The 57,671-nt window shown below is 43.0% G+C and carries 50 protein-coding genes and 1 pseudogene (2 of these 51 running past the window's edge); 42 read left to right on the top strand and 9 right to left on the bottom strand.

All coding sequences use genetic code 11. From position 1 onward, the window contains the following. Positions 1 to 527: the 3' portion of an energy-coupled thiamine transporter ThiT gene (locus tag LU279_RS00830; protein WP_274420093.1), read on the top strand. 139 nt of this gene lie to the left of the window's left edge; only the last 527 of its 666 coding nucleotides appear in the window; its start codon lies beyond the left edge, outside the window; its stop codon occupies positions 525 to 527. Positions 528 to 691: 164 nt separating this feature from the next. Here LU279_RS00830 and LU279_RS00835 read toward each other — a convergent pair whose 3' ends face one another. Together LU279_RS00835 and LU279_RS00840 are read right to left on the bottom strand one after the other, a co-directional pair. Then, the gene (locus LU279_RS00835) at positions 692 to 2,581 is read right to left on the bottom strand and encodes a hypothetical protein (protein WP_274420094.1); all 1,890 of its coding nucleotides are present in this window, start codon (positions 2,579 to 2,581) and stop codon (positions 692 to 694) included. Between the two features lie 14 nt (positions 2,582 to 2,595). After that, entirely contained in the window at positions 2,596 to 3,798 is a 1,203-nt protein-coding gene (locus LU279_RS00840) for a MalY/PatB family protein (protein ID WP_274420095.1), read from the bottom strand. Positions 3,799 to 3,978: 180 nt separating this feature from the next. On the opposite strand from LU279_RS00840, the gene LU279_RS00845 reads away from it, so the two are divergent. The 28 genes from LU279_RS00845 to LU279_RS00980 all read left to right on the top strand — a co-directional run bounded on the left by LU279_RS00845 (position 3,979) and on the right by LU279_RS00980 (position 36,636). Continuing rightward, on the top strand, positions 3,979 to 4,701 hold the full coding sequence (locus tag LU279_RS00845) for a FadR/GntR family transcriptional regulator (RefSeq protein WP_274420097.1): 723 nt from the start codon (positions 3,979 to 3,981) through the stop codon (positions 4,699 to 4,701). A 164-nt stretch (positions 4,702 to 4,865) separates the two neighbouring features. Continuing rightward, a complete protein-coding gene (locus tag LU279_RS00850; RefSeq protein WP_274420099.1) occupies positions 4,866 to 5,996 on the top strand; it encodes an Ldh family oxidoreductase in 1,131 nt (376 codons plus the stop codon). A 28-nt stretch (positions 5,997 to 6,024) separates the two neighbouring features. After that, positions 6,025 to 7,200: an NAD(P)-dependent malic enzyme gene (locus tag LU279_RS00855; RefSeq protein ID WP_274420101.1), complete on the top strand. Its 1,176-nt coding sequence runs from the start codon at positions 6,025 to 6,027 to the stop codon at positions 7,198 to 7,200. Positions 7,201 to 7,430: 230 nt separating this feature from the next. Continuing rightward, positions 7,431 to 8,447: a LacI family DNA-binding transcriptional regulator gene (locus LU279_RS00860; RefSeq protein ID WP_274420103.1), complete on the top strand. Its 1,017-nt coding sequence runs from the start codon at positions 7,431 to 7,433 to the stop codon at positions 8,445 to 8,447. Between the two features lie 137 nt (positions 8,448 to 8,584). Continuing rightward, positions 8,585 to 9,016: an RDD family protein gene (locus tag LU279_RS00865; protein ID WP_274420104.1), complete on the top strand. Its 432-nt coding sequence runs from the start codon at positions 8,585 to 8,587 to the stop codon at positions 9,014 to 9,016. Next, positions 9,006 to 9,278 carry a hypothetical protein gene (locus LU279_RS00870; RefSeq protein WP_274420106.1) on the top strand — a complete coding sequence of 91 codons (273 nt, stop codon included), beginning with the start codon at positions 9,006 to 9,008 and terminating at the stop codon, positions 9,276 to 9,278. The genes LU279_RS00865 and LU279_RS00870 overlap by 11 nt, the downstream gene beginning before the upstream one ends. Positions 9,279 to 9,373: 95 nt before the next feature. Beyond that, positions 9,374 to 11,716 (top strand): glycoside hydrolase family 65 protein, encoded by a 2,343-nt coding sequence (locus tag LU279_RS00875; protein WP_274420108.1) that lies wholly within the window; start codon positions 9,374 to 9,376, stop codon positions 11,714 to 11,716. A 98-nt stretch (positions 11,717 to 11,814) separates the two neighbouring features. Further along, on the top strand, positions 11,815 to 13,083 hold the full coding sequence (locus LU279_RS00880) for a sugar ABC transporter substrate-binding protein (RefSeq protein ID WP_274420109.1): 1,269 nt from the start codon (positions 11,815 to 11,817) through the stop codon (positions 13,081 to 13,083). Positions 13,084 to 13,188: 105 nt separating this feature from the next. After that, the gene (locus LU279_RS00885) at positions 13,189 to 14,109 is read left to right on the top strand and encodes a carbohydrate ABC transporter permease (protein WP_274420111.1); all 921 of its coding nucleotides are present in this window, start codon (positions 13,189 to 13,191) and stop codon (positions 14,107 to 14,109) included. Between the two features lie 13 nt (positions 14,110 to 14,122). Next, positions 14,123 to 14,956: a carbohydrate ABC transporter permease gene (locus tag LU279_RS00890; RefSeq protein ID WP_274420113.1), complete on the top strand. Its 834-nt coding sequence runs from the start codon at positions 14,123 to 14,125 to the stop codon at positions 14,954 to 14,956. Then, positions 14,943 to 15,614, top strand: coding sequence for a beta-phosphoglucomutase (gene pgmB / locus LU279_RS00895; protein ID WP_274420115.1), 672 nt, complete (start codon positions 14,943 to 14,945; stop codon positions 15,612 to 15,614). Before LU279_RS00890 ends, pgmB begins: the two co-directional genes overlap by 14 nt. A gap of 26 nt (positions 15,615 to 15,640) precedes the next feature. Beyond that, positions 15,641 to 17,311, top strand: a complete 1,671-nt coding sequence (locus LU279_RS00900; RefSeq protein WP_274420116.1) for a glycoside hydrolase family 13 protein — start codon at positions 15,641 to 15,643, stop codon at positions 17,309 to 17,311. Between the two features lie 549 nt (positions 17,312 to 17,860). Further along, positions 17,861 to 18,343, top strand: coding sequence for a DUF3955 domain-containing protein (locus tag LU279_RS00905; protein ID WP_274420118.1), 483 nt, complete (start codon positions 17,861 to 17,863; stop codon positions 18,341 to 18,343). A 192-nt stretch (positions 18,344 to 18,535) separates the two neighbouring features. After that, positions 18,536 to 19,036, top strand: a complete 501-nt coding sequence (locus tag LU279_RS00910; RefSeq protein ID WP_274420119.1) for a COG2426 family protein — start codon at positions 18,536 to 18,538, stop codon at positions 19,034 to 19,036. Positions 19,037 to 19,333: 297 nt separating this feature from the next. Then, entirely contained in the window at positions 19,334 to 21,220 is a 1,887-nt protein-coding gene (gene rho / locus LU279_RS00915; RefSeq protein WP_274420120.1) for a transcription termination factor Rho, read from the top strand. A 114-nt stretch (positions 21,221 to 21,334) separates the two neighbouring features. Beyond that, entirely contained in the window at positions 21,335 to 21,538 is a 204-nt protein-coding gene (gene rpmE, locus LU279_RS00920; protein ID WP_022068223.1) for a 50S ribosomal protein L31, read from the top strand. Positions 21,539 to 21,639: 101 nt separating this feature from the next. After that, positions 21,640 to 22,626, top strand: coding sequence for a DUF1385 domain-containing protein (locus tag LU279_RS00925; RefSeq protein ID WP_274420121.1), 987 nt, complete (start codon positions 21,640 to 21,642; stop codon positions 22,624 to 22,626). Then, positions 22,613 to 23,503 carry a peptide chain release factor N(5)-glutamine methyltransferase gene (prmC, locus tag LU279_RS00930; protein ID WP_274420123.1) on the top strand — a complete coding sequence of 297 codons (891 nt, stop codon included), beginning with the start codon at positions 22,613 to 22,615 and terminating at the stop codon, positions 23,501 to 23,503. The genes LU279_RS00925 and prmC overlap by 14 nt, the downstream gene beginning before the upstream one ends. Positions 23,504 to 23,527: 24 nt before the next feature. Then, the gene (prfA, locus tag LU279_RS00935) at positions 23,528 to 24,607 is read left to right on the top strand and encodes a peptide chain release factor 1 (protein WP_147598759.1); all 1,080 of its coding nucleotides are present in this window, start codon (positions 23,528 to 23,530) and stop codon (positions 24,605 to 24,607) included. A gap of 95 nt (positions 24,608 to 24,702) precedes the next feature. Continuing rightward, a complete protein-coding gene (locus LU279_RS00940; protein WP_274420126.1) occupies positions 24,703 to 25,620 on the top strand; it encodes a nucleotidyltransferase family protein in 918 nt (305 codons plus the stop codon). A 47-nt stretch (positions 25,621 to 25,667) separates the two neighbouring features. Next, positions 25,668 to 27,014: a phosphoglucosamine mutase gene (gene glmM, locus LU279_RS00945; RefSeq protein ID WP_274420128.1), complete on the top strand. Its 1,347-nt coding sequence runs from the start codon at positions 25,668 to 25,670 to the stop codon at positions 27,012 to 27,014. 11 nt (positions 27,015 to 27,025) lie between these two features. Beyond that, positions 27,026 to 28,156 carry a tetratricopeptide repeat protein gene (locus tag LU279_RS00950; protein WP_274420129.1) on the top strand — a complete coding sequence of 377 codons (1,131 nt, stop codon included), beginning with the start codon at positions 27,026 to 27,028 and terminating at the stop codon, positions 28,154 to 28,156. A 1-nt stretch (position 28,157) separates the two neighbouring features. Beyond that, positions 28,158 to 29,408 (top strand): GTPase HflX, encoded by a 1,251-nt coding sequence (gene hflX / locus LU279_RS00955; RefSeq protein WP_274420131.1) that lies wholly within the window; start codon positions 28,158 to 28,160, stop codon positions 29,406 to 29,408. 258 nt (positions 29,409 to 29,666) lie between these two features. After that, complete coding sequence (locus tag LU279_RS00960) at positions 29,667 to 32,036, top strand: ribonucleoside triphosphate reductase (protein WP_274420456.1); 2,370 nt, start codon at positions 29,667 to 29,669, stop codon at positions 32,034 to 32,036. Next, on the top strand, positions 32,036 to 32,707 hold the full coding sequence (locus tag LU279_RS00965) for a response regulator transcription factor (protein WP_274420133.1): 672 nt from the start codon (positions 32,036 to 32,038) through the stop codon (positions 32,705 to 32,707). Before LU279_RS00960 ends, LU279_RS00965 begins: the two co-directional genes overlap by 1 nt. Positions 32,708 to 32,718: 11 nt before the next feature. Beyond that, the gene (locus LU279_RS00970) at positions 32,719 to 33,702 is read left to right on the top strand and encodes a sensor histidine kinase (RefSeq protein WP_274420134.1); all 984 of its coding nucleotides are present in this window, start codon (positions 32,719 to 32,721) and stop codon (positions 33,700 to 33,702) included. Between the two features lie 176 nt (positions 33,703 to 33,878). After that, on the top strand, positions 33,879 to 34,646 hold the full coding sequence (locus LU279_RS00975) for an ABC transporter ATP-binding protein (protein ID WP_274420135.1): 768 nt from the start codon (positions 33,879 to 33,881) through the stop codon (positions 34,644 to 34,646). Further along, entirely contained in the window at positions 34,639 to 36,636 is a 1,998-nt protein-coding gene (locus LU279_RS00980) for an FtsX-like permease family protein (RefSeq protein WP_274420137.1), read from the top strand. Before LU279_RS00975 ends, LU279_RS00980 begins: the two co-directional genes overlap by 8 nt. 33 nt (positions 36,637 to 36,669) lie before the next feature. Here LU279_RS00980 and LU279_RS00985 read toward each other — a convergent pair whose 3' ends face one another. Further along, positions 36,670 to 36,864 carry a hypothetical protein gene (locus LU279_RS00985; RefSeq protein WP_274420138.1) on the bottom strand — a complete coding sequence of 65 codons (195 nt, stop codon included), beginning with the start codon at positions 36,862 to 36,864 and terminating at the stop codon, positions 36,670 to 36,672. 175 nt (positions 36,865 to 37,039) lie between these two features. On the opposite strand from LU279_RS00985, the gene LU279_RS00990 reads away from it, so the two are divergent. From LU279_RS00990 to aroE, 5 genes and pseudogenes are all read left to right on the top strand, one after another. Then, complete coding sequence (locus LU279_RS00990; protein WP_274420139.1) at positions 37,040 to 37,771, top strand: AzlC family ABC transporter permease; 732 nt, start codon at positions 37,040 to 37,042, stop codon at positions 37,769 to 37,771. Continuing rightward, positions 37,761 to 38,081: an AzlD domain-containing protein gene (locus tag LU279_RS00995; RefSeq protein ID WP_274420141.1), complete on the top strand. Its 321-nt coding sequence runs from the start codon at positions 37,761 to 37,763 to the stop codon at positions 38,079 to 38,081. The genes LU279_RS00990 and LU279_RS00995 overlap by 11 nt, the downstream gene beginning before the upstream one ends. A gap of 39 nt (positions 38,082 to 38,120) precedes the next feature. Next, positions 38,121 to 38,579: a hypothetical protein gene (locus tag LU279_RS01000; RefSeq protein WP_274420142.1), complete on the top strand. Its 459-nt coding sequence runs from the start codon at positions 38,121 to 38,123 to the stop codon at positions 38,577 to 38,579. A gap of 228 nt (positions 38,580 to 38,807) precedes the next feature. Beyond that, a pseudogene (locus tag LU279_RS01005) lies at positions 38,808 to 39,350 on the top strand (shikimate kinase); the annotation flags it as partial. Further along, positions 39,335 to 40,210 (top strand): shikimate dehydrogenase, encoded by an 876-nt coding sequence (gene aroE, locus LU279_RS01010; protein ID WP_274420143.1) that lies wholly within the window; start codon positions 39,335 to 39,337, stop codon positions 40,208 to 40,210. The pseudogene LU279_RS01005 and the gene aroE, both read left to right, overlap by 16 nt. A 173-nt stretch (positions 40,211 to 40,383) precedes the next feature. On the opposite strand, the gene dapF is transcribed toward aroE, so the two are convergent. Together dapF and hydF are read right to left on the bottom strand one after the other, a co-directional pair. Then, the gene (gene dapF / locus LU279_RS01015; protein ID WP_274420145.1) at positions 40,384 to 41,232 is read right to left on the bottom strand and encodes a diaminopimelate epimerase; all 849 of its coding nucleotides are present in this window, start codon (positions 41,230 to 41,232) and stop codon (positions 40,384 to 40,386) included. Positions 41,233 to 41,341: 109 nt separating this feature from the next. Continuing rightward, positions 41,342 to 42,634, bottom strand: a complete 1,293-nt coding sequence (hydF, locus tag LU279_RS01020) for a [FeFe] hydrogenase H-cluster maturation GTPase HydF (RefSeq protein WP_274420146.1) — start codon at positions 42,632 to 42,634, stop codon at positions 41,342 to 41,344. Between the two features lie 203 nt (positions 42,635 to 42,837). Here hydF and LU279_RS01025 point away from each other — a divergent pair, with 203 nt between their 5' ends. The 3 genes from LU279_RS01025 to LU279_RS01035 all read left to right on the top strand — a co-directional run bounded on the left by LU279_RS01025 (position 42,838) and on the right by LU279_RS01035 (position 45,222). Further along, positions 42,838 to 43,650 carry a transporter substrate-binding domain-containing protein gene (locus tag LU279_RS01025; protein WP_274420147.1) on the top strand — a complete coding sequence of 271 codons (813 nt, stop codon included), beginning with the start codon at positions 42,838 to 42,840 and terminating at the stop codon, positions 43,648 to 43,650. Positions 43,651 to 43,799: 149 nt separating this feature from the next. After that, the gene (locus LU279_RS01030; RefSeq protein ID WP_274420149.1) at positions 43,800 to 44,489 is read left to right on the top strand and encodes an amino acid ABC transporter permease; all 690 of its coding nucleotides are present in this window, start codon (positions 43,800 to 43,802) and stop codon (positions 44,487 to 44,489) included. Between the two features lie 49 nt (positions 44,490 to 44,538). Then, entirely contained in the window at positions 44,539 to 45,222 is a 684-nt protein-coding gene (locus tag LU279_RS01035) for an amino acid ABC transporter ATP-binding protein (RefSeq protein WP_274420459.1), read from the top strand. Positions 45,223 to 45,268: 46 nt separating this feature from the next. On the opposite strand, the gene LU279_RS01040 is transcribed toward LU279_RS01035, so the two are convergent. Next, positions 45,269 to 45,718, bottom strand: a complete 450-nt coding sequence (locus LU279_RS01040) for a CBS domain-containing protein (protein ID WP_274420150.1) — start codon at positions 45,716 to 45,718, stop codon at positions 45,269 to 45,271. Between the two features lie 167 nt (positions 45,719 to 45,885). Next, the gene (gene asnA / locus LU279_RS01045) at positions 45,886 to 46,893 is read right to left on the bottom strand and encodes an aspartate--ammonia ligase (protein ID WP_274420152.1); all 1,008 of its coding nucleotides are present in this window, start codon (positions 46,891 to 46,893) and stop codon (positions 45,886 to 45,888) included. Positions 46,894 to 47,120: 227 nt separating this feature from the next. Here asnA and LU279_RS01050 point away from each other — a divergent pair, with 227 nt between their 5' ends. Together LU279_RS01050 and nrdD are read left to right on the top strand one after the other, a co-directional pair. Continuing rightward, a complete protein-coding gene (locus tag LU279_RS01050) occupies positions 47,121 to 47,948 on the top strand; it encodes a hypothetical protein (protein WP_274420153.1) in 828 nt (275 codons plus the stop codon). Between the two features lie 230 nt (positions 47,949 to 48,178). Then, complete coding sequence (gene nrdD, locus LU279_RS01055) at positions 48,179 to 50,314, top strand: anaerobic ribonucleoside-triphosphate reductase (protein WP_274420154.1); 2,136 nt, start codon at positions 48,179 to 48,181, stop codon at positions 50,312 to 50,314. A 114-nt stretch (positions 50,315 to 50,428) separates the two neighbouring features. Here the strand turns inward: nrdD and eutJ are convergent, their stop codons facing one another. After that, positions 50,429 to 51,274, bottom strand: a complete 846-nt coding sequence (eutJ, locus tag LU279_RS01060) for an ethanolamine utilization protein EutJ (RefSeq protein ID WP_274420156.1) — start codon at positions 51,272 to 51,274, stop codon at positions 50,429 to 50,431. Between the two features lie 70 nt (positions 51,275 to 51,344). Continuing rightward, the gene (gene arcC, locus LU279_RS01065; protein WP_274420157.1) at positions 51,345 to 52,277 is read right to left on the bottom strand and encodes a carbamate kinase; all 933 of its coding nucleotides are present in this window, start codon (positions 52,275 to 52,277) and stop codon (positions 51,345 to 51,347) included. A gap of 628 nt (positions 52,278 to 52,905) precedes the next feature. Here arcC and LU279_RS01070 point away from each other — a divergent pair. The 3 genes from LU279_RS01070 to priA form a co-directional block, all read left to right on the top strand. After that, complete coding sequence (locus tag LU279_RS01070) at positions 52,906 to 54,420, top strand: hypothetical protein (protein WP_274420159.1); 1,515 nt, start codon at positions 52,906 to 52,908, stop codon at positions 54,418 to 54,420. Between the two features lie 198 nt (positions 54,421 to 54,618). Beyond that, positions 54,619 to 56,082, top strand: a complete 1,464-nt coding sequence (locus LU279_RS01075) for a UDP-N-acetylmuramoyl-L-alanyl-D-glutamate--2,6-diaminopimelate ligase (protein WP_274420161.1) — start codon at positions 54,619 to 54,621, stop codon at positions 56,080 to 56,082. 28 nt (positions 56,083 to 56,110) lie between these two features. Continuing rightward, positions 56,111 to 57,671, top strand: the 5' portion of a protein-coding gene (gene priA, locus LU279_RS01080) for a replication restart helicase PriA (RefSeq protein WP_274420162.1). The gene runs 653 nt beyond the window's last position; only the first 1,561 of its 2,214 coding nucleotides appear in the window; the start codon lies at positions 56,111 to 56,113; the stop codon falls past the right edge of the window.

Here is a 57,671-nt window from a genome sequence, read left to right on the forward strand (position 1 = left end):
AGCAGCTTGTATTCTGCGCAATGGCGGTTGCGCTTGCGTTTATCACATCTTACCTGAAAATCTTTCACATGCCCTGGGGCGGAAGCGTAACACTGTGCAGTATGCTTTTTATCGTGCTTACTGCCAACTGGTACGGCCCAAAAACCGGTGTGATGGTAGGCCTGGCTTATGGAATTTTACAGTTTATCCAGGAGCCTTATGTTCTTTCATTTTTCCAGGTATGCTGTGATTATATTCTTGCTTTTGCTGCATTGGGAGTCGCAGGATTTTTTGCAAAAAGCAGCCACGGTCTTGTGAAAGGCTACATTGCCGCAGTGATAGCGCGAGGCGCTTTTCATGCGCTGGGCGGTTATCTTTACTGGATGAGCTATATGCCGGAAAATTTCCCGCAGTCTCTGAAAGCAGTTTACCCGATCGTTTATAACTACAGCTTTCTGCTGGCAGAAGGAGTGATCACCATTATCATCATTTCCATTCCGGCAGTTGCCAGAGCGCTTGCTCAGGTGAAAAAAGCAGCGGTGGAATAAATTTATATATTTCTAAGAATGACGAACAGGTTTTTTCTCAGCCTAGGTTAAGGCTGAGGGAAAACCTGTTTTTTGACAGAATGATATACAAAGAAGAAGCTGCAGATGATTTAGCAGAAGATTATTGCTGTCATTTAGAAGATTTTACAGGCTGTAATAGCCTGTTATTTTTCGTCATTAAAAGAAGGCGCTCCTTTATTCAGCGGTGCATGAAGGGTAACCATGCGTATCCCAAAAAAACTTGTTCTCTGGCAGAGAGAAATCGGATATCCTGCCTGATACATTACATAAAGGTCTTCAGACACGCTAATTTTTACTTCCGTATTATCATATAGTTTGACAGTCAGATAATAGTCTGGGTCGTCTTTGTCCGGATTTTTTACAGAACTGTCAGTGATTACGGCAGTGGTATGCACGGCTTTTGAACAGGTGGCAACATTCAGACTGTAAGAAAGTGAATAGGCCAGAAGGCACAGAAAAATCCCCCATATAAACAGACCTTCTCCGCGCAGGCGCTTTGGTGTCCGCATTACGGTAATGATAATTAGAATGGCAGAAATAGCGACCCAGCAGATAATAAAACGGTTGGAATCAGCTACAGTCAGTCTTATTTTATCAAAAATGCGGATAACCTGAATGACAAAAATGAACAGGAGTCCCAGAGGAATAACGGGCATGGAAATGTGCATGGATTTCCATTCAGCAGTGGCATGCCCTGGCTTACCGTCCAGGGAGAGGACGCTGGAAAAAATCAGGTAGTAGATCACCGGAAGGAGCAGAGGCAGAGTCATAGTCAATGCGGCGCAGGTTAAATTGAACTTTTTCATAAAAAGGAGCGGAAGTATGGATCCTGCAAGGGCAAGTAGAGAAACAATGATCAATCCTGCTTTTATTGTTTTTAGGTGATCGTGCATCGGTGTTCGATCTTGTTCTTTCCATTCCAGTGGCTCTCTGGATGTTTCGGCTGGCTGGGGCAGCTTTAGACTTTGAGCCGCTTTGGTAACAGAAACTGTTTTACAGTGTTCTACCAGCCAGTCTGTAAGCTGTAAACCACCGGGCAGAGACTGTCGGAAAGAAAACAGGCAGTTTCCTGCGGCATCCTGAACCTGAATGCGATTCAGAGCGCTGTATTTTATTGAAGTAAATGTTCTCGTATGAAATTCTCTGGGGCTGCCGTATGGCATGGTGCAGACCAGGATACCACTGCGGAAAAGAAGAATCTTTTTGTTCTGGTAAGCCAGGAGACACCATATTCCCCACAGAAAAAGTCCAAGTCCTATCAGCAACATAAAAAAGCAGGAGATATGAACAGGCTCTGTGGTAGTAAAGGCTATGGAAACAAAAAGAAGCAGCCCGCCCAAAAGCAGAAGAAAACTTCCTGCGATCAGTCTGGATACGGAGGTACGCACATATATGAATGGCTCTTCTTCTGTATGTGTTTCCAGGGGACGGTGGATTAAAAGAAAAATTCCCGAAACCATAATTATGGCAGTAATGCAAAATCCCAGAACGATTGTGAATACGGGATCTTCCCCAATAGAAACAAAGCAGGTTATCAGCATAAGTACAGAGCAAATGATCAGAAGAATACCAAAGACTGCAGCAGGAGTCCTTCTTCTCTTATTGATCCTGATGTTTTTTTCGCAGGACTCCTGTGTAAAAGGTGCATAGGAAGAACTTTTTTCTTCCAGAATGTATCCGCATTCAGGACACTGGGATGTGTACTGAGGAAGGGAAACGTATTGAATATGCTGCACGGGAAGCTCCTTCCCGCAGTGAGGGCATACCCACAGGCGGAGTGCGCGATTGCAGGCACTTCCAAGGCCAATAATGGGAGAAAGCGCAATAAAAAGACCGATAATGCCTGCCAGAACACGATTTTCTATATTTGTGATTACAAAAATAAATAGAATCATAATGCTGATCCATACAGGAAAGAAAAAAAGCATATTTTTTGTATGGGCCTTGCGGGTGTTCCGATAAGTGGGATTACGCTTTCTCTTTTCGGTTTCGGAAAGTCGAATCTGAGACCACTGGTTATCAGAGTTTTTCATATCAGCTTCCTCTCTTAAAATACATATTGGTCAAGGCGTTCAAATGCTTCCTGTACCCGGGAAAGGGGCAGAGCGAGATTCATGCGGATATGGCAGGAACCGTGGAAGGGACGACCATCCTGCCAGGCAACGCCTACTTCCCAGCCGGCATTCAGAAGCTCGTCCAGTGTTTTGTGCCGGGAATGGCACCACTGACTGCAGTCCAGAAACAGCATATAAGTTCCCTCTGGCTTTGTTACTTTTATTTCCGGAAAATGTTCCCGGATAAAGCTGCAGGCAAAGCTGATGTTTTCTGACAGAACCTGACACAGTTCATCTACCCATTCGTAGCCTTCCGGTTCGTAGGCGCCCAGAAGAGCATGCATGGAGAGAAGGTTCATTTCATTATAATGTGGCTTGCTTCCTTTTGACTGAACACGGTTCCGAAAATATTTGTTATAAATAATATGGTAGCTTCCCACCAGTCCTGCAAGGTTAAAGGTTTTGCTTGGAGCATACAGCGCCACAGTGCGGTTTTTGGCATCTTCACTGACTGATTGAGTGGGAATATGTTTATGTCCGTCCAGAAGGATATCGGACCAGATTTCATCAGAAATCACAATGCAGTCATGGGCACGGTAAATTTCCATTGCTTTTTCCAGTTCCTGCTGTTCCCATACGCGACCGCAGGGATTGTGGGGACTGCATAAGATCGCAGCGTGGATATTATTTTCTCTGAGCTTTCTGTCCATGTCTTCATAGTCCATGCGCCAGACACCGTTTTCATCCTGGATTAAAGGACTGAGAACAATATCAAAACCATTGTTTTTGAGACTGTTGGTAAAACCGATATAGGTGGGACTGTGAAGAAGAATTTTATCGCCCGGTGATGCAAAGGCGGTAAGTGTGGAGATCACACCGCCAAGAACACTGTTTTCGTAGCCGATGCAGTCTTTTGTAAGACCGGTAACATGATTGCGTATTTTATGCCAGCGGATGATCTTGTCAAAATATTCGTCTGAGGGTGAAAAATATCCGTAAAACGGATGCTGTGTTCGCCTTATGATAGCCTCCGGCACAGTGGGCACAGTGGGAAAATTCATGTCTGCAACCCACATGGGAATCACGTCAAATCCTTCTTTTGGCGGGGCAGGAGAGAACCCGGAACCTGTAAGCTCATCTACGGCAATGGAATCCTTTCCGTGCCGGTCTGTTATGGAAGTAAAGTCATATTTCATAGTAAAAAACCTCCTGATCTCAGTATAAAAAAAGTATACGGATGTGCTGGGTAAAAGTCAATGAATGTGTTTAAATACTTGCCTTTTTATTGTACAGAATGATATACTTAGAGGCGTACGAAAGTTTCTGATAAAGAGCTGTAAAAGTACATATTAAATGAAAAAGAATAAAGGAGAAGTATGTTTAAGAAAATTGGGGAAGAACGGGCGTTTGATGGAATATTGAAGCAGATCATAGAAAATATTCAGACTGGCAGGCTGAAGGCAGGAGATGGGCTTCCGGCAGAAAGGACTATGGCAGAAACGATGGGCGTTTCCAGGGCAGCTGTGAGAGAGGTCCTGAGAGCTCTGGAGCTTCTGGGAATTCTGAACGCAGTACCGGGAGGCGGAAATTATATCACAGAGGATCTGGATACGTGGCTGATTGGTCCTCTGTCTATCCTTTTTCAGCTTAATAACAGTTATGTGCGTCAGAATCAACAGCTTCGCGCAGCTCTTGAACGGGAAAATGCAATTTTGGCCGCACAGAAATGTACACCTTTGGATGCGGCAGAATTATGGATGCTGATTGCCAGACTGGATGCGGCAGAAGATGAAAAGACACGGGGAACACTTGATAAGGAACTTCATCAGAAGATTGCCAAAATTGCGGATAATCCTATGATATACAGTGTTCTGGCTGCTGCAGATAAGCTGACGGAAAGTATTATCTCAGGAACGAGAGATTACATCATGCGCAAAAATCAGTCGGCATCTGTTGTTGACGAGCAGCATCACAGACTGGTGGAAGCAATCATTAACGGAGATACTTCTGAAGCCGAGCGCTGTATGTCAGAGCATATGGTGACTGTCGAGGAGTTTATGTCAGAAATGCTGGAAGAAAAGGAAAAACAGCAGGGGTGATACGGCAGCAGTTTTGTCTTTGTGAAGCGTGAGGGTTTTGTCTGTATCAGTATAAAATTTAAAAGATTTTCTCTTGTACTCTGGTATGACCAATGATATAATAAAAATACAAATTGGTATAGCCAATAATGAGTTTGGCACTACCGGAATACGGAGGGAATTTTATGGGATATGTAAAATGGTCATATGACACATTAAATCAGTTTTGTATTGATGTATTTAAGGCATTTGGATTCAGCAAAGAAGAAAGCGAAGAGATCAAAGATGTGCTTTTGACAGCAGATCTTTATGGCATTGAAAGTCATGGAATGCAGAGAATGGTCCGTTATCATAAAGGCATTGAAAAAGGTACCATCCATCCGGAAGCAAAACCTGAGATCGTATTTGAAACTCCGATTTCTGCTGTAGTTGACGGCCACAATGGAATGGGACAGCTGGTCAGCGTTTTTGCAATGAAAAAAGCAATCGAAAAGGCGAAGAAAACCGGGATTGGTATTGTCAGTGTCCGGGAATCCAATCATTTTGGCATTGCCGGTTATTATGCAAAAATGGCCTGTGATCAGGGGTTGATCGGTATGGCATGTACAAACTCTGAAGCCATTATGGTGCCTACGTTTGGCAAAAAGGCAATGCTCGGTTCCAATCCTATTGCAGTGGCAATGCCTGCAGATCCGTATCCGTTTTTCTTTGACTGTTCTACCACAGTAGTGACCAGAGGAAAGCTGGAAATGTACAATAAAATGGAAAAACCGCTTCCACAGGGCTGGGCTTTGGATAAAGACGGTCATGCAAGCACAGATGCACCAGATGTTCTTGCGAATATCGTTGCAAAAAAAGGTGGTGGAATCATGCCGCTTGGAGGAAATGAAGAGGTAACAGGCAGCCATAAAGGATATGGTTATGGAATGCTCTGTGAGCTGTTCAGTTCTATTCTTTCTTTAGGAGTAACTTCAGACCGTTGCTGCACGTTCCCGGATAAGACGGGAATCTGTCATGGATTTATGGCAATCGATCCGGCTGCATTCGGAGATCCGGAAGCAATTCGGAAACATTTGTCAGACTATCTGGAAGCATTGAGAGAAAGTCCAAAGGCAGAGGGAAAAGACCGCATTTACACTCATGGTGAAAAAGAGGTTTTTGCAGAAAGAGAAAGAAGAGAAAACGGGATTCCGGTTAATGACAATACCATGGTGGAGCTTGCAAATCTCTGCGGATATCTGAAGCTTGATTTTAACAGATATTTTAAAGATTATCAGCTTCCAAAAGACAGCAGGTTCTTTACAGGAAATTATTAAAAAACAATCCCTTAAGGAGGATATAAAAATGGATTACGCAAAAGAATCACTGAGATTACACGGAGAATGGAAAGGTAAGATCGAGGTTGTGACAACTGTTCCGGTAGAGACAAAAGACGATCTGTCTCTGGCTTATACACCGGGTGTCGCACAGCCATGTCTGGAAATCCAGAAGGATGTGGACAAATCCTATGATCTTACAAGAAGATGGAATATGTGTCTTGTTGTTACAGATGGTTCTGCAGTTCTTGGTCTGGGAGATATAGGACCGGAGGCAGGAATGCCGGTTATGGAAGGAAAATGTGTTCTTTTCAAGGCATTTGGCGATGTAGATGCTTTTCCACTGTGTATTAAAAGCCATGATGTAGACGAGATTGTGAATACCATTTATCTGATCTCAGGTTCATTTGGAGGCGTAAATCTGGAGGATATCTCTGCTCCGAGATGCTTTGAGATTGAAAAGAAACTGAAAGAAAAATGTGATATTCCGATTTTCCATGATGATCAGCATGGAACAGCTATCATCACATTGGCAGGTCTTACCAATGCTCTGAAAGTGGTTGGAAAGAAAAAAGAAGACGTTCGTGTGGTTATGAACGGTGCAGGAGCTGCGGCAATTTCCATTGCAAGACTGCTTCTGAAAGCCGGATTTAAAAATATTACCCTGTGTGACAGAAAAGGTGCTATTTATGAAGGCCGCGCAGAGGGAATGAATGCAGTCAAGGAAGAAATGAGCAAGGTAACAAATCTGGATAAAAAATCAGGTTCTCTTGCTGAAATTCTCGTGGGAGCAGATGTGTTCATCGGTGTTTCCGCCCCGGGCGCTGTGACAACAGAAATGGTAAAAACAATGGCAGAGGATGCGATTATTTTTGCCTGCGCAAATCCTACACCTGAGATCTTCCCGGATGATGCCAAGGCAGGAGGCGCCAAAGTGGTATCTACAGGAAGAAGTGATTTTCCGAATCAGATCAATAACGTTCTTGCTTTCCCGGGCGTGTTCCGCGGCGCTTTTGACGTAAGAGCAAAGGATATCAATGATGAGATGAAGATTGCAGCCTCTGAGGCGCTGGCAGATCTTATTTCTGAAGAGGAGCTTTCACCGGATTATATTATCCCGAAGGCTTTTGACAAGAGAGTGGGACCTGCAGTTGCAAAGGCAGTTGCGGAGGCAGCAAGAAAAACAGGCGTGGCAAGAATCTGATAGTCAGCATAACAGTGATGCCGTCTTCCATTTTGGGATTCCCGGAGTGGAGGGCGGTTTTTTATGCAGAAAAAGGGACAGGAAACCGGGAGTGCAAGGTTCACGATAAACTATGAAACAAGTCTGACATTCTATTGAAAATTATAAAATCTAATGCTATAATTTAGTCAATTATACATAAAAAGGATATTTTCCGGGAGGAGAAAAGGTATATATACCAGATTGAAGAGATGAAAAAAGTAAATATCAGAGATGTGGCGAAAGAGGCAGGAGTATCGATTACCACTGTTTCACGTGCGTTAAACGGCTATTCGGACGTGAGCGCCAAAACAAGAGCAAAAATACTGGAGATTGTAGAACGGCTGGAATATGCCCCGGACGCAAATGCGCGGGCGCTGGGCAGCAAAGAAACAATTACCATAGGGCTTTTGCTCTCAGATCTTGCCAGCACTGATGAGAACGGCTTTGTTCATGGCAATATGTGTGGAGTGTATGAGGCATGTTCGGAGTATGATTGTGAATTTGTTTTGATGATCACGGAAAGTGAACATCAGAAAATGAAAAGCTTTCGTCAGTTATGTAAAAGAAATAATTTAAGTGGGATTGTTGTGACAGGACTTCGGACGAATGATCCTTTTTATGAAGAAATGTTGAAGAGCGATATTCCATGTGCAGTAGTAGATATGGAAACAACAGGAAAAATGAAATGTACAGTGACTATAGATAATATTGCAGCTTCTCAGGAGGCAGTTAATTATCTGATTTCACAGGGACACCGTCATATTGCCATGCTGAACGGAAGTAAGGTTGCAGATGTCAGTATTCGGCGCTATGCAGGATATAAAGGCGCTATGATCGATCATGATCTTTTAATGCCGAATGATTATGTACGATATGGCGATTTTTCAGAAGTAAAGGCATACAATGAGGTACTGGATTTATTGAATAAATATCCGGAGATCACAGCAATTTTTTGTGCCAGTGATGTGATGGCGCTTGGGGCAATAAGAGCTGTACATAAAATGGGAAAGGAAGTGCCGACAGATATTTCCATTATTGGATTTGATGATATTCCGGTGGCAAAGTATGTCTACAGAGGCCTCTCTACAGTCCGTCAGAATCCGAATGAAATTGGGTATGCGGCAGGCAAAGCGGTTTATCAGATGATCCAGGGGCATCAGGTAGATCATAAGATAGTTCTTCCTCATGAATTGATCATAAGAGAAACAACAAGCTTAATAAAATAATGATTAAATAGTAAATGGGCAAAAGTGCTGAAATTCCATATAGAAATTCAGCACTTTTTTACAGTTTACAAAAGAAAAAATAGATGTTATATTAATAAAAACGAAAACGTTTTGGTAAAATCTAAAAGGAGGATTAATTGAAAAAAATCAGCAATACTTTACTGCGCATATTATGCGGAGCTGTGGATTTTATCATAATCCTTGTTCCGATTCAGTTTATAATGATGGGAGTATTCCATATATCTACAGGTCAGGCAGACCTTTTGTTTAAACTTTTGTTTGCCGTGTATGGAACGCTTTTAACAGAATATTGGGGAAAGACAGCAGGGAAGTTCTTCGGAAAACTTCGTGTGGTAGACATCAGTGGAGAAAAACCGACAATTTTTTATATGGGACTTCGTGAACTGACCAAGAGTCTGTATCTGGTCCCCTATGCAGGCGCTGTTTTAGGAGTGATCAGCATAGTGATGATGGTTATCAGAAAAGATGGCAGAGCCCTGCATGATCTGGTAGGAAATACAAAAGTAGTATTTGTATGGCAGACAGAGGAGGGGAAAAATGAAAATTAACGAGAACTCTCTTTTGGCAGTTATGAATCCGGCTGTACTTTTACTGTTGCTGGCAGTGGTTGGCGTGATCGCTTATATATGCGCCAGAATAAAGAGAAATACCAATGATTTTTCAGGAAGTGTTAAACTTTATATTCCGGCAGTTCTGCTAACAGATATACTGTTTTTTCTAATGGATGTACCGGTAATCTTGTTGGTGGGATTTGATATTGTTGGGTTTATTATACTGGCATTGATATCAAATTATTTTTTCTATCATTAAAAATGGATATGGCAAAACAGGAGTCTGTAAGGGCAGACTCTTTCTTTTAGACAATAACGAAAACGTTTTGGAAAATTATGGAGGACTGACTAATTATGACATGTATGGACTATTCAAAAGCAAAAGACTGGATTCTTGGGGAAAAAGAATTTAACAGCAGGTATCTGGGAAAATGTGAATCCATTATGTGCCAGGGCAATGGCTATATGGGACTGAGAAGTGCAACAGAAGAACACTATTTTGGAGAAAAAAGAGATTTTTTTGTTGCGGGAACTTTTAATAAATTTGATGAAAATGAGGTAACTGAACTTCCAAACGCAGCAGATATGACTGCAATGGATATGGAATTCAATGGCTGCAGGTTTTCTCTGGAACTGGGCGTTGTGAAAGATTATTACAGACAGCTTAATATTCGTACCGGAGAACTGTCAAGAAAGGTAATATGGGTATCTCCGAAGGGGGATGAAATAGAATTTCTGTTTGAGCGTGTTGTATCCATGAAGGAGCTGCATACACTTGCTCAGAGAATAACTGTCAGACCTGTAAACAATAAAGTAAGTCTGAAACTTGAAACTGGTATTGATGGAAGTGTGACAAACAGTGGAGCGCAGCATTTTTCTGAAGGCGATAAACGTTTTTATGAAAATACCTATATGCAGTGCTGCCAGACCACAACACAGACCGAATTGGATTTTGTGTTTACTACAGGTGTTGATTTTAAAATTGAAGACAAATCTGCAGAGGTAAAACATCATATTGTCATGGATCGAAGAAAGATATTCTGTGAATATGAGTTGGAATTAGAGGCTGGCAGAGAACTTGTTATTGAAAAAATCAGCAATGTCTTTACTTCACGTGATAAAGAATGTGAAGGAATGGATATAAAATCTATTCAGCAGAAAGCACTTGAAGACATAAAGAGAGTATCACAGCTGGGATACAGAAAAATAGCATCAGACAGTGCAAAAGAGTGGGAAGAGGTTGTATGGAAAAAAACTCCAATTCTTATTGAATCAGAAAACCCCTTAGATCAGCTGGCTGTCAGATTTGCTCAGTATCATCTGTATGTGATGACACCACGACATGATAATCGAATGAATATAGGTGCCAAGGGTCTTAGTGGAGAGGGATATAAAGGTCATACATTCTGGGATACAGATATATTTGCGCTTCCGTATTTTACCTTTACAGATCCAAAAGTAGCCCGTTCTCTGGAAGAATATCGCTATTTATCACTTCCCGGTGCACATAAAAAAGCAGCAGATAACAATTATCATGGAGCGCAGTTCCCCTGGGAATCTGCATGGCTGGATGATGGCGAAGTGACACCTGTGTGGGGGGCAGCAGACATTATTACAGGGCTTCCCACAAAAATATGGTCGGGATTTATTGAGCAGCACATTACAGCAGATGTTGCTTATGGTGTATGGCAGTATTATATGGTTACTGGCGATCAGGAATATATGGATCACTGTGGCTATGAGCTTCTTATGGACACAGCAAAGTTCTGGGCATCACGTCTGGAATGGAGCGAGGAAGATGGATTATTCCATATTAATGATGTAGTTGGACCGGATGAATATAAAGAACATGCAGACGATAATGCATTTACTAACTACATGGCTCACTGGAACCTTGGAATTGCCATGGAGTACTATCATGAATTAAAGGAAAAGAAACCAGAGAAATTTGCTGAATTAAATGAGAAGATGGAACTTGATGAGTCTTATCGTGTCTGGGAAGAACGCCGTCCTCTGATTTATCTTCCTCAGCCAAGAGAAGAAGATCTTGTGGTGGCTCAGGACAGAAAATATTTAACTTATCCGACAATTGATCTTACAAAATATAAAGAAAGCGGAGAAGTAGGAAGCCTGTTCAGAGATTATAATTTAGAGCAGGTATGCCATATGCAGGTTTCCAAACAGGCTGATATTATGATCCTGTTTCTTTTGATGGAAGATCTGTTCAGTCTGGATGTAAAAAAGGCAAACTGGGATTATTATGAACCGAAGACCACACATGATTCATCACTGTCACTTTCAACACATGTTATTTTGGCTAATGATATGAAGGATAAAGCTCTTGCATACAAGCTTTTCCAGCAGGCAATTCGTATTGATGCAGGTGAAAATATGAAAAGTTCTGACGCAGGTATCCATGCGGCATCCCTTGCGGGAATCTGGCAATCTGTATTTTATGGCTTCGGCGGAGTGCGTATGTTACATGGAAAGCTCCGTATTTGTCCATTGCTTCCGGACGAGTGGAAGAAGCTGGATTTCTGTTTTTACTGGCAGGGACAGAAACTTCATGTTGTTATTGATAAAGAAAAACTGGAAATTATCAATGAAACAAAGACAAAGGCTGTAGAATTAAGTGTGTATGGTAATAATTACCAAATTCTGGATGGAATAAATGTGAAATATGGAGAACTCATATAAATAATGTTGACAACGAAAACGTTTTGGTATATATTTAAAATAATCCAAAACGTTTTCGGGAAAAGGATACATTAATTATCAAAATGGAGGGAAATAACATGAAAAAACAATTGAAAAAAGTAACAACTTTTACACTTGCATCTGTTATGGCTTTATCTATGGGAAGCGTAACAACAGTATTTGCAGAAGATGGCGAATATAAGGGACATACCCTGAATGTTGGTATCTGGGGCGGCAATGATCAGGAAGCAGCGGCTCTTGATAAAATGAAAACTGAGTTTGAGAAAAAAACAGGTGCAGAAATCGTATTCAAAACATATACCGATTATAACACACAGATTCAGGCCGACTTTATTGCCAAAACAGCTCCGGATGTATTTTATATTGATGCCAGCATGTTCCCTTTTTATGCAGACCTTGGTGTAATGGAACCGCTGGATGCGGAAGAGATGGAAGCTGATAAATATTATGAGAATCTGATTTCTGCTTTTACAGCAGAAGATGGTACTTTATATTGCATTCCTAAGGATGTATCTACTCTTGCTACCTATTACAATATTGGAATTCTGGAATCTGTAGGAATGACAGCAGATGATATTCCCGGTTCACTGGAAGAATATAAAGAATTTCTTCCAGAGCTTCAGGCAAAGCTTGACGAAGAGTACGGAGAAGGAATGGTTGCAGCAATGACATATAATCCGGAGCTGTCACGTCAGATTTATGTTATGGAAGAAAATGGCGCAAGTATTATTGACGAAAACGGAATGTCTACAATGAGTACAGACGGAGTTGTAGAAAATGTACAGTTTCTCGTGGATCTGGTACAGACAGGCGCGGTAAAAACACCACAGGATCTCGGACTTGGCTGGAATGGAGAAGCATTTGGCGTTGGAAAAGCGGCTATTATGGAAGAAGGAAACTGGGTATACGGTACACTTAAAAAGGACTACAGTGACATTAATTTTGGCGTAAAAGAAATGCCAACATATAACGGAAATCAGCATTCTATGTCTTTTACAGTAGGATATGGTATTTCTGCTGTATCTGAGGAAAAAGAACTTGCAAAAGAATGGATCAAGTATGCAACAGGTGAAGAAGGAATGAAAATCTGGTCCTCCGGAGCAGGATGTCTGCCATCCAGACCGGCTGTAGCAGATGCAATGGATGTAGAGAGTGATCCGGTATGGGCAGTGCATGCAAAAATGATCGATATAGCAACTCCATGGCAGAGAGGAACAACAGTAAGCATTATAGACAGCACATATAAAAACTTTATTCCGGCTGCCTTTAAAGGTGAAGCAGGGGTAAAAGAAACTCTGGAACAGATTGATGCTCAGGCAAACAGCGAGATTGAAAATGCAATGTAAATTCAGAAAAATCAGAACAGTTAAATAAGTAAGAAACAGGATGGGCGGTCGGTTTGACTGCCCGTTTCTTTAGAAAACACTGTTTGATATACAAGGAGAAAAATTATGGAGCATGCTAAAAAAGTAAGAAAAAAGTATACAGCTTATGAAAAGCAGGAGCATAAGCAGGGATATCTTTTTCTGACACCGGCCATTGTAGTTTTAACCATATTTATCGGTTTGGCTGTTTTGTTTGTATTTTATTTGTCATTTCATAAGGTGAATCTTTTTACAGGAGAATATGAATTTGTCGGATTAAAAAATTATATTCGTGTATTTAATGATGATATGGCAAAAATAGGTTTGAAAAATACATTGATGTTTTCTGCCGTGGTCGTACCTATCCAGACCGTTCTGGCATTAACTGTTGCTGCTGTGCTGAACAGTAAGCTGAGAGGTACATATTTCTTCAGAACAGTATTCTTTCTTCCTACCCTGACATCCAGTTCAGCATTAACTATGATTTTTATGTTTATGTTCAGTGTGACGGGACCGATCAATAATATGCTGATAAAGATGAATTTACTGGATCAGGGAATTAATTTTCTTCAGAATCCTTCCTTTGCACTGAAAGTTATTATGGTGATGAATATATGGTCAACGATTCCAATGTATACCACCATGTATCTTGCCAGCCTTCAGGACTTACCAAATTCTATGTATGAAGCTGCAAACATTGATGGAGCCGGACCGGTCAAAAGATTCTGGTATATTACAATTCCATACTTAAAACCGCTTACTACATATGTTCTGCTGACAAGTATTATCGGAACTCTTCAGATGTTTGATCAGGCTTATATTTTTTCCGGAGGATCAGGCGGACCTTCAAACTCTACTCTGACAGTTTCACTGATGGTATATAAATATGCATTTGGTACTCAGAATGCAATGGGATATGCCGCAACGTTAGCGTTGATTCTTGCGGTTATTATCATGATAATCTCTCTTTTGGCAGAAAAGGCCAATGGTGAAGAACGAGTATATTAAGGAGGGATGAGCTATGAAGAAAAAGAAGATCAGTATGGGAAAAATTTTCTTATACATAATTCTGATCGCTGCAGCCGTCTGCACGATTTATCCATTTTTGTGGATGGTTTCTGCTTCTTTTAAACCTTTGAAAGAGATTGTAAGCGGAGGTATGAAACTGCTGTCAGACACCATGTCGTTTGACAATTATAAATATATTTTGGGACGATCTTCTCTGTTTCCCAAGTGGTTTATGAATTCATTTATTATTGCAGTTGTAGGAACTACCATAAATGTTTTTGTTAATACAATGGCGGGGTATTCTCTATCACGCCTGTCTTTTCCGGGCAGAGATAAAATATATCATTTTCTGCTTGCTATGCTGATGGTACCGAATCAGGTACTTTTAATTCCTAATTATCTGATTCTGCAAAAGCTTGGTATGCTTGACAGTTATTCTGCGTTGATTCTTCCGGCAGCAGCAAATATCGGGAATATTTTTCTGATGCGTCAGTTTTTTATGAATTTTCCAAAGGAAGTTGAAGAGGCTGCCAGTATTGACGGATTGGGACGATATGCAAGATTTTTCAGAATCTGTATGCCTCTGGCGCGACCAACAATTGCCACACAGGCTATCTTTGTATTTATGGGATTCTGGAATGAATTTACAAAGCCCATGCTCTATATAAAAACAGCAAGCAAATATACTCTGACTCTTGGTCTTCAGAGTTTTCAGTCACAGAATGCCGGAACCATGTGGAACCAGGTTATGGCAGCTGCATGTATTTCGGTTCTGCCGATCATTATTATTTACTTGATTTTCAATAAATATTTCTTAGTAGGAGTGCGAATGGATGGAGAGAAATAAATTAAAAGCAATTATTTTTGACCTTGATGGAGTAATTACAGATTCTGCACATTATCATTATCTTGCATGGAAAGAGCTGGCAGATGAGCTGCAAATTCCTTTTGATGAAGAGTATAATGAAAAATTAAAGGGTGTGTCCAGAATGGAAAGTCTGGAATTGATTTTGATGAATGGTAATGCCTGTGATAAATATACATTAGAAGAAAAAGAAGCTATGGCTGAAAAAAAGAATGATAATTACAAAGAGCTGATCAAGCAGATTACACCGGAAGATCTTCTGCCGGGAATTCTCCCGTTTTTAAAAGAATTAAAAAGTAATGGAATTCGTATTGCATTGGCATCTGTTAGTAAAAATGCTCCTTTTATTATTGATCAGCTTCAGATTAATGAATATTTTGATTATATCGCAGATGCAGCCAGCGTTCCAAATGCGAAGCCTTTTCCGGATATTTTTCTGGCAGGACGAGATGAATTTGGCGTGGAAAGCTGCGAATGTATCGGCGTAGAAGATGCAAAAACGGGAATAGAAGCAATTCATCGGGCAGGAATGAAAGCTATCGGGGTAGGAACCCCGGATCAGATGACAGAGGCAGATTTGCTTACAACTACAGATAAATTAAATCTGTGTGAGATCCGTCAGTATTTTAATATGGTTTAATATGGAATAGAAGAGGATACATGTATATGGAACGAGTATGGTGGAAAGAAGCTGTTGTTTATCAGATATATCCCAGAAGTTTTCAGGACAGCAACGGGGATGGTATTGGAGATATTAAAGGTATTACATCCCGTATGGGATATCTGAAGGAGCTGGGTATAGACGTAATCTGGTTGTCTCCGGTTTATGAATCTCCAAATGATGACAATGGATATGACATCAGTGATTATCGGGCAATTATGAAAGAGTTCGGTACAATGGCAGATTTCGATGAGATGCTGAATGCAGCTCATGAGAATGGGATTCGCCTGGTTATGGATCTGGTTGTTAATCATACGTCTGATGAACATCCGTGGTTTGTGGAAAGTCGCAGAAGTAAAGACAATCCTTATCGGGATTATTACATATGGCGAGATCCTGAAAACGGAAAAGAGCCAAATAACTGGGGCTCCTGTTTTTCCGGAAGTGCATGGCAGTACGATAAAAATACAGAAATGTATTATCTTCATCTCTTTTCAAAGAAACAGCCTGATCTGAATTGGGATAATCCAAGGGTAAGAGAAGAAGTTTTTGATATGATGAACTGGTGGTTGGATAAGGGAGTAGATGGATTCAGAATGGATGTCATCAGCCTTATTTCCAAAAATCCGGAGTTTCCAGATGGAGTTCCGGGAATTAACGGTTACGCCAGCTTTAATGAACCGGCAAATGGACCTCATGTGCATGAATATCTCAGAGAAATGAGAAAAAAGGTTCTGGATCATGCGGATACGCTGACTGTAGGAGAGTGCTCAGGCGTTACCCTTGAAGAAGCAAAAAAATATGCAGCCAGCGACAACAGTGAGTTAAATATGGTATTTCAGTTTGAGCATATGGATGTGGACGCTGACGGAGATAATAAATGGACAGACAAAAAAATGGATCTTCGTGATATGAAAGCAGTTCTGACAAAATGGCAGAAAGGGCTGGAGGGCGTTGCGTGGAACAGCCTGTTCTGGCAGAATCACGATCAGCCCCGCTGTGTAAGCCGATATGCAGATGATGGAACATACAGAGAACGGTCGGCAAAAATGCTTGCTACATGCCTTCATATGATGCAGGGAACTCCTTATATATATCAGGGTGAGGAACTTGGTATGACAAACGTTCCTTTTGCTTCTATTGATGATTTCAGAGATCTGGACAGCATTAATGCGTATCATGAACTTGTAGAGGAACAGAGTATTTTTTCCGAAGAGGAAATGCTTCATTATTTAAGATATAAGAGTCGGGATAACGCCCGTACTCCGTTTCAGTGGGATGACACAGAAAATGCCGGGTTTACCAGTGGCACACCGTGGATCATGGTTAATCCTAACTACAAAGAAATCAATGCCATGGAGCAGCTGGAGAGAGAGGATTCTGTATTTAATTATTACAAAAAACTGATACGTCTCAGAAAAGAGAATCCTGTTATTGTATATGGAAGTTATAATTTGATCTTTCCGGAGTCTGAGGAGATTTTTGCATATACCAGAACTCTTGACAGAGAAAAGCTTCTTGTCTTATGTAATTATTCTGATACAGAACAGCATGTAGAGCGACCGGAGCTGTTTGCTGAGTCAAGATGTATGATTTCCAACTGTGATGTACAGACACAGGAAAATACGGTTATTTTGCCTCCGTATGCGGCAGTCGTATATTATATAGAAGAATAAAGCAGCAGGATATATTAAAAATAACAGAAGGAAACAGTGCTTGTTATGAAAACAGTCTGTGCGGTAAATAACATACCAACAGACTGTTTTTTATATTCAAATCGAAAGGAACATTAGATTTATAAAAAGATGTTAAAGTGATTGGGTACGGGATTCCAGGTTCCTGTTATCCGAAGTTATGTAGATGAGGTTACAGTAAGCGGGGAGATATGGCAGATACGGATGAAGAGTTGTCTGCTGATGATATTGTAGCAGATATACAGAACTGGTATAATATGTGTATGATGAAAGCGGTAAACTTTAATTGAATTAATTGCAGGCTTTAGAGGTGGAATGGATATGTACGCTGATTTTGGGTTCATGATATTTTGTGTTTTGACATATCGGCAGATAAATAGATAAAACTAGAAATCTGATTGCCAGAGAAAGGAATATCAGGCTTAATATAGCGATGCAAGAGGTTCTTGCGTCTGTATTTTTGGTATGCAAGAGCCACTTTCTTGAAAAAAACGGATTGAATGGTAGACTAAAAGCACGGAGGTGAAATACATGGATTTTGGAGAACAGATTAAAGGTATTCGTCAAAAAGAAAAATTGACACAGGAGCAATTTGCCATGAAACTGCATGTCAGCAGACAAGCTGTTTCAAACTGGGAGAATAACAAAAACCTCCCAGATATAGGAATGCTTATTTTGATATCTGATGTGTTTCAAATATCTTTAGATGATCTGATTAAAGGAGAAAATGAAATGAGCAACATGACAGAAAAAGTGATCAAAGATGGAAGTGAAACCAGAAGAGCCAGGTATAATATGGTATGTTCGATTATAGGAGGTTTCTTGATTTTAATCGGAATTATACTGCTTCTTGTAAAGGGGCTGTCGGTAGAATATATTGATGCACAAGGGGTGCTGCATGAGAACTTCTTTCTTATTCCCATTGGATTTTTATGTGTGTTTAGTGGTCTGGTTTCTTTTATTACAGCTGGTATAACTACAATGATCAGTAAAATTAAAAACAGAAATTCATAATGACAGCTCTGTTTTTTTAATGTCTGGAACCAGGGAACGTGTGAGTCTGTTTAGCCGGCTAAAGAAAAAGCGTTATGTTTATGATAAACAGGCAGACTTCCCTTGATGAAAGCTTTGACAAATGGGAAAAGAATCGGTACAATAGCAGATATGTTATCTGAATGAGTAAAATATGAATCAGCAGGAGGAAATATGGAAGTATTAGTACAGTGGTTTACAGACAATCTGTCCCAGTTTATTTCGGCAGAGATGGTTATTTTTATTATTTCAATGGTTCCTATTTTGGAATTAAGAGGCGGACTTCTGGCAGCTTCACTTTTGAAGATTCCGGCAGCAACAGCCATTCCGATATGTATTATAGGAAATATTATACCGATTCCTTTTATTCTTCTGTTTATCAGAAAGATTTTTAAACTTATGAAAAAGACAAAGGTTTTCCATGGCCTGATTGAAAAGCTTGAAAACAGAGCTATGGGGAAAAGTGACCAGATCAAAAAGTATGAATTCTGGGGCTTAATGTTGTTTGTAGGGATTCCCCTTCCGGGAACAGGAGCATGGACAGGAGCTCTGATCGCTTCTCTTCTGGAAGTTGATATCAAAAAATCTTCTCTGGCCATTTTAGGCGGAATTATTATGGCAACTGTGATCATGTATATTGTTTCCTATGGTCTTGTAGGAAATATTATCCACTGATTTTTATAAAGACAGCCTGGCATATGTTTTTGCAGGGCTTCTGTGAACGGAAGAAACAGTATCCGTGTTCATCCGGTGGACAGAAGATATAAAGTGTGTTAGAATAAAATTCGAAAATCTACAGAATCAGGGACTTAGATCCCGGGAAAAAGACGGTTTATCCGGAAAACAGGACAATCTGTTTTCCGGACTTCTGATGTTCGTGTCGGTTCCGACAGAGTATCCCGTAAATTATTTATAATATGGAGTTCCGGAATTAACCGGATATTATTTTTAGAAAAGGCTGAGGGAATTTTTATGAGAGAAAAATACGAATCCTTGTCACTTGCGACATTGAAGGAGCTGGCAAAGGCAAGAGGCCTGAAGGGAATTTCCACTTTAAGAAAGCCAGCGCTGATCGAACGTATGCTTCAGGAAGATGAAAAGGAGCAGAAAGATACAGGAGCAGCTATTGAATCTGTGCAGAAAGAAGAAATCCGGGAAGAAAAAAAAGAGGACAGACAGGAGAGCAGTCAGTCTCCGGTGCGTCAGTACAGACAGAACGGACACGTTCAGGAAAATCGGGCATCTTATGACAACAGAAGAAGGAATAACTGGCAGGAAAGCGGTGCGAGAACCTATAATAATCAGAATGACAGCCGCAGATATGAGAACGGTCAGAGTGAGTTTACAAGAACTCATGGCAGTCAGAACGAAAGCCGCAGATACGGGAATAACCAGGGTGAGTTTACAAGAACCCATGGCAGCCAGAATGAAGTCCGCAGATACGGTAACAGTCAGGGCGAAAATTTCAGAACCTATAACAGCCAGAATGAGAATCGAAGATATGCAAACGGTCAGGATGAAAATGTCAGAACCTATAATAATCAGAACGAAGACCGCAGAGCAGGTTACAGTCAGGACGAAAATGCCAGAAACTGTAATAATCAGAATGAAGAACGAAGAACAGGATATAGCCAGGAGGAAAATTCGAGAGTCGGCAGCAGTCCTGTTGAAAATCGAACAGTGTATGTGCAGCAGGATGATGTAAAGGTTCCGGTGGAAACAGCACAGCTGGACAGCGGACAGAAAGCCAACGGAATTCTTGAGGTTCTTCAGGATGGCTATGGATTTATCCGTTGTGAGAATTTCCTTCCGGGAGAGAATGATATCTATGTTTCTCCGGCTCAGATCCGCAGATTCAACCTGAAAACCGGAGATATCGTTCAGGGAAATATCCGCATCAAAACTCAGGGGGAAAAATTCAGCGCTCTTTTGTATGTGACTTCTATTAATGGATTCCACCCCAGTGAAGGCCAGAAACGATATAATTTTGAAGACATGACCCCCATATTCCCCAATCAACGGCTTCAGATGGAACGTCCGGGGGGAAGTATGGCAATGAGGATCGTGGATCTGATCAGTCCCATCGGAAAGGGCCAGAGGGGAATGATCGTTTCTCCGCCAAAAGCAGGTAAGACGACTCTTCTCAAGGATGTTGCCAAGTCTATTTTAAGAAACAGTCCGGATATGCATCTGATCATTCTTCTGATCGATGAGCGTCCGGAGGAAGTGACAGATATCAAGGAAGCAATACAGGGTCCAAATGTGGAGGTGATCTATTCCACCTTTGATGAACTTCCGGAGCATCACAAAAGAGTGTCCGAGATGGTTGTGGAGAGAGCCCGCCGTCTGGTGGAACACAGAAAGGATGTGACGATCCTTCTGGATTCTATTACAAGGCTTGCCAGAGCATATAATCTTTGTGTTCAGCCAAGCGGAAGAACTCTTTCGGGAGGTCTTGATCCCGCGGCTCTTCATATGCCGAAAAGATTTTTTGGCGCAGCCCGCAATATGAGAGAGGGCGGAAGCCTGACCATTCTTGCCACAGCTCTTGTAGATACAGGAAGCAAGATGGATGATGTGATCTATGAGGAGTTTAAGGGTACAGGAAACATGGAGCTGGTACTTGACCGCAGACTTCAGGAAAAACGTGTATTCCCTGCCATTGATATTCAGAAATCAGGAACCCGCCGGGAGGATCTTCTTCTCAGTCGTGAGGAACAGGAAACCGTATCTTCCATGCGTAAGGCTCTGAACAGTCTGAAGGCGGACGAGGCTGTGGAGCAGATCCTGAATATGTTTTCCAGAACCAGAACGAATGCGGAATTTGTTCAGACAGCAAAAAAACAGAAATTTTTATAAACATCTTGCATTTATGAAAGGAGTATGTTATACTCAGGAGGCTGTAAAATAATAAATTCGTCTACTCAAATACGAATAGAAAATAATAGAAAGAAATACAGAGAGGTGAAAATCATGCGCGAAGGAATCCATCCGAATTATCATCAGGCAACTGTAACCTGCAACTGTGGTAACACATTTGTAACAGGTTCTACAAAAGAAGATATCCACGTGGAAATCTGCTCTAAATGCCATCCGTTCTACACAGGACAGCAGAAGGCTGCACAGGCTCGCGGACGTATTGATAAGTTCAACAGAAAATACGGCTTAAACAAATAATTGAACAATATGAAAACGTGAGAACAGGTTGAGGTTGGGAAATCTCAACCTGTCTTTGCTTTCAGACAAAAGAGTTTATGGCAGATGGAGAATATGAAAATATGAAATCATCAAATATCGGCGGTCAGGCAGTCATGGAAGGAATCATGATGCGGCACAAGGATAAGTATTCCGTTGCTGTTCGCCGTCCTGACGGAGAGATTGAGTTAAAGGTAGAAGACTATAAATGTACGTTTGGCAATGCCGGGATCTGGCGTAAACCTCTGATCCGGGGTGTGGTCAGTTTTGTGGACAGCCTGGTAATAGGAACCAAATGTCTGATGTACTCTGCGGAAATTGTCGGCGACGAAGAGGACGAGAAAGAGGCAGAAAAAAATGCCGCTCTTTCCGAGGACGAACGCGCTGCCAAAAAAAAGAAAGAGGACAGACAGTTTAAATGGCTGCTTTACGCAACAGTAGCTTTTTCTATTGTAATATCTGTAGCCGTGTTTATGCTGCTTCCCTATGCGCTTGCCAGTCTTTTAAAGAATGTAGGAGCATCTGAGGCAGTGATAACTGTGGCGGAAGCTTTTGTGAAACTGGCATTGTTTATGGGATACATGTTTCTTATATCCAGAATGAAAGATATCCAGAGAACTTTTATGTATCATGGAGCAGAGCATAAATGTATCAACTGTATTGAACATGGACTGCCTCTTACCGTAGAAAATGTTATGAAAAGTTCACGGCAGCATAAGCGCTGCGGAACCAGTTTTTTATTCCTGGTTATGCTGGTCAGCATTTTTCTGCATTTTATTTTTGTTCTGGTTCCGTTTTACTGGGTGCGACTGTTGGGAAGGCTTCTGATGGTTCCGGTTGTGGCCGGGATTTCTTTTGAGATGATCCAGTGGGCAGGCAGAACGGACAGCAAGCTTGCATGTCTTTTAAGTAAACCGGGACTTGCCATGCAGAAGCTTACAACAATAGAACCTACAGAAGATATGGTTGAAGTGGCGATTGCTGCGGTAGAAGCAGTTTTTGACTGGAAAGCATATCTGAAAGAAGAATTCGGCTGGGAGCCGGGAGAAGAAACAAATGAAAACTCTTGAAATGCTGCTGAGGGAAGGAACGGAGATCCTGAAGACAGCGGAAATAGGTGAAGCCAGGCTGGATGCCTGGCTCCTTCTGGAATATATTACAGGAAAAAACCGGGCATATTATTATGCACATATGGATCAGGAGGCAGAAGCGGATCAGGAAAAAACATATCTGGAGCTTTGCCGCAAAAGGGCTGAACATATTCCTCTTCAGCATCTGACCGGAACAGCCTGTTTTATGGGATATGACTTTTATGTGGATGAGAGAGTGCTTGTGCCACGGCAGGATACAGAGATCCTTGTGGAAGAGGCGCTGAACCTTCTGAAAAAAACAGAGAAGCCGCGTATTCTTGATATGTGTACAGGCTCCGGGTGTATTCTTCTGAGTATCTTGAAGGAAATTCCGGAGGCAGAAGGCGTGGGTGCAGATCTTTCGGAGGCTGCGCTTCAGGTCGCAGAAAAAAATATGAAAAAGCTGGAACTGGATCACAGAGCAGTTCTGGTACACAGCGATCTGTTTTCCGGGGAATATTTTTCTGAAACCAGTGGAAAAACACAGAAGAGATATGATATGCTTGTTTCAAATCCCCCGTATATTCCAACCGGGGAGATAAAGACTTTGATGGATGAAGTACGGACTCATGATCCTTATATGGCTTTGGACGGAAAAGAGGATGGACTGTATTTTTACAGAAAGATCACAGAGGAGTGCAGGAAGTACCTGAACCCCGGCGGCTGGCTTGCCTATGAAATCGGCTGGGATCAGGGGAGCGCTGTGACCGGGATTATGGAAAATGCAGGATTTGAACAGGTAACAGTAAAAAAGGATCTTGCAGGACTTGACAGAGTGGTCCTGGGACAGAATCCCGGGACAAAAATTTTCGCCTAAGAATAAAGTAACAGGAGGAACAGAATGTTTGATAAATTGGAGGATCTTCTGATCCGGTTTGATGAGGTTCTCAATGAGCTTGGAGAGCCGGGAGTTACAGATAATCAGGAACGGTTCCAGAAGCTTATGAAGGAACAGAGTGATCTGCAGCCGATCGTAGATGCTTATAAAGAATATAAAGAAAATAAAGAAACGATTCAGGACAGCCTTTCCATGCTGGAAGGGGAAAAAGACGAAGAAATGCGGGAGATGCTCAAGGAAGAGCTTTCCGATGCCAAGAAACGTGTAGAGGAACTGGAGCATGAGATCAAAATCCTTCTTCTTCCCAAAGACCCTAACGACAGTAAAAACGTTATTGTGGAGATCCGTGCAGGCGCAGGCGGTGATGAGGCTGCTCTTTTTGCGGCTGAGATCTACCGTATGTATGTAAAATATGCAGAAAGCCTCAGATGGAAAACAGAGATGATGAGTCTTAATGAAAACGGTATCGGCGGATTTAAAGAAGTAACGTTTATGATCCAGGGAAATGGCGCTTATTCCAGACTGAAATACGAAAGTGGCGTTCACCGGGTACAGAGAGTACCGGAAACAGAGTCAGGCGGAAGGATCCATACTTCTACCTGTACGGTAGCCATTATGCCGGAGGCGGAGGAGATTGATTTCCATCTGGATATGAACGACTGTAAATTTGACGTATTCCGTGCATCCGGAAACGGCGGCCAGTGTGTCAATACCACAGACTCTGCGGTACGTCTGACTCATATTCCCACAGGAATCGTAATCTCCTGTCAGGACGAAAAGTCACAGCTTAAAAATAAAGACAAAGCTCTGAAGGTGCTGCGTTCCCGTTTGTATGAAATGGAGATTGCAAAGCAGCATGATGCAGAGGCTGAGGCCAGAAGAAGCCAGATCGGAACAGGAGATCGTTCTGAGAAGATCCGTACCTACAACTTCCCTCAGGGACGCGTGACAGACCACAGGATCAAGCTTACCCTGCATCGTCTGGACAGTATTCTGGGCGGAGATCTCAGCGAGATTATTGATAGTCTGATCGCGGCTGATCAGGCAGCCAAACTGGCAAATCTCAACAACGAGGAAGCATAAAAGCAAAAGCGATAAAAAAGTATTACAGTATTGAAGCCTGCAAAAGGTACAATATTGTAATATCAGGATTATATAGATAAATGGAGGAGAATGAAATGAAAAAAACAGCACTGGTAATTATGGCTGCCGGTATCGGAAGCCGCTTTGGAAAAGGAATCAAACAGCTTGCTCCGGTAGGACCAAACGGGGAGATCATTATGGAATATTCCATTTATGATGCTTTGGAAGCAGGATTTAATAAGGTTGTCTTTATTATCAGAAAGGATTTGGAAGAAGAATTCCGCGCTGTGATCGGGAATAAAATTGAACAGATCACAGAAGTTGAGTATGCATTTCAGTCTTTGGAAGATCTTCCGGAGGGATTTGAAAAACCGGCTGACAGAACAAAACCATGGGGAACAGGTCAGGCAGTGCTTGCAGCAAAAAATGTCCTTTCTGAGCCGTTTATGGTAATTAATGCAGATGACTATTATGGAAAAGAAGCCTATGTAAAGGTACATGATTATCTGGTTCAGGAGCAGCCGGATGACGGACTTCTCCATATCTGTATGGCAGGTTTCCGTCTTGGAAATACCCTCAGTGACAATGGAAGCGTAACAAGAGGTGTCTGCCATATTGAGAACGGAGCTCTTGTTGGCGTTACAGAGACTCATGACATTTATAAGACAGAGAACGGCGCAGAGTCCAGAAATGCAGACGGTACAGCGGAAGAACTGGATGTCAACAGCCTTGTTTCCATGAATATGTGGGGCCTGACACCTGCGTTTATGGACGCACTGGAAAAAGGCTTTGTGGAATTTCTTCAGGATCTTGATGTGGCTGATATCAAAAAAGAATATCTTCTGCCTGAGATGATCGACCGTTTGATCAAGACCGGAAAAGCAAAGGTTGATGTACTGGATACAAAGGATACCTGGTTTGGCGTAACCTATCAGGAAGACAAAGAAGTGGTGATCGCTGCTTTTGACAGACTTGCAAAAGAAGGCGTTTATCCGGAGACACTTTATAAATAAGCAGTTTCCCGTTGTGCTGACACAGTGGACTTCAAGGAGGAATTATTATGGGAAAATATTTTGGAACAGACGGTTTTCGTGGTGAGGCAAACGTGCAGCTTACTGTAGACCATGCTTTTAAAGTAGGCCGCTATGTGGGCTGGTATTATGGACGCGATCATAAGGCAAAGATCGTAATCGGAAAAGATACAAGAAGAAGCAGTTATATGTTTGAATACGCTCTGGTAGCAGGCTTGACAGCGTCCGGAGCAGACGCATATCTTCTCCATGTGACTACAACCCCCAGTGTTTCCTATGTGGTCCGTACAGAGGATTTTGACTGTGGTATCATGATTTCTGCAAGCCATAATCCTTTCTACGATAATGGGATCAAGCTCCTTAACGGAAACGGACAGAAGATCGAGGCTGAAGTAGAGGCAAGAATCGAAGCTTATCTGGACGGAAAGCTGGAAGAGCTGCCTCTGGCAACCGGTGAAGATATTGGAAGAACAGTAGATTTTGCTTCCGGAAGAAACCGTTATATCGGCTATCTGATCTCTATTCCATGCCGTGATTTTAAAAATATCCGTGTTGGTCTGGACTGCTCAAACGGAAGTTCATCTGCGATTGCAAAAAGTGTGTTTGACGCTCTTCGCGCAAAGACCTATGTGATCAACAATGATCCGGACGGAACAAACATCAATACCAACTGTGGTTCTACCCATATTGAGGTACTTCAGAGATTTGTTGTGGAAAAAGGTCTGGATGTGGGATTTGCCTATGACGGTGATGCAGACCGCTGTATTGCAGTAGACCACAGAGGAAACATTATCGACGGCGATAAGATCATGTATGTATGCGGCAAATATCTGAAAGATCAGGGAAGGCTGAACGGAAATACAGTAGTCACAACAGTTATGTCCAATATGGGACTCTATAAAGCTCTGGAGCGCGAAGGGATCAGCTATGAGCAGACCGCTGTAGGCGATAAATATGTTGCGGAAAATATGCTGGAAAACAATTACAGTATTGGAGGAGAGCAGTCCGGACATATTATATTCAGCAAATATTCAGCCACCGGAGACGGAATCCTTACTTCTCTGATGCTGATGGAGGCCTGCGTGGAGAAAAAGACCACACTCTGTGATCTTGCAAAAGAAATGAAGGTCTATCCGCAGATCCTGAGAAATGTACGCGTTGCGGACAAAGTGGCAGCAAGAGAAAATCCAAAGGTAAAAGAGGCTGTAGAAACAGCTGCCAGAGCTCTTGGAACAGACGGTCGTATTCTTGTGAGAGAAAGCGGAACAGAGCCTCTGATCCGTGTTATGGTAGAAGCGGGAACAGAAGATATCTGTGCAGAACATGTGGACAATGTAGTAAAGGTGATTGAAGCCGAAGGGCTTATTGTAGAATAAAAAGGGTATACATGAAAACAGGAAAAATCGGACGGATACTGGCAGTCTGTATAGGAGCTTCTCTCCTTGCCGGCTGCGGAAGTGAAAAACAGAATATTTATAGGCAGGCAGAAGAAAATCTGGAGCAGGGAAGTTATCAGGAAGCGCTGACCGGCTATGAAACTTCTGTTTCCAGCGGCTATAAGGCAGCAGAATCTTTAAGAGGCGCAGGAATCGCAAAACTGCGCCTGGGAGATTACCAGGGGGCTGTGGAGTGCTTTACCCAGGCGCTGTCACAGGATCGGGTAAAAAAATTCATAAGGCAGGATCTGCTTGCATACCGTGCAACTGCATTGCTGAAAGCAGGACTTACGGATGATGCCATGGCAGACTGTCAGACGCTGGCGTCTGATTATTCCATGAATGCAGATCTGTATTTTTTGACAGGCTGCGTGGCGCTTGCAATGGATGCCTATGACGAGGCGGATTCAAATTTTCAACAGGCATACGGAGAGAAACCTGATTATGATATGGCTCTTCAGATTTATGAGGCTTACCGGAGCAGAGGCATGGAAGCAGACGGGACACGATATCTGGAAGCAATTCTGAAGACGGAACCCGGAAACGCAGAGGACTACTGCGAGCGGGGGCGTATTTATTACTATATGCAGGATTATGAAAATGCCAGGAATGAACTGACAAAGGCTTCTGAAAAGGGAAGTGTGGAGGCTCTTTCACTGTTGGGAATGGTATGCCTTGCCCGGAATGATACGGCTGCTGCCAGATCCATGTATCAGGATTATCTGAATGCAGAAGAAAGCCGTAAGGCAGAGGGATATAACGGGCTGGCGCTGTGCGATATTGCAGACGGAGATTATCCCGGTGCTCTGGCAAATATCGCCAGTGGGCTTGAAGCTGCAGATACAGATGAGATGCAGGAGCTTTTATTTAATGAGATCGTTGCATACGAGAAACAGCTTGACTTCCATACAGCCTTTTCAAAGGTTCAGGAATATCTCAAAATGTATCCCGATGACCAGGAGGCAAAAAAGGAACTGGAATTCCTTCAGTCCAGGATTGCGCAGGAAAGTGTAGAGGAACCTGTTCAGGAAGAAAGCCAGGATACAGTTCCGGCAGAAGAACAGACATCCTGGGAGGGTTGATATGCAGTTGTATGATTTTAAGGAAATTCAGGAACGGGTGATCCTGGTAGGGGTGCAGACGGACATTGGAGATGATGTGGAGGCGTCCCTGGACGAGCTTCAGGAGCTGGCGGAAACTGCAGGAGCAGAAACTGCGGCAAAGGTGATCCAGAACAGAGAAGCGGTGCATCCGGGAACTTATATTGGAAGAGGCAAGATCCAGGAGGTGAAAAATCTCCTGACTGCGCTTGATGCAAACGGGATTATCTGTGATGATGAACTTTCTCCGTCACAGCTGAATAATCTGGAACGGGAACTGGAATGTAAGGTTATGGACAGGACGCTGCTGATTCTGGATATTTTTGCAGGGAGAGCAGTAACCAGCGAAGGTAAGATCCAGGTAGAGCTTGCTCAGCTCCGCTATCGGTCTGCACGTCTGGTAGGTCTTAGAGATTCATTGTCCAGACTGGGCGGCGGTATCGGAACAAGGGGACCTGGTGAGAAAAAGCTGGAAACAGACAGACGTCTGATCCGCACCAGGATTTCAGCGCTGAAATCAGAGCTGACACAGGTGGAAAAGCATCGTGAGCTGCTTCGCGGCAGCCGGTCAAAGGGCAGACTGAAGACTGCGGCCATTGTAGGCTACACCAATGCAGGAAAGTCTACGCTTCTGAATACTCTTACAGGGGCAGAAGTGCAGGCAGAGGACAAACTTTTTGCAACTCTGGATCCCACAACAAGAGTAATGGAACTTGACGACGGACAGCAGATCCTTCTGACAGATACCGTAGGGTTTATCAGAAAACTGCCCCATCATCTGGTAGAAGCCTTTAAAAGCACTTTGGAAGAAGCGAAATATGCAGATTATATCATCCATGTGGTAGATGCTTCCAATCCCAGAGCAGAAACACAGATGCAGGTAGTTTATGAAACGCTGAAAGAACTTGGGGTTTCCGGGAAAAAGATCATTACACTTCTGAATAAACAGGATCTTGTGCCGGATTCAGAACTGCGTGACCTGCGGGCGGACTATACGGTAAAATGCTCTGCCAGAACAGGCAGGGGACTGAATGAGTTAAGAGAGCTGTTATCCCGGCTTCTGGCAGAAAGTCAGATTTATATTGAGGAACTGTATTCTTATAAAGAGGCTAGAAAAATCCAGATGATCCGGGAATATGGTCAGCTTCTGTCCGAGGAATACAGAGAAGACGGTATATTTGTTCAGGCAAAAATTCCTGCAGAGTTTTTTGTGAATGTTATGCCCCGGGGATGACTGGAGCAGGGCGGATGCAATTCTCCTTGATTCAGACAAGGGGATCGTTTATATTTGTATAAAAAATAAATTTCCGGGTTTTGCAGAATCCTGGAAAGCCTGTAAATAAAGGAAAAAAGAACCATCATATAGCGTGCAAAACACATAAAAGCACAATATATGGTGGTTTTTGCGATTGACGGAAACGGCAACCTTTGCTACAATGTAATCTGTCAGCATAAAGTAAGTACCAGTGAAGCAAGGGAGGAAGAAGGACTTATGTTTCAGGTAGTAAAACGTGATGGGGAAATTGCTGAATTTCAGATGGCAAAAATTTCATCTGCTATCAGCAGAGCATTTGATGCAAAAGAAAAGAATTACAGTAATGATATGATCGATCTTCTGTCGCTGCGTGTGACAGCTGATTTTCAGAATAAAATCCAGGATGACAGGGTAACTGTGGAGGATATTCAGGACAGCGTGGAGAATGTTCTGATCCAGGCAGGCTACAGTGATGTGGCGAAGGCCTACATCCTTTACCGCAAGCAGAGAGAAAAGATCCGAAATATGAAGTCAACGATTCTGGACTATAAAGAAATTGTCAACAGTTATGTGAAGGTGGAAGACTGGCGTGTAAAAGAGAATTCTACAGTTACATATTCTGTAGGAGGTCTGATCCTCAGCAATTCCGGGGCAGTTACTGCCAATTACTGGCTGTCTGAAATCTATGACAATGAGATTGCAGACGCTCACAGAAATGCGGATATCCATATCCACGATCTTTCCATGCTTACAGGTTACTGTGCCGGATGGTCATTGAAACAGCTGATCCAGGAGGGACTTGGAGGTATTGAAGGTAAGATCACTTCCGCCCCGGCAAAGCATTTAAGCGTACTTTGTAATCAGATGGTGAATTTTCTGGGGATCATGCAGAACGAATGGGCAGGCGCTCAGGCGTTTTCCTCCTTCGACACCTATCTTGCGCCTTTTGTCAAAGCAGATCAGCTGTCTTACAGTGAGGTAAAAAAATGTATTGAATCCTTTATCTATGGTGTTAATACGCCGAGCCGTTGGGGAACCCAGGCTCCGTTTTCCAATATCACTCTTGACTGGACGGTTCCGGATGATCTGGCAGAGCTGCCTGCTATTGTTGGCGGAAAAGAAATGGATTTTAAATATAAGGACTGCAAAGAAGAAATGGACATGGTAAACCGCGCCTTTATTGAAACCATGATCGAGGGCGATGCCAATGGAAGAGGATTCCAGTATCCTATTCCCACCTATTCCATTACAAAGGATTTTGACTGGTCAGATACTCTGAATAATCGGCTCCTTTTTGAAATGACAGCAAAATACGGTACTCCGTATTTTTCCAATTATATTAACAGTGATATGAAGCCAAGCGATATCCGCAGTATGTGCTGCCGTCTTCGTCTGGATCTTCGTGAGCTGCGCAAAAAAAGCGGCGGCTTTTTCGGCTCAGGAGAAAGTACAGGCTCCGTAGGCGTAGTTACTATTAATATGCCAAGGATTGCCTATCAGTCCGCAAATCCGGAAGAGTTTTATCGCAGACTGGATCACATGATGGACATTGCCGCAAGATCTCTTCATATCAAACGTCAGGTGATTTCCAAGCTTTTGAATGAGGGCCTTTATCCTTATACCAAACGGTATCTGGGAAGCTTTGACAATCACTTTTCCACAATCGGCCTTGTGGGAATGAACGAGGCCGGACTTAATGCCAGATGGCTTGGCTGTGATATGACAGACCCACGTACACAGAAGTTCACAAAAGAAGTTCTGGAACATATGAGAAACCGTCTTTCTGATTATCAGGAGCAATATCAGGGCGAGCTGTTTAACCTGGAAGCAACACCGGCAGAGTCTACTGCATACCGTCTTGCAAAGCATGACAGAAATCGCTGGCCCGATATTAAAACTGCGGGAAAAGAAGGAGATACTCCATATTATACAAACAGTTCCCACCTTCCGGTTGAATTCAGTTCAGATATTTTTGACGCCCTTGATATTCAGGACGAACTTCAGACCCTTTATACATCGGGAACCGTATTTCATGGATTTCTGGGAGAAAAACTTCCTGACTGGAAAGCAGCCGCTTCCCTTGTGCGGAAAATTGCAGAAAATTACAAGCTGCCTTATTATACAATTTCACCTACTTACTCTGTATGCAGTGAGCACGGATATCTTAGCGGCGAGCATTTTACCTGCCCGAAATGCGGCAAAAAGGCGGAGGTATACAGTCGTATTACCGGCTATTACCGTCCGGTTCAGAACTGGAATGACGGAAAAGCCCAGGAATACAAAAACAGAACCCTCTATGACGTTGTGCATTCTTCCCTGAAAAAGGTCCATACAAGCGTAGTAACAATGACAGAGGAGGATGTAAGGGTGCAACCTGTGGAAACTCATAAATATCTGTTTACCACAAGCACCTGCCCTAACTGTCGCATGGCGAAAAAAATGCTGGAGGGCGAGGAACTGGAGATCATTGACGCAGAAAAAAATCCTGACATGGCCCGTCAGTTTGGGGTTATGCAGGCGCCTACGCTGGTGATCACAGACGGCGAGCATCTGAAAAAATATGTAAATGCGTCCAACATACAGAAGTATGTGGATGAGGAGTGCTGATGTACAGAATATTTCTTGCAGAGGATGATGAGGTGCTCTGCTCTCTGATAAAAAAACATCTGGAATCCTGGGGGTACCAGGTAACAGCAGCAGAGGATTTTGCGGACATTATGGGGGAGTTTGTGCGTTCAGAACCGCAGCTTGTACTTCTGGATCTGAAGCTTCCGTATTTTAACGGATTTCACTGGTGTGAGGAGATCCGCAGGGTATCTCAGGTTCCGATTATTTTTCTTTCTTCTGCAGCAGACGACATGAACATGGTTATGGCAATGAGCAGGGGAGCAGACGATTTTGTTGCAAAGCCCTTTAATCTGGAGGTTCTGTCCGCAAAGGTCCAGGCGATACTGAGAAGAACATATTCCTTTGGAAGCAGTGGGAATCTTCTGGAACACAGAGGTGCTGTCCTGAATCTGGGAAGCGGAAATCTCAGCTATCAAGGACAGTCTGTTGAGCTTACCAGAAATGAACTGCGGATACTGAATCTTCTTTTTTCTCAGGCGGGAAATGTGGTTTCAAGAGAAGCCATTATGCAGATGCTTTGGGAAAATGATGATTTTGTAGATGACAATACTCTGACAGTAAATATCAATCGTCTAAGACGCAAGCTGGAGGGAATTGGCCTGAAAAATATGATTCTTACAAGAAAAGGACTGGGCTACATGGCGCAGTAACGGGAGAGGAAATGACAGGATATTTAAAAAAAATATGGAAAACAGCAATCCTGTTCCTGATGTCTGGCGCAATTATGGCAATGGTATTATGGCTGTATAACTGTCCCGTTGAACCGATTCTTTATGGAAGTCTGCTGTGTATGGTTTTGCTTGCAGGAGCATTTGTGTATGGATATTTCAGATTCCGGGACAGAGAGCTGATGTTGACGCAGATTACAAAAAGTATTCCTTTGGAACTGGAAAAACTGCCTTTGGCTGAAGACAAAAACGAGGCAGCGCTTCAGCAGATGATTCATGAGCTGAACCGTATGCGGATGGAAGCGGAAGAAGCACGGAGGACTTCTTACAGAGAGATGGCAGATTATTATACCATGTGGGTACATCAGATCAAAACGCCTATTGCTGCTCTCAGACTGATTCTTGCAGAACATCCACAGGAAAATAAAGCAGCCCTTGCGGAAATTTTCAGAGTAGAGGAATATGTGGAAATGGTTTTGGGGTATTTGAGATCTGAGGATATGTCTTCGGATATGAAATTTTCGGAGTGCGATCTGGATAAGATCATTCGAGAACAGATTCACAAATATGCGTCTGTTTTTATCGGAAAAAAGCTGCGCCTTGATTATCAGGGGATTCAGGAAAAAGTTCTGACAGATTCTAAATGGCTGGGATTTGTGATCGGGCAGTGTATTTCCAATGCTTTAAAATATACAAAAACAGGGGAAATCAGGATTTATCTTTCGGAATCCCGTCCTCACACGCTGGTTATTGAGGATACGGGAACAGGAATCACTCCGGAAGATCTTCCAAGGATTTTTGAAAAGGGCTTTACCGGATATAATGGAAGAATAGAAACCAGATCTACAGGAATCGGTTTGTACCTTTCCAGAAAGATCATGAAAAGGCTGGATCACGGTATTTCCGTGGAATCAGAACCGGGGAAGGGAACAAGAGTTTATCTGAGCCTTGGCCGATCGAGGGCGGAGCTGTTTTAAGCATCATATTTATCAACCTTACAAAAATGTCACATACAAAGAGAAACTGTAAGCCAAAGTTATGGCACACGGTTTCTCTTTTCTGTATACTGAGGTTACAAAATAAAACTGCACGCAGAACACAAAATACAGAGGTGTAAGTAAGTGGTGCGAGTATGATTGGAGGAAACAGAACCATGGCTTTACTGGAAGTAACAAATGTAAAGAAAATATACAGTACACGATTTGGAGGAAATCAGGTTCAGGCCCTTGCAAATGTGACTTTTTCTGTAGAAAGTGGAGAATTTGTGGCGATCATGGGAGAATCCGGGTCTGGAAAAACGACTCTTCTGAATATCCTGGCATCTCTGGATCGGCCTACAGAGGGAGAGGTGCTCCTTGACGGAAAAAGTATTGTCCATTTAACGGAAAAAGAAATTTCTGCTTTCCGCCGCAATAATCTGGGATTTGTATTTCAGGATTTTAACCTTCTGGATACATTCAGTCTCAGAGATAATATTTATCTTCCACTGGTGCTGGCAGGAGAGGATTACCGTGAAATGGAGCAGAAGATCCGACCTGTTGCAAAGGCTCTTCGCATTACAGATATTCTGGAGAAATATCCCTATGAGGTTTCCGGCGGACAGAAGCAGAGAGCAGCAGTTGCAAGGGCTTTGATCACAGATCCAAGGATCATTCTGGCAGACGAACCAACAGGAGCCTTGGATTCCAGAGCCGCCGCCTCTCTTTTATCCATGTTTGGTGAGATCAATGAGGCAGGTCAGACGATCCTTATGGTGACGCACAGCGCTCAGGCGGCAAGCCATGCCTCCAGAGTTCTTTTTATTAAGGACGGGGAAGTGTTCCATCAGATTTACAGAGGCACAAAATCCTGCCAGGAAATGTACCAGATGATCTCTGATACACTGACAATTCTGATGACAGGCGGTGAGACTTATGCGTAGAGGAATGTTTCTGAAACTTGCTCTTACGAATATTAAGAAGAACAGGGAAACCTATATTCCGTATATATTTTCCTGTGTGGGCTGTATTATAGTTCTTTATATTATGATGTTTATTGTCACCAGTCCGGACATTGTAAATATGAGGGGCGGCAGAGATGTTTCGTTTATTGTCAGCATGGGCGTATTTGTCCTCGGCGTTTTTTCGGTGATCTTTCTTCTGTTTTGCAACAGTTTTCTGATGAAGAGAAGGCAGAAGGAGTTTGGGCTTTATAATGTGCTTGGTATGGAAAAAAGACATATCAGCCATCTGATGTTTGTGGAAACAGTTATCACAGGTTTTATCAGTCTGACCGGAGGGCTGGCAGCAGGAATCCTGGGAAGTAAACTGGCGCTTTTGCTTCTTCTGAAGATTCTTCATATTCCTGCAAAATTTGGTTTTTATATTTCCCGGGAAGGAATTAAAGTCTGTTCGGTATCCTATGGAGTGATTCTTGTACTGACACTTTTTAATAATCTGAAACGGGTACATTTCAGCCGTCCGGTAGAATTGCTGTCCGGCGGAAATGCAGGAGAGCGGGAACCAAAAAGCAAGCTTCTTATGGCAGTTCTGGGATTTATCTGCCTGGGCATCGGTTATTATCTGGCGGTTACCACAGAATCGGTTATGGATGCGTTTGGTGTTTTTTTTATAGCAGTTCTTCTGGTTATGGCAGGAACTTATCTGGTATTTACCGCAGGCAGTATTGTGATCCTGAAGCTGCTGCGCAGGCGCAAAAAGTTTTATTATAAGATCCAGAATTTTACCAGTGTATCAGGGATGCTTTATCGGATGAAGCAGAATGCAGTGGGGCTTGCAAGCATCTGTATTTTGAGTACAGGAGTTCTTCTGATGCTTTCTACTACGGTATGTCTGAATATGGGAATTGAGGATATGGCGCGTTTTCAGTTTCCATATGATGTGAATATAGACTTTTATGTACATTCTTTAGAGGAAGCATATACAGCACAGGAGTTTATAAGAACCGAACTGGAAAAAAAGGATATGCCGGTAGAGAGTGTGGAATCTCAGATTTATCTTTCGCTGGTAGGATTTCTGGACGGAAACAGATTAAGCCTGAATACAGGTGTCGGAGAGATACGTCAGCAGACGGTTGTAGAGCTTGTGGTTATTCCTGTGGATTTTTATGAAAAGACCACAGGGGAAAAATTGGAACCGGGAGAGATGTTTGCTTATGGGATACAGGATGACAGAATTATTATAGAAGGAAAAGAATTTTGTATATCAGAAACATTGAAAAAATGTCCCAGAATTTCCGGACTGTTCGGCGTGGATTATGTAAAGTCCATTTATCTGGTGGCTGATGAAAAAAACTTTGAAAAAATCAATCAGTTACAAAATGAAGTGCAGGACAGTGGATATTCTATTTCGTCCAAAATTGGAGTTCAGCTACAGGGGGATGATGCGACAGCTATTGCATGCAGACAGGAAATTGATGACAGTATTCAGGAGTTTGTAAAGCAGGGACATTTTTCTCAGAAAGAAAATCTTGTTACCATTCATTCTTATGCAGAAGAAAAAGAAAATTTTTATGGTCTGAATGGAGGCCTGTTGTTTGTGGGAATTCTTCTGGGTGGAGTATTCCTTATGGGGACAGCGATGATCATTTACTACAAGCAGATTTCTGAAGGCTATGAGGATAAAGCTCGTTTTGAGATTATGAGAAAAGTAGGGATGAGCCGCAGAGAAGTAAAATCTTCCATTCACAGACAGATTCTTATGGTATTTTTTCTTCCATTGATTACAGCCTGTGTTCATATTGGCATGGCTTTTCCTTTGATGAAACGGCTGCTGCTTCTGCTCAGTATGCAAAATACCAGACTGTTTCTGATATGTACTGCAGCAACAGTGCTTGTATTTGCAGCAGTGTATGCTGTGATTTATGCAGTGACAGCAAGAGCCTATTACAGGATTCTGGAAAAAGCAGAATAGACGCAGCCATAAAAAACGAGCAGATGTGAGAATTCATATCTGCTCGTTTTCGTGAGCCTCCCGGTAAATGGTGCAGGCTGCATGATGACGGCAGGTTTTGTGAGCGCAGTTCATCATATCCAGCTTTCTGCCGTTTTCGGTGGGGATATATTCGCAGGTGACTGTCTGCATACTGTTGCAGGTGCGGCAAAAACCTGAGAGATTGATTTCGATGATTTCAGATTCCATGGAAAACCTCCTTAATGTGTATACCTGTAATAAGTATAAATGAAATTACATCTACGAGTATACACGCTTCTGCCGGGTACTGCAATGGAAAAGAAAGGTGACAGGAGGAAGGTTTTTTATTTACAATTTCGCTGACGAAATGTATAATCATACATAAATGAGGAGTGGAGATGTAATGGAACAGAATGTAAATAAACAACAGTTCATGCAGGGACTCCGGGATGGGGTCCCTGTTTCTTTGGGATATTTTGCAGTATCCTTTACTTTTGGTATGATGGCAGTTGCAGGAGGAATGTCTGTATGGCAGGCGACGATTCTTTCCCTGACTAATATCACCTCGGCAGGTCAGTTTGCAGGTCTGGAGATTATTATTGCCTGTGGTTCTCTGTGGGAAATGGCTCTTACTCAGCTTGTGATCAATCTGAGATACAGCCTGATGTCTTTTTCTCTTTCTCAGAAATTGCAGAAAAATATATCCACAGGGCACAGGTTTCTTGTGGCATTTGGCATGACAGATGAAATTTTTGGCCTCAGCGCAAGCCGCAGAGGAAGGCTGAATCCTTGGTATCACTATGGAGCGATGAGCGTGGCTGTGCCGGGCTGGACTCTTGGAACTTTGGTGGGAGCTATGGCTGGAAATATCATGCCGGGATTTCTGTCAAGTGCTCTGAGTGTGGCAATTTATGGAATGTTTCTGGCTTTGATCATTCCGCCGGCAAAAAAACACAGGTCTGTGCGGGCGGTAGTTGCAGGAGCCATGGCTCTCAGCGCTGTTTTTGCAGTGGTTCCGGTGCTGAACCGGATTTCATCCGGATTTGTGATTATTTTTACAACACTGATCGTAGCAGGAGCCGCAGCTTATTTCTGTCCGGTAGGGGACGGAGAGGAGGAAATTCATGAATCATAGTATTTATGTTTACATACTGGTTATGGCGGGAGTTACTTATCTTATCCGTATGCTTCCTCTGGTGCTTTTTAAAAAAGAGATCACAAGCCCGTTTGTGAAGTCCTTTTTGTTTTATGTACCTTATGCATGCCTGGCGGCAATGACTTTTCCGGCAATTCTCACTGCGCCGTCTTCCGGAATGATCGCTGGGGCAGCAGGACTTGGAGCTGCCCTGATAGCCGCATATCGGGAAAAAAGTCTTCTTATGGTAGCGCTTTATGCCTGCGCGGCAGTGTTTGTGGCAGAGCGGATTCTTGAGGTCATAGTGTGATCGGCGACAGATAAAAAATGTCTTTAAGGAGGAGTTTATATGAGTGCTTTATATATGGATGTGTTTGCACCTGTTATTTGTATAATTATTGTAACTGTCATGTGGTTTTTGCATAAAAAGAAAAAAACAAAATTTATTAAAAGGAAACCCGTATCAGAACAGGAAAAAAGAACATATGAGAAATGGGAAAAAAGAATTGAAATTACAGCAGTTGTGGGACTGATCATCGCATGGATACTTGTGGTAATACCGCATATTTTAGATGTGCCTTATCTTGTTACCGGAGATTTAAAAATAGCTATGGGAACTGTGACAGGTGGTGATACGGCATCAGAGGAAAGTGAGCACGACCGTTCTATTCGTATAGAAGATGAGATGTCAGGACACGAAATCTCTGTTGATTTTTATGGAGCCGGAATACATAAAGATGAATTTGTAATTGTTCATTATCTTCCCCACACGAAAATAGGGTATGTTGTGGCAAAAGGACAAGAATAACGTTCAGGGAAATCCGGCGTGATAGTAGATGAAATTTTTATAAATGCAGGATGCTGTCGATTCATGATGAATTTTACACTTTGTATTGTTAAAGCACTGAACAGGTGTTATACTTTAGGAAATCGGTATAGGAGTTTTTTATGAGAAATTACAGGATACCGGAAAAATAAGGAACGGAAGGTAAAAGAAATGAAAGAAGATTTGTTAAGGGAAACGCAGCAGGCTCACAGGAAGCCGTTTTCCTGCAATATTGTTCTGATAGGCTTTATGGGAGCAGGGAAAAGTACGGTTTCGGAATATCTCAGCAGTAAATATGATATGGATACCGTGGAGATGGATCAGATCATTGCGGAAAGAGAAAAAATGAGTATTTCTGATATTTTTTCCGTTCATGGAGAAGAGTATTTCCGGGATCTGGAAACAAATCTGCTTATTGAAATGCAGACAAAGACAAATACAGTGATCTCTTGTGGAGGCGGCGTTCCCATGAGAGAGAGAAACGTAAAAGAAATGAAAAAAAACGGATGCGTAGTTCTTCTTACTGCCACACCGGAAACGATTCTGGAACGGGTAAAAGATAACCATGACCGCCCGCTTCTGGAGGGAAATAAAACAGTTTCTTATATTTCTGAGCTGATGGAAAAACGACGTGCAAAATACGAGGCTGCGGCTGATGTGATCATTAAGACAGACGGAAAAAATACTCGGGAGATCTGTGAAGAGCTGATACAGAAAATGGAAGGAGGATCGAGGATATGGAGCAGAGAATAAAAGGAACAACAGGACTGATGATGCTGATCGGGAGCCCGGTAGGCCATTCCGGCTCTCCGGATATGTATAATTTCAGTTTTCGATATCACAAACAGGATTATGCATATATGGCTTTTGATATTAAGGAAGATCAGGTAGGCGCAGCGCTGGATGCCATGCGGCTTTTTAAGATGAGAGGAGCCAATGTTACCATGCCCTGTAAAAATGAAGCAGCAAGACTGGTGGACGAACTTTCGCCGGCAGCACGGATTATTGGAGCAGTAAATACCATTGTAAATGAAAACGGGAAGCTTGTAGGGCATATTACAGATGGAACCGGTTTTGTGCAGAACATGAAGGAGCATGGCGTAGAGGTAAAAGGAAAAAAAATGGTGGTTCTTGGCGCAGGCGGAGCAGCTACAGCGATCCAGGTACAGTGCGCTCTTGACGGAGCAACATCAATCTCTGTTTTTAATCCGGACGATCCGTTTCTTGAAAGAGCCCGACAGACAGCGGAAAAGCTGAAAAAAGAGGCTCCGGAATGTAAGGTCCAGGTATTTTGCCTGGATGATGAAAACAGACTGAGAGAAGAGATCGCACAGGCGGATATTCTTGTAAATGGCACTCTGGCAGGTATGAAACCACATGAAGATACTACACTGATCACCGATAAGAACATGTTCCGTCCGGAGCTGGTTGTGGCTGATGTGGTATATAATCCTGAGGAAACAAGACTTCTTCGTGAGGCAAAAGAAGCAGGATGCCAAACCATTGGCGGCAGAGGGATGCTTTTGTGGCAGGGTGCGGCAGCCTATAAACTGTATACAGGCCTGGATATGCCGGTAGAAGAATATCGTAAATTCCAGGAACAGAAGGACTGATCACACATGAAATTTATGAGACGGACAGCAGTTGATGAAATGGATATTGCTTCCTGAATTGGAAGTAAAACAAAATCTCTGCATTAAAAAACAAGACGGACAACTTACTGAGAGGATTTTACCGTATTCTCTCAGTGAGTTGTCCGTCTTGTTGTTGGCAGATTCTGTATTTTCTATATAGTGGAAAGATCAATCTCGCCTTCAAACACTGTAGTTGCCGGACCTGTCATGTAAACAAGATTTTCCTGGCGGTTCCAGAGGATCTGAAGATCTCCGCCCAGAAGCTTTACAGTAATAGGAACATCCTCGTCAACCAGACCGTTTAAGGTGGAGGCGACAGCTACTGCGCAGGCGCCTGTTCCGCAGGCAAGTGTTTCGCCGGAACCTCTTTCCCACACGCGCATCTGGAGAGTGCGTCTGTCAATGACCTTAACAAATTCTGTGTTGATCCTGTCCGGAAAATTGATGTGGTTTTCAAACATAGGTCCCACTTTTTCAATATCCAGACTGTCCACATCATCCATGTAAGTGACTGCGTGAGGATTACCCATGGAAACTGTGGTGATGTTCCAGATGGTTCCATTTACGTCAAGGGGCTGGTTGATCACCTGCTCTTTGTCGGACACAACAGGGATCATTTTTGCAGTAAGAATGGGAGAACCCATATTAACTTTTACAGAGGATACTTTTCCGTTTTTTATATCAAGATCAAGGTATTTGATACCGCTTTTTGTATTGACAGTAATATTTTTTTTATGGACAATTCCGTGATCGTAGGCGAATTTTGCCACACAGCGGATGCCGTTTCCGCACATGGCCCCCTGTGAGCCGTCCAGATTATACATATCCATTTCGCAGTCTGCCACATCGGAAGGCTTTACCAGGATCAGACCGTCAGAACCGATACCAAAATGTCTGTCGCTGACAAATCTTGCAACCGCCGAAGGATCGGCAATGGTTTCTTCAAAGCAGTTTACATATACATAATCATTTCCAATGCCCTGCATTTTTGTGAATTTCATAGAATTCCTCCTCGTTATATATTATTTATACTCATTCCCGGATAACGGTATCAAGTATAGAGAAAAAATGTTATGGTTCTGTGAAATCAGAATAAAAATTCCAGAAATTTTATATCAGTTTATAAATATCTGGAAAGGGTTCAAGGCTTCTTTTCAGGATTCCTGTAACCCGGGCGATCAGAATACCGTAATTTGTAACAGGTACGTTCTGATCCTGGCAACAGGCGATCCGGTATTTCATTTCTCTTTCATTTAGCATACATCCCCCACAGTGCACGACCAGTTTGTAGTCTGTTACATCATCAGGAAATTCGGTTCCGGAAGTAAAAACAAATTCAGGCTCTTTTTTTGTATAGCTCTGGATCCAGTTGGGGATTTTTACGGTTCCGATATCATCACACTGACGATGGTGGGTACATCCTTCTGCGATCAGGATCTTATCGTTGTCCTGAATGTTATCAAGGGCGGCTGCGCCCTGTACCATTGTGGCAAGATCTCCTTTATATCTGGCAAACAGAATGGAAAAGGAGGTGAGTGGGATTGTATCCGGAGTCTCCTTTGATACCTTTGAGAAAACCTGGCTGTCGGTGATCACAAGCCTTGGAGTGATCCCGTGCTTCCTGAAATTTTCCAAAGTGGATTTCAGCTCCGTATCTCTGACTACAAGAGAGAGGGCGCCTTTTTCCAGGACTGAGCGGATGGTCTGCTGCTGCGGAAGGATCAGGCGGCCTTTAGGCGCTGCCTTATCAATGGGAACCACAAGGAGAACCAGATCTTCCGGAGAGATCAGATCTGCAATCAGTGGATATTTATGCGTTTCTTCAGGTTTCAGGGAGGCAAGCATTTCTTTCAGTTCATGAATGCCTTTGCCGGTTTTTGCGCTTACACATATTTCGTTTGTATTCCCGGATTCACTGGAAACCGGAGAAGCGTTTTTGGCAGAAACGACAAAAGCGTCAGAATTGTTTTTGTTGGAAGAAGCAGTGGAAGAAGCTTCTGTTTCAGAAATAAGGTCTGTCTTATTATAGACCAGGATCCAGGGAATATTTTTTTCCTGAAAACGAAGGATCAGTTCTTCCTCCCATTGGGTTTTTCCTGTAATAATGTCCACTACCAGAACAGCAATATCTGTTTTATTTAAAATCTGAAAGCTTTTTCTGACACGGAGAGCGCCAAGTTCCCCTTCATCATCAATACCCGGAGTATCGATCACCATTACAGGACCAAGGGGAAGCAGCTCCATGGTTTTATAAACAGGATCAGTGGTAGTGCCTTTTATATCTGAAACAATAGCAAGTTCCTGACCGGTTACTGCATTTATGACGCTGGATTTTCCTGCGTTTCGTTTTCCGAAAAAACTGATATGTATCCGTTCGGAAGCGGGAGCCTGATTCATGCCCATAGATATCCTCCTTATAAAGATATATTTATGCGTATAAAAATGTTTTTTGTGCATATGAATGTATTTTTATTATAGAAAATTATTTATTATTATGCAAGTAAACTATTGCATTTTATAAAAAATATGGTAGAATAAAAAACATGATTTGAAAAGTTTTATGCAAAGAAGATGTATAAATATACCAGTTTAAGGAGGAAACGAAAATGAAAAACATGAAAAAATTTGCAGCACTTGCACTTTGTGCAACAATGACAGTTTCTATGATGGGCGCAGTAACAGTATCTGCAAAGAGCAGCGGTATTGAGAGCATTGATGATCTTGCAGGAAAAAAGATCGGCGTGCAGCTGGGAACTACCGGTGATATTTTTGCAACAGATGAGTACGAAGGTGATGATGCAGGAACAACCATCGAGCGTTTTAACAAAGCAAATGATACAGTAATGGCGCTGAAACAGGGCAAAATCGACTGTATTCTGATCGATAGCCTTCCGGCAGAAGAGTTCATAAAGAATAACGACGATCTGGAAATTCTGGAAGAGGATTTTGCAACAGAGGAATATGCTATTGCTGTAAAAAAAGGTAATGAGGAACTGACTGAAAAAATTAATGGTGCGCTGAAAGAACTGAAAGAAGAAGGCGTTCTGGATCAGATCAATGAGAATTATATCGGATCCGACGATGTAAAAGGTACCTGCCCATATGAATCTCCGAAAGATGCAGATCATTCCAACGGAACTCTGACAATGGCTACAAATGCTACTTTCCCTCCATATGAATATTACGAAGGCGATAAGGTTGTAGGTATTGATGTGGATATGGCTCAGGCTGTATGTGACAAACTTGGATATGAGCTGAAAGTAGAAGATATGGAGTTTAATGCCATTATGAATGCAGTGGATTCCGGTAAGGCTGATATTGGCGTAGCCGGTATGACTGTAACAGAAGATCGTAAGAAGAGCGCAGACTTTACTGATACTTATACAACTGCAAAGCAGGTTATTATTGTTCGTAAATAATGGAACAGCCTCTGTATCTGCCATATGTATGACAGATCACAGAAACACAGAAGTTCCGGGCACCTGGTATCGACATCATCGACATGGGAACCCGGAATTTCTTATGAGCAGCTGAAGATATCTGATAAACAAAGAAAGTGGTGAAGGTTTTGGCGGAATTTATTGATAAGTTTCAATTGAATTTCATAGAAGACAAGCGTTATGAATTTATTTTTAATGGTTTAAAAACCACCCTGATCATTACTGCATTTGCAGTGCTGATCGGTATTGTACTTGGTTTTATTATTGCAATGATCCGTGCTACCCATGACAGAACCGGAAAAATGAAGATCCTCAACGCCATCTGTAAGGTATATCTTACTGTGATCAGGGGAACACCTGCAATGGTACAGCTTTTGATCATGTATTATGTTGTATTTGCAGTCCATGATCCGGGAAAAATGATCACAGCGATCATAGCATTTGGTCTGAATTCTGCGGCCTACGTTGCGGAAATTGTCCGTTCCGGTATCATGTCCATTGACCAGGGACAGTTTGAAGCAGGAAGAAGTCTTGGTTTTAATTACCATCAGACAATGTTATTGATCATTCTTCCTCAGGCCTTTAAGAATGTACTGCCTGCGTTGGCAAACGAGTTTATTGTTCTTATGAAAGAAACCTCTATTAGTGGTTATATCGGTATTACCGACCTGACCCGTGGCGGTGATATTATCCGAAGCCAGACATATGAAGCACTTCTGCCTCTTCTGGCAGTTGCAGCAATCTATCTGATTCTTGTTATGTTCCTGTCTTATCTGGTAGGAAAACTGGAAAGGAGGCTGAGAAGCAGTGAACGCTAAAGGTGAAGTATTAATTGATGTAAAAGAGCTGAAAAAATCTTTTGACGGAATGCAGGTTCTGAACGGGATTTCCACACAGATCTGCAAAGGAGAGGTAGTTGCTATTATCGGACCTTCCGGTTGTGGAAAATCTACGTTCCTTCGTTCCCTGAATCTTCTGGAGATGCCAACAGGCGGACAGATTCTTTTTGAAGGTACTGATATTACAGATAAATCTGTAAATGTGGATAAAATGCGCCAGAAGATCGGTATGGTGTTCCAGCAGTTTAATCTGTTTCCACACCTGACTATCAAAAAGAACATTATGCTGGCTCCGGAAAAGCTTGGACTGATGACTAAAGAGGAAGCTTCCAAACGTGCAGACGAACTTCTGGAGCGTGTAGGCCTTCCGGATAAGGCTGATGCTTATCCAAGTCAGCTGTCAGGCGGTCAGAAACAGAGAATTGCCATTGCAAGAGCGCTGGCAATGAACCCGGATGTTATGCTGTTTGACGAGCCGACTTCCGCGCTTGACCCTGAAATGGTAGGGGAAGTTCTGGAGATCATGAAAGAACTTGCAGAAACCGGAATGACCATGGTCGTGGTTACTCATGAGATGGGATTTGCCAGAGAGGTGGCAACCCGTGTTATGTTTATTGATGAGGGAAAGATCCAGGAGGAGAATACACCTCAGGAGTTCTTTGCTCATCCGGAAAATCAGAGACTGAAAGATTTCCTGTCAAAGGTATTATAAAAAATGTTATGAAAGTGAAAGCCTCCGGCAAATGCCGGAGGCTGTTTTAATTACTTTTTTCTGGGGAATTGTCAGGCTGGCGGTCAGCATAGGCTGCTTTCAGTTCCTTATAACAATATTTGATGATTTCCTTACGGGTGATGATTCCGATAAAAAAGCCCTGATCGTCAATAACCGGAACGTAATTCTGGTTAATAGCCCGGTCCAGAAGATCTTCCATATCTGCATTGGCGTGAACCGGTTTGTAGGTGGCTCTTCTGGGAACAGCCATAATGGAAATATCCTCCATTTCCTTTACATCCATAGTGTTAAGCCGCTTCAGACCCCACAGAAGATCTCCTTCGGAAATGGTCCCTATGTAACGCCCGTCCATACTGAGAAGAGGGATACAGGAAAACTTCCGGTGTTCCATTTTCTCCACAGTCTGGCGCAATGTCTCGTTTTCAAATATATAAGCTACTTCACTTTTGGGTGTCAGAAAAAATAAAATATTCACGTTGTGTACCTCTGTCTTTCATTTCAGTGTGAGGACAGTTTATAAAAACTGTCACTCTTTTGTTGCCAATTCTACTGATATGATAGTATGAAGGTACTCTGCTGTCAATAAATGAAATATTAAATTTTGGTGAAAACTACTATGAAAGAATCAGGCAGATATATTTTTTACAGCAGATTTACTCCGTTTTCCCTTGCCTCTGCAAGAACTTCCTCAGGCCAGAGAGAAGCGTGTACCTCGCCGATGTGAGCTTTTCTCAGGAAAAACATACAGATACGGGACTGTCCGATTCCGCCGCCAATGGAGTAAGGAAGTTCTTTGTTAAGAACCGCTTTCTGGAAAGGCAGATCCCGGCGGTCATTGCAGCCGGCCTCTGTAAGCTGGATATCCAGAGCCTCCTCGTCTACGCGGATACCCATGGAGGAAAGCTCAAGGGCAATATCGAGGACCGGATAGTAAACAAGGATATCTCCGTTCAGTTCCCAGTCGTCATAGTCCGGAGCACGTCCGTCATGGCGCTGGCCGTCAGTAAGAGTTTTTCCTACCTGCATGAGAAATACAGCGCCTTTTTCCTTTACAATCTTATATTCACGTTCCTTGGGAGTACAGTCAGGGTACATATCCACAAGCTCCTGAGTGGATACAAAGGCGATTTCTTTAGGAAGGATCTCTTCAATGTAATCATACTGTACTGCCATGTATTTTTCTGTTTTGCGCAGAACACTGTAAATGGAGCGTACAGTATTAATAAGAGTTTCCATAGTACGCTCTTCCTTGGAAATGACTTTTTCCCAGTCCCACTGATCCACATAAACGGAATGGATATTGTCCACATCTTCGTCTCTGCGGATGGCGATCATATCAGTGTAAAGCCCTTCTCCGTGAGAAAAACCGTATTTTTTAAGAGCATAGCGTTTCCATTTTGCAAGAGAGTGAACGATTTCCGCATTTTCATTCATGCCTTTGATATCGAAACTGACCGGGCGTTCCACACCGTTCAGATTATCATTCAGTCCGGAAGACGGAGATACAAATACCGGAGCAGATACGCGCAGGAGATTCAGCTTCTGAGCAAGTGTCTGCTGAAAAAAATCTTTGACGGTTTTGATTGCCACCTGGGTATCGTGAAGATTCAGATCAGAGTGATATCCGGTGGGAATTTTAAATTGTTCCATAATAATTCCTCCTCGTTCGAGCCGTGCTCTTTTAATAAGCCATATTATAGCAGGAAAACAGGTGTATTGCAATTTTTACTTGCTTTCGTAAGTACCCTTATGGAAGGTGATTTTTTACCTTGCGGGATCGGAGAAACTTCGGTACAATGAATTCAGAAATTTTGCAGGATGAATGGAAAAAGAATAGAAAGAAAACTGTTACAGAGGCAGAGAAGAGGAGGCGGGATATGCGGTGTCAGCTGTGCGACGGCCCTGTTGTGGGAGGCAGATGCAAAAACTGTGGAATGCCATACAAAAATGACGAAATACTGTATCATGTAAACGAAAACAGAAGAACTCATGACAGGTATACATCGGAAAAGGCCGGAGAGGAACCTGGGAAAAAGACGGATGTGTCAGAACCGGTAAAAAAGGCGCAGCAGTCTCAGCCACAGAACAGGACGGTCAGAAGCAATACCGGGAACCAGCCTGTTGACAGAACTAAGAAGCAGAAAAAAACTGCGAAGGTAACAACCGCTTCTGTTTCTGAAAAAAAGAATACACTGTCTTCAGAACCCAAAAAGAAGAAAAAACATCAGGGTATTTTCCTGGTTCTTTCGTTTCTGATTGTATTTTTGCCGGTAATCCAGGGACTGTGGGACACATGGCGGAGTAATATGATCCGAAATGATATTATGGAGCGTTATGTATATGAACCGGATACAGACGAAGAGTCTCTTCCTGTTAAAACCGAACTGGCAGGAGAAAGTACAAGAGAAGTTTCAGATGATCCATTTCTTATTTTGTCCACAAATGACGAAAGTGGATTTATGGAATATGCATTAAGCGCAGGTCATGGACAGGCATTTGCAGGAAAAGAAATCGAGCTGGGAAGCTATCGTGTGTATACAAACAAAGAAGAGGTAAAACTGGTACAGGAAGGCGTAGGAGGAAAAGAAATTTATCTTCTGAAAACAGGGAAAGAAGTGGAGATTACTCTGAAGGAGGGGGACCTTCTTTATCTGGACGAGTACGAAGATTCCTATGACAGCGTTTATCTGAGAAAAACAGTGTAGAGGCTGTCTTTACCGGGGCGACAGGTGGTATTTGTCAGGATTGCCCGGAATATAGCCAATAACAGTCAGAAAGAAAAGGGGGAATAAAAAAATAAAATACCCCCTTTTCTTTTACATTATATTGTGCTATACTCTCTCTTGCAACACCAGATATGGGGAATGGATTCGTCGGGGAGGGTACTGGTAACAAGGGTGCGATTTCCTGCGAACCTAAATAGGAGAAAAATGGTATGATTTATGTAATTAAGAAAGACGGGACAAAAGAAGAATTTAATCCGCAGAAGATTGTGGCAGCAGTAAATAAGTCAGCAGCCAGAATTCTTTATACATTCTCTCAGGAGGAAAAAGATTTTATCTGCCGTTTTGCGCAGGAGCATGCGGATTCACTGGGAAAAAATGAGATTCAGATCCAGGAAATGCACAATATTGTAGAAGGCGCTCTGGAAAGAGTAAATCCGGCTGTGGCAAAAAGCTACCGTGATTACCGCAATTACAAGCTGGATTTTATTCACATGATGGATGATGTATATACAAAGAGTCAGGCGATCCGTTATATCGGAGATAAAAGTAATGCGAATACGGACAGCGCTCTTGTTGCAACAAAGAGAAGTCTGATCTTTAACGAATTGAATAAGGAACTTTATCGTAAATTTTTTATGAACCGCAACGAGCTTCAGGCATGTAAGGACGGTTACATTTATATTCATGATCAGTCTGCCAGACTGGATACCATGAACTGCTGTCTTTTTGATGTGGCATCTGTGCTGAGTGGCGGATTTGAGATGGGAAATGTATGGTACAATGAACCGAAAACACTGGATACGGCTTTTGACGTTATGGGAGATATTGTTCTCAGTACAGCTGCCCAGCAGTATGGTGGATTTACTGTGCCGGAAGTAGATAAGATCCTGGCTCCTTATGCAAAGAAGAGCTATGATAAATACGTTCAGGAATTTCTGCAGTACTCAGACAAAAGCTGGACAGGAAGAGAAGAAAAAGCCATTGAGTATGCGCTGGATAAAGTGCGCAGAGATTTTGACCAGGGATGGCAGGGCATTGAATATAAGCTGAATACAGTAGGATCATCCAGAGGAGATTATCCTTTTGTTACAGTGACTCTGGGACTTGGAACAGGTCAGTTTGAAAAAATGTGCAATATTTCTCTTCTGGAAGTTCACAAGGGCGGACAGGGTAAAGAAGGACATAAAAAGCCGGTTCTTTTCCCGAAAATCGTATTTCTTTATGATGAAAATATTCATGGACCGGGACAGTGCTGTGAAGATGTATTTGAAGCAGGTGTGGACTGTTCTGCAAAAACAATGTATCCGGACTGGCTTTCCATGTCAGGAAAAGGCTATATTTCCAGTATGTATAAGCAGTACGGAAAGGTCATCAGCCCAATGGGATGCCGTGCATTTTTAAGTCCCTGGTATGAAAGAGGCGGTATGTATCCGGCGGATGAAAAGGATGTTCCGGTATTTGTAGGCCGTTTCAATGTAGGAGCTGTAAGCCTTCATCTGCCTATGATCCTGGCAAAAGCCAGAGCAGAGAGCAGAGATTTTTACGAGGTTCTTGATTTTTACCTGGAAATGATCCGAAATCTTCATATCCGTACTTATGAGTATCTGGGCCAGATGCGCGCTTCCACCAACCCTCTGGCTTACTGTGAAGGCGGATTCTACGGAGGACATCTGAAACCTCACGAAAAGATCGGCAAGATCTTAAAGCCTATGACAGCGTCCTTTGGAATTACTGCATTGAATGAGCTTCAGGAGCTTTATAATGGCAAATCCATCCGTGAGGACGGACAGTTTGCTCTGGAAGTTCTGAAATATATTAATAACAAAGTAAATCAGTTTAAAGAAGAGGACGGATATCTGTATGCCATTTATGGAACTCCCGCAGAAAGTCTTTGTGGACTTCAGGTAGAGCAGTTCCGTAAAATGTACGGCATTATTGAGGGTGTTTCTGACAGACCATATGTAAGCAACAGCTTCCACTGCCATGTAACAGAGGATGTAACCCCTATTGAGAAGCAGGATCTGGAAGGTCGTTTCTGGGAGCTGTGCAACGGCGGAAAAATCCAGTATGTGCGCTATCCTATCGGTTATAATAAAGAAGCGATCCGCACACTGATCCGCAGAGCTATGGAGCTTGGATACTATGAAGGCGTTAATCTTTCTCTGGCTTACTGTGACGACTGTGGTCACGAAGAACTGGAAATGGACGTGTGTCCGGTATGCGGTTCCAAAAACCTTACAAAAATCGACCGTATGAACGGTTATCTTTCCTACAGCCGTGTGCATGGAGATACACGACTGAACGAGGCAAAAATGGCGGAGATCGCGGAAAGAAAATCCATGTAAATAAATTTTAAATAAAAATCCCTTTCAGGCAGTAATTACTTCCTGGAAGGGATTTTGTCATTTATCTTTATTTATCTTTATGCTTATGAAAGGATTTTACGGAATTGAAAGCTATTATTTCGCTTCTTTTTTGGGCGAAAGCTCCGGAAGCTGACAACAGTATGCAATTCCCAGAGGCGTGACAAGAAGCGGATGTAAAGGCCGGTAAACTGGCAGATGCAGCCGCTTTTCAAATACAGAAGTAAATTCGGTGAACATAGAGGAGCCGCCCACTACATACACAGCCGGAACCTGGTAGCCTTTCAGGAATTTTTCTGTGATAACAGCCATTTTTTCTACAGTAGCCTTGATGACAGGGAAGATCTCAGCCTCTTTATCCGGCTGAGTTTTCATAACTTCAGCTTCTTCATAAGGGATGCGGTAATGGCCTGCTACAGTCATTGTCATATGACTGCCGCCGGTTGCCTCATCATCTGTGTAAATAACTTTTCCGTCTTTTAAGATACTGATTCCTGTTGTACCGCCGCCTACGTCTACGACTGCGCCGTCTGTGATTTTAAGTACAGCGGAAGCGGCAGTAGGCTCGTCCACAATATTTGTTACCTCAAAGCCTGCGCCTTCCAGCACATATCCAATGCTTTTGATGCTTCCCTCGGATACGCCCGGAGGGATTGCAGCTGCTGCATAGAGAAGTTCGGTTCCAAGGCGTTCCTCCAGAGTTTCTTTCAGCTTTGTCACAAGCTGTACAGATTCAAAATAATTAAGGATCACTCCATCCTGGATTGCATGGGAGGGAGCGGAAATTCCGGCAATGGGGCGGTTGGAAGTGTCAACCACAGCCAGAACGGTGTTTGCGGTTCCAAGGTCCACGCCAACCTTTAATCTTCCTTTGAACTTTTTACATTCCCCTGTTTTTACAAGTTCTGCGAAATTTGACAGTGTTCTGTTTTTCAGATCCATTTGGGTACTCCGTTTCTGTTTTTAATAAAGGCAGAACTCCAACAGGTGTTCTGCCTTGCGCTCATATGCATTATTTAATGATTGTTCCTGTTTTTTCCTTATAGCCATCCTCGGCATGAGCCATGTCTGTAATGATGGCGCGTCTGTTTGTACCTTTTTCGATAAAGGAAATGCCTGCTTCGATTTTGGGAAGCATGGAGCCTTTTGCAAACTGATCTGCCTCCATATACTTACGGGCATCTTCGGCAGAAATTTCGCCCAGAAGTTCTTCGTGATCGGTACCTCTGTTCAAACTTACCTTTTCTACGCTGGTAAGAATAAGAAGAGTGTCTGCATTTAATTCTTCAGCGAGAAGTCCGCTGGCAAAATCTTTTTCAATGATCGCGCTGGCGCCATGAAGGTCAACGCCCTGTTCCAGAACAGGAATACCGCCGCCTCCGGCAGCAATTACGATCTGTCCTGCCTCGGCAAGAGTGCGGATCGTTTCCAGCTCGATAATTTTCTGGGGCTTGGGTGCGGCAAGGATTCTGCGGTACTGACCGTCAGCGGTTTCTGTGACAAAGTTTCCTTTTTCTTCCTCGGCTTCTGCTTCCTGAGCGTTCAGAACGCGGCCGATGATTTTTTCCGGCTCTGCAAAAGCATCGTCATAAGGATCGATCACAACCTGGGTCAGTACAGTGGCAACCGGTTTATAAATACCTCGGGAAAGCAATTCTGCGCGGATCGCATTCTGCAGGTCATATCCGATATAGCCCTGACTCATGGCAGAGCAGACGGACATAGGGGCAAAGGTGTAATCCGGATGCGCTTTTCCGAATTCGTTCATTGCAGTGTGTATCATGCCTACCTGGGGGCCATTGCTGTGGGAGATCACAACATTTGCGCCATCCTCTACCAGGTCTGCGATGGCTTTTGCAGTTGCTCTGGTAGCGGTTTTCTGCTCAGGCAGAGTGGTTCCCAGCGCTTTGTGTCCCAGTGCAACTACTACAGTTTTTTCGCTCATAGGGATACCTCATTTCTTTTTCATTAATATGTTTTATTATAAAAGAACACGACCTGAAATGCAAGAGAGGATTGTAAAAGGAAAAGCCGCCTGCATTTGCAGACGGCTGGTTTCCTTAACTTTTTGAGGGGGGAGATAGAGAGTGGTTATTCATCTATCCAAAACCTATTATATCGGAGAAATGTGTGCAAAGTGTGTACTGTTTCTAAAAGAAAACGAAAAAATCTAAAGAAATATTAAATTAAATTTATAATTAAAAGGCTGTATTGTATCTTTTGAAAAAGCATGGTACAGTAAATCTGTCATAATCCACAGTCTTGTGGATCCTTAATTGCAGACAGCTTGTTTCGGGGATAGTTAAGAAGCTGTTATAGTTCAGAAGCACCGTTCGGTGCAAAATTCCATAGATGAAAAACATGAAAGACCGGAGAACAAGATCAGAAAGGGGAGATGCCATTGACAGGGGAAATCTTTAACAGGTAAAAGGAAAAGGGAGTTTAGCATTTGCTGATGATTGCTGCATATATAGCACTGTTCTGCCGGATTACGGGTAATAAAGTGAACCGGAAATATTATTGAAAGAAGGAACAGTGACGATTTTTGCAGCAGAGCAGAAAGAGGGAATATTATGAAAAAAAGAATATGGCGCAAAATAAAACAGGCTGGTCTGGCGGTTTTACTGGCAGGATTTATAATGGCATCCGGAGAACAGGAAATTTTTGCACGGCTGCCAGTTACAGAACAGGAAAACCCTGTAGAAAGGTCAGTGAAATGGGAAAAGAACCCAGAGGGACTGTGGAAACTGGAACGTGAAGCTCATACACAAAGGGGGCGGGAAACCGTAGAAGAGGAACTGCCTGAAGATGAAACCGGGAATAATGTTCAGAATGGAATGGGACAGCCAGAGGAGAACCTGTTTGGTCAGGAAATCGTAGATGAGGGAGCAACCGGGGGAAATTCTGGTAATGATACGCAATTCGGAACAGAAACAGAAGATCTTGACGGAGAAGCAGAAAACGGGGAAAGCACAATTCCGGAAGAGGAAGAGAAGCCTGAGGAAAAACCGGGTACAGGCACAGAAGAAAATCCGGATGCAGAACCGGAAGCAGGAGAAGACACAGAAAATCCGGATGCAGAGCCGGAAGCAGGAGAAAATACAGAAAAACCGGAAGAGGAAACAGCAGATTTTATTTTGACAGCAGAGGTAAACCCGGAAACAGCCAGAGCGGGCGAAACGCTTGTCTGTGAAATAACAGCTGAAAATACAGGAACGCTTCCTCTGGAAAATCTCAGCTTTTTTTGTGAACAGCTGGACAGTACACTGAAAGCAGTTCTGGAAAATCAGCAGGGCGAGGAACTTTCCTGGGAAAATACCGGAATGTTGCTGCCGGGAGAGAGAAGAAATTTTTTCATTTGTATTTCTGTTCCGGAAGACAGGACAGAGGCGGTAAATTTTGAACTGACAGCCAGGGCACAGCCTCAAAACACAGTAAAGGAAGAAGCTGATCCTGGTGATTTTTCAGCGGAGGAAGCTCCGGAAACAACGCCTGATGAAATCAGTCGTACTGTTACTGTAAATACAGAAATTGAAGCGCTGAAAGCGGATTTTCAGGTAACAAAAACAGCGGACAGGACAGCTGCGGTGCCTGGCGACAGGGTGCTTTTTCAGATATGCATCAGGAATACCGGAGAGCGGATCCTTCATTCCGTGCTGACTACAGAAAAGTTCCAGACAGAGAATATTCCTGTAAGGTTTTTGGAAAAGGAAGGCGTACTCCTTGACAGTACAGGGACGAAGGCGTTGGTCAGTCAGCTGCTGCCCGGACAGGCAGTCAGCCTTCAGGCGGAGATTGTGATTCCGGAAGAAATAAAAACCAGTAAACTGATTAATGAAGTGGAGGTAGTAACAAAAGAAACAGGTGAAAAAGCAGTGACCTCCAGAGCAGAAGTGCAGATTCATAAGCTTGTTCAGGCTGAACAGGAAGAAAGCAAGGGGATGGAACCACCGTCAGAAAAAAGTTATCCTGCCTCCACAAGACCGAAAACCGGAGATGAAACAGGAGGGATACTGTGGTGTGTGATTCTTCTGGGTGCGTTCGGGGCTGTGTCCCTGAGTTGTTATGGATTGTTTCGCCGGCGGTAACTTGTGAGTTTTCATAAAGCTTTAATGGAGAACAAGTTTCCGGAAACTGGAAAAAGGAAGTTGCCTTTACATTTTTTCTGAGCCGTTTATTGTGAAAGATAAGAAAGGAAACGTTGAAAACACCCCCTGTGTGTGCTATTCTATAAAAGAGTATATTCAACGGCAGAATGATGCCGTATGCTTCTTGGAGGAAGAAAAATGAAACTATCAGCATTATTGGAACGTTTAGAATACACCTGCTGTCAGGGAAGCGTTGAGCAGGAAGTAAGTACAGTTGTCTATGATTCCCGCAAGGTACAGGAAAAGTCTCTTTTTATCTGTATCCGCGGCGCAGTTGTGGATGGACATAAATTTGTTTCTGATGTTATTGAAAAGGGTGCGAAGGTTCTTGTAGTGGAAGAAAATGTGCAGGCGCCTGAGGATGTGACAGTGATCCTTGTTAAAGATACCCGGTATGCAATGGCTTTTATTTCCGCCGCTTACTTCGGTTATCCGGCAGAGCAGCTGAAAACCATTGGGATCACAGGAACAAAGGGAAAGACAACTACTACTTATATGGTAAAGTCCATTCTGGAAAATGCAGGATATAAAGTAGGACTGATCGGAACCATTGAGGCGATCATAGGAGAACAGGTGATTCCTGCGGCAAATACCACACCGGAATCCTATGTGGTTCAGGAATATTTCCGCAAAATGGTGGATGCAGGCTGCGACTGTGTAGTAATGGAGGTTTCCTCTCAGGGTCTGATGCTTCACAGGACCCAGGGTTTTGTGTTTGATTACGGTATTTTTACCAATATAGAGCCTGACCATATCGGACCAAATGAGCACAGGGATTTTGAACATTATCTTTCCTGTAAATCAATGCTTCTGAAACAGTGCAGGGTTGGAATTGTGAACAGAGATGATGAGCATTTCCAGAGTATCATTCAGGACCACACCTGTGCGCTTGAAACCTATGGATTTTCGCCGGAGGCAGATTTAAGGGCAGAGGATGCGCATATGACCGGCGGAAAAGGCAGTCTGGGTATTTCCTATCATGTGAAGGGGCTTATGGATTTCCCTGTAGAGATTGATATTCCTGGAAAATTCAGCATTTACAATTCCCTTACGGCTATTGCGATCTGCCGACATTTTAAGGTTTCCGAAGAAAATATCATCCGCGCTCTGAAGGCTGCAAAGGTAAAGGGCAGGATTGAAATGGTAAAGGTATCAGAGGATTTTACTCTGATGATCGACTATGCTCATAACGCTATGGCTCTGGAAAGCCTTCTGACAACCCTCAGAGAATATCAGCCTCACAGACTTGTGTGCCTGTTTGGCTGCGGAGGAAACCGGGCGAAATCACGTCGTTATGAGATGGGAGAGGTATCCGGACGGCTTGCGGATCTGACAGTCATTACTTCAGACAACCCCAGATTTGAGGATCCTCAGGAGATCATAGACGATATTAAGACCGGAATTGCAAAAACCAGTGGAAAATATGTGGAGATCTGCGACCGTAAGGAAGCGATCGCCTACGCGATCCATCATGGAGAACCGGGAGATATTATTGTACTGGCCGGAAAAGGTCATGAAGATTACCAGGAGATCAAAGGAAAAAAATATCCTATGGATGAGCGTGTTCTGATCGCGGAGATCCTGGAAGAGGACAGAAAATAACTGTCTGACAGCAAGAAAGAGAGATTGCATGATTTATGCAGATATTATTATAGACATATCCCATGAAAAGCTGGACAGAAGCTTTCAGTACATAGTTCCTGAGGAGCTGGCATCAGAGATACGTGTAGGTATGGTTGCGGCGGTTCCTTTTGGCAACTGTGAGAGAAAGGGATATGTGATCGGACTTTCCCGGGAACCTAAAATATCACCGGAGAAACTTAAGCCGGTTCTGAATCTTCTCAGCAGTCAGGAAACAACTGAAGCCAGACTGGTTTCTCTGGCTTCCTGGATGCGGGAACGTTATGGATCCACCATGGCTCAGGCTCTGAAAACCGTACTTCCCGTAAGAGAAAAAATCCGGGCAAAGGAAAAAAGGATGATCTGTCTGAATGTGGAAAGGGAAGAGGCGGAAACCCTTGTCCAAAAGCTTGAATCCGGCAGGTGTAAGGCAAGGGCCAGACTGGTCAGGGCGCTGTTGGAAGAGGGAAGTCTGGACTATACGGAGGCTGCGGCAAGACTTAAGATAAATGCCTCTGTTCTGAAACCTCTGACAGAAGAAGGCATTATCCGTATAGAGCAGGATGAAGTATACCGGATGTCTGTGGACGGAGATGTGATCCCAAGAGAAAAGCTTTCCGTTCTGACACCGGTACAGCAGAGAGCCTTTGAGGAAATAAAAAATGAGTGGGGCAGACCTGCTCCACGTCCGGTTCTGATCCATGGAATTACCGGAAGCGGAAAAACTCAGGTATATATGAAGCTGATACAGGAAGTGGCGGAAAAAGGAAAACAGGTGATTGTACTGATTCCGGAGATCGCCCTTACTTATCAGACGGTGAGAAGATTTTACGGATGGTTTGGAGATAAAGTTTCTGTACTGAATTCCAGGCTTTCACCCGGAGAGAGGTATGATCAGTTTAAAAGAGCCAGACGCGGGGAAATACAGATTATGGTAGGTCCCCGCTCGGCTCTTTTTACCCCGTTTTCCAATCTGGGGCTTATTATCATTGACGAGGAACATGAGCAGACTTATAAAAGTGAGAGCAGTCCCAGATATCATGCCAGAGAAACCGCAGTTCAGAGAGCGGCCATGGAAGGGGCAAGGGTTGTATTAGGCTCTGCGACTCCTTCTCTTGAAGCCTATACAAAGGCTGTTTCCGGAGAGTATGCTCTGGTAAAAATGACGGACCGATATGAAAAACGTCCTTTGCCTGAAGTATCAATTGTGGATTTGAGGGAAGAATTAAAAGCAGGGAACCGGTCGATTTTAAGCAGAAAGTTAAAATCTGCCATTGAGCAGAGGATTGAGGCAGGAGAACAGACTATGTTGTTTTTAAACAGGCGCGGTTATGCAGGATTTGTATCCTGCCGCTCCTGCGGAGAGGTTCTGAAATGCCCTCACTGTGATGTGGCTCTTGCCGAGCATAATAATGGGAAAATGATCTGTCACTACTGCGGTTACCAGAGACCGAAAGTACCGGTGTGTCCCTCCTGCGGTTCGCCGTATATTGGCGGTTTTAAGGCGGGAACACAGCAGATAGAGAATGTTCTTCATAAATGCTTTCCGAAGGCAGGCATTTTGCGGATGG

It is taken from the genome of Blautia sp. XA-2221, from assembly GCF_028767025.1.
Lineage (GTDB): Bacteria > Bacillota > Clostridia > Lachnospirales > Lachnospiraceae > Blautia_A.

Bases quoted from the DNA above. Each gene is read 5' to 3' on its own strand.
- dapF (WP_274420145.1), bottom strand. From the start codon at position 41,232: ATGAAATTCACAAAAATGCAGGGCATTGGAAATGATTATGTATATGTA.
- arcC (WP_274420157.1), bottom strand. From the start codon at position 52,277: ATGAGCGAAAAAACTGTAGTAGTTGCACTGGGACACAAAGCGCTGGGA.
- glmM (WP_274420128.1), top strand. From the start codon at position 25,668: ATGGGAAAATATTTTGGAACAGACGGTTTTCGTGGTGAGGCAAACGTG.
- LU279_RS01035 (WP_274420459.1), top strand. From the start codon at position 44,539: ATGCAGGTTCTGAACGGGATTTCCACACAGATCTGCAAAGGAGAGGTA.
- LU279_RS00970 (WP_274420134.1), top strand. From the start codon at position 32,719: ATGACAGGATATTTAAAAAAAATATGGAAAACAGCAATCCTGTTCCTG.
- LU279_RS00860 (WP_274420103.1), top strand. From the start codon at position 7,431: ATGAAAAAAGTAAATATCAGAGATGTGGCGAAAGAGGCAGGAGTATCG.
- LU279_RS00965 (WP_274420133.1), top strand. From the start codon at position 32,036: ATGTACAGAATATTTCTTGCAGAGGATGATGAGGTGCTCTGCTCTCTG.
- LU279_RS01070 (WP_274420159.1), top strand. From the start codon at position 52,906: ATGAAAAAAAGAATATGGCGCAAAATAAAACAGGCTGGTCTGGCGGTT.
- pgmB (WP_274420115.1), top strand. From the start codon at position 14,943: ATGGAGAGAAATAAATTAAAAGCAATTATTTTTGACCTTGATGGAGTA.
- LU279_RS00975 (WP_274420135.1), top strand. From the start codon at position 33,879: ATGGCTTTACTGGAAGTAACAAATGTAAAGAAAATATACAGTACACGA.
- LU279_RS00985 (WP_274420138.1), bottom strand. From the start codon at position 36,864: ATGGAATCTGAAATCATCGAAATCAATCTCTCAGGTTTTTGCCGCACC.
- prmC (WP_274420123.1), top strand. From the start codon at position 22,613: ATGAAAACTCTTGAAATGCTGCTGAGGGAAGGAACGGAGATCCTGAAG.
- LU279_RS00905 (WP_274420118.1), top strand. From the start codon at position 17,861: ATGGATTTTGGAGAACAGATTAAAGGTATTCGTCAAAAAGAAAAATTG.
- LU279_RS00850 (WP_274420099.1), top strand. From the start codon at position 4,866: ATGGGATATGTAAAATGGTCATATGACACATTAAATCAGTTTTGTATT.
- asnA (WP_274420152.1), bottom strand. From the start codon at position 46,893: ATGGAACAATTTAAAATTCCCACCGGATATCACTCTGATCTGAATCTT.
- hydF (WP_274420146.1), bottom strand. From the start codon at position 42,634: ATGGGCATGAATCAGGCTCCCGCTTCCGAACGGATACATATCAGTTTT.
- LU279_RS01050 (WP_274420153.1), top strand. From the start codon at position 47,121: ATGCGGTGTCAGCTGTGCGACGGCCCTGTTGTGGGAGGCAGATGCAAA.
- LU279_RS01075 (WP_274420161.1), top strand. From the start codon at position 54,619: ATGAAACTATCAGCATTATTGGAACGTTTAGAATACACCTGCTGTCAG.
- LU279_RS00840 (WP_274420095.1), bottom strand. From the start codon at position 3,798: ATGAAATATGACTTTACTTCCATAACAGACCGGCACGGAAAGGATTCC.
- LU279_RS00835 (WP_274420094.1), bottom strand. From the start codon at position 2,581: ATGAAAAACTCTGATAACCAGTGGTCTCAGATTCGACTTTCCGAAACC.
- LU279_RS00890 (WP_274420113.1), top strand. From the start codon at position 14,123: ATGAAGAAAAAGAAGATCAGTATGGGAAAAATTTTCTTATACATAATT.
- LU279_RS00900 (WP_274420116.1), top strand. From the start codon at position 15,641: ATGGAACGAGTATGGTGGAAAGAAGCTGTTGTTTATCAGATATATCCC.
- hflX (WP_274420131.1), top strand. From the start codon at position 28,158: ATGCAGTTGTATGATTTTAAGGAAATTCAGGAACGGGTGATCCTGGTA.
- LU279_RS00875 (WP_274420108.1), top strand. From the start codon at position 9,374: ATGACATGTATGGACTATTCAAAAGCAAAAGACTGGATTCTTGGGGAA.
- LU279_RS00995 (WP_274420141.1), top strand. From the start codon at position 37,761: ATGAATCATAGTATTTATGTTTACATACTGGTTATGGCGGGAGTTACT.
- aroE (WP_274420143.1), top strand. From the start codon at position 39,335: ATGGAGCAGAGAATAAAAGGAACAACAGGACTGATGATGCTGATCGGG.
- LU279_RS00910 (WP_274420119.1), top strand. From the start codon at position 18,536: ATGGAAGTATTAGTACAGTGGTTTACAGACAATCTGTCCCAGTTTATT.
- LU279_RS00950 (WP_274420129.1), top strand. From the start codon at position 27,026: ATGAAAACAGGAAAAATCGGACGGATACTGGCAGTCTGTATAGGAGCT.
- LU279_RS00870 (WP_274420106.1), top strand. From the start codon at position 9,006: ATGAAAATTAACGAGAACTCTCTTTTGGCAGTTATGAATCCGGCTGTA.
- LU279_RS00885 (WP_274420111.1), top strand. From the start codon at position 13,189: ATGGAGCATGCTAAAAAAGTAAGAAAAAAGTATACAGCTTATGAAAAG.
- LU279_RS00980 (WP_274420137.1), top strand. From the start codon at position 34,639: ATGCGTAGAGGAATGTTTCTGAAACTTGCTCTTACGAATATTAAGAAG.
- LU279_RS00960 (WP_274420456.1), top strand. From the start codon at position 29,667: ATGTTTCAGGTAGTAAAACGTGATGGGGAAATTGCTGAATTTCAGATG.
- LU279_RS00925 (WP_274420121.1), top strand. From the start codon at position 21,640: ATGAAATCATCAAATATCGGCGGTCAGGCAGTCATGGAAGGAATCATG.
- prfA (WP_147598759.1), top strand. From the start codon at position 23,528: ATGTTTGATAAATTGGAGGATCTTCTGATCCGGTTTGATGAGGTTCTC.
- eutJ (WP_274420156.1), bottom strand. From the start codon at position 51,274: ATGGATCTGAAAAACAGAACACTGTCAAATTTCGCAGAACTTGTAAAA.
- LU279_RS00990 (WP_274420139.1), top strand. From the start codon at position 37,040: ATGGAACAGAATGTAAATAAACAACAGTTCATGCAGGGACTCCGGGAT.
- LU279_RS01025 (WP_274420147.1), top strand. From the start codon at position 42,838: ATGAAAAACATGAAAAAATTTGCAGCACTTGCACTTTGTGCAACAATG.
- LU279_RS00880 (WP_274420109.1), top strand. From the start codon at position 11,815: ATGAAAAAACAATTGAAAAAAGTAACAACTTTTACACTTGCATCTGTT.
- rho (WP_274420120.1), top strand. From the start codon at position 19,334: ATGAGAGAAAAATACGAATCCTTGTCACTTGCGACATTGAAGGAGCTG.
- LU279_RS01000 (WP_274420142.1), top strand. From the start codon at position 38,121: ATGAGTGCTTTATATATGGATGTGTTTGCACCTGTTATTTGTATAATT.
- nrdD (WP_274420154.1), top strand. From the start codon at position 48,179: ATGATTTATGTAATTAAGAAAGACGGGACAAAAGAAGAATTTAATCCG.
- LU279_RS00855 (WP_274420101.1), top strand. From the start codon at position 6,025: ATGGATTACGCAAAAGAATCACTGAGATTACACGGAGAATGGAAAGGT.
- rpmE (WP_022068223.1), top strand. From the start codon at position 21,335: ATGCGCGAAGGAATCCATCCGAATTATCATCAGGCAACTGTAACCTGC.
- LU279_RS00845 (WP_274420097.1), top strand. From the start codon at position 3,979: ATGTTTAAGAAAATTGGGGAAGAACGGGCGTTTGATGGAATATTGAAG.
- LU279_RS00940 (WP_274420126.1), top strand. From the start codon at position 24,703: ATGAAAAAAACAGCACTGGTAATTATGGCTGCCGGTATCGGAAGCCGC.